The following is a 54,404-nucleotide window of genomic DNA, read 5'->3' on the forward strand; positions in this document are numbered from 1 at the left end:
CCTGCAGACGAGCTCCCTGCATCTCGACATGCTGCGCGACCTGAAGCGCATCAACGCCCACATCGTCTCCGTCGCACATCCCATCCTCGACGAGAGCGGGCTGTTGATCGAAAGCCGGTTGAAGGATGTAGCATGAACATGTCGACGCCTTTTCCCGCCGCCCCCGTTGATTTGGACCTGCTTGAAATCTGGCTCGCCAGGCACTGCGTGGATAGTGCGCCGATGGCGACCCTTCTGCTCCAGTTCGAGCGGATGGTGCGGGTTGCATTCGGCGGCGAGCTGGAGATCGGCTACGCTGCTGCACGGGTTGACAGCGCACTAGAGGTTTCCATAGAGGTCTGGACGAGGGGAGCGATGCGGTGCAGCGCCATCCTTGGCCTATGTTGCCGCGCCGGCCGCTTCTTCAAGCGCTACGGTCCCTCGCCGGAAGAGCGGATCTTCTTCAAAGGTCCAAAGGACGCCGCCCAATACGTCCTCTTCGTTCTGGGCCAGAGGTCCGCGGCCGAGCGATCGCTTTCGTCCGGCAGCAAGGCTCTGCGATCCGTGCGAACGGCACCAAGGACCTCCATCAGGAGAACTGGGGGCTAGAGCGAGTCCTGTCCTGCGAACGAGACCACCTACGAGTGCCTCACGCGCATTTTCTGATACCTCCGGAGGCGTCGAAAGCGGTGGCATAGATCGTCACAGTTGGTGCTAGTTCACGCGGGCATTATCGAGGCGGCCGTCGCCGGTTGCTACTACCGCGCCATTTGGCCTACCAAAACCGCCGAGGGTCTAATCGTAGCCGGATGAAAGTTCAACGCCCGTTCACGCCAGTTGCCGTGTGCGGGTCGTGGGTTCGTATCGCTCAGGGCGCTCATTCCTCATTCTGCCCGGTCGAACGCAGCCGAACTCCAATGCCTCCCGGCGCCACATCGCCCTCGTCTTGAAAAATTATCCCCGCAGCCTCGAATGTCAATTTCAGGAGCCGAAGATTGCTCTCCCGCATTTCGCCGCCCTTTTCGAAGGCACGGATTGACACTGCACTTATGGCCGTCCGGCCAGCAAGGTCATTCTGGGTCCAATCCAAAAGCGCTCGAGCAGCGCGACATTGAGGTGGCTTGAGCATCAAAACTTTCGTTTTTGGAAATTAGAGTATTGAAAAGATAATTTACGTGTGCTAGGACGCTCCAACTTATCTTTAGCGAGGCATCTGTGCAATATTTCGGGCACTTTGCGTCGGAGGGTAGTCGATGAAACGGCGCCAACTCTCCTACTTCAAAGCGGTGGCCGAGGAACTGCACTTCGGCAGGGCGGCAACGAAGATGCGGATCGCCCAGCCGGCGCTGAGCAACCATGTGATCTCACTGGAGAAGGAGCTCCGTTGCGCACTACAGCCTGCCGATTGAACCTCCGGCCCTGTTTCCGAGGAGATATCGAATATTCGAGCCCTGCGTGCTCGCACTATCGAGGCGGCCGTCGTCCACTTTTGAGCGGTTTGACTGGATCTGCGCTGTCGAGAACTGGGGTAAAAAGCTCCGCGATGTCGCAGGACATTGCTTCCGCTATTTTCTCCAAAGTTGCGACGGTCGGGTTTTTTCCACCCCGTTCAAGATGACCTGTATATGAGCGCTCGATATCAGCGGCAAGAGCAAGGTCGTCCTGCGAGATTCCCTTCGAAACCCGCAGGCGCCGGATATTTATTGCAACTCGCTGCCGTGCATCCATTTGGAAAACACAACATTTGACAACCTATGAAACCACGTATTATAGAACTATGAAAGCAATCTAGGCGTGAAATGCGGGAGGGACACGCGCCTCCGTATTGGCACAGAAGAGAACATACCTTCCTGGAACTGCGCCAACTCTCCTACTTCAAGGCGGTGGCCGAGGAACTGCACTTCGGCCGGGCGGCAACCAAGATGAGGATCGCCCAGCCGGCGCTGAGCAACCATGTGATCTCGCTGGAGAAAGAGCTCGGTTGTGCGTTGTTCATCCGCTCGACCCGGAAGGTGGAACTGACAAGGGCAGGGGAGACGTTCTACGAGCGCTGCGTCAGGATCCTGAGCGACGTCGATCTGACCACCGAGCTGACCCGGGCTGCCGGCGGCAGTCGCATCCGCCAGATTAGGATCGGCACCGTCTATCCCGCTACCATGGGTATGCTGCCGACATTCCTGGCAAAGATCGCCCGCAAGTTTCCCGATGTCCGCATCCATATCTCCTCCGGCAACACCGGTGACATCATCCGGAGCCTCGAGAGCGGCCAGATCAATCTTGGCTTCATCCGTCCGGTGGAAAACATCGGCTGCCTGAGGTTCTGCTCGATTGCCCATGAACGCTACCATCTGGCAGTGGCCCATTCCAATCCGCTGGCGAGCCGCGAGGAGATCACCATCGATGATCTGCGCGACCAGAAGATCATCGCCTTCAACAGGCAGAACCTGTCGTTTACCTGTCGTTTACAGAGCGCTACTTCAATGAGAAGTTCGAGGAATACGATCTGACGGCTAATATCGCCTACAGCTGCGACGACACCTATTCGCTGGTGTCACTGGTTTCTGCCGGGCTTGGCATTGGCTTTGCGCCGGAATGGACGCTCGATCTTCCCAACCGGGCGTTCGAGCTGAAGAAGGTGAGGGGGATCGACTTCCGGATCGGGCTTGGTGTTGCCTGGAACAAAGACGATCCAACGGCATCGCGCGACGACATCATCGATATCGCCAAATCACTCGCACGGCCGGGGCGGTGAGGTCGGCGGTAGGTATTTATTACATATGCTTATCGATGCCTCTGGGTAGGCATAGAGACAGCACTCCGCTACCCCGATATCGCCAACCGGCGGGGGAACTCGAATATGCGGCGACGATGAGTGAGATCTGAGCAGACATTGAGGCGGCGGGCTAGAATTCATCTCGCCGAATGGTGGTGAGTTGGTCTCGCTACGCCCCACTCCAGACGTGATCGTGCCTTGTCGTCAGGCGCGATAGCGGGCTGCCAGTTGGGGGCCGACTAACGGCAGTGGGTATCAGTTAACTCGTTTCTCCGATCCAGCGGCGGTGCGACCAGCTACCGAAGATCCGACCGCTGGTCCAGTGCCGTAAAGATGCGGCCTGTGGGAAATAGCAAGGGCCCGACCTCCTCTTAAGGCCGGCCCCTCCCGTCACCACCTCGTCACTAACCTCCTTCGCCATCAGACCGACCTCGCTACCGTCGTTATGTACGTTGCTATCGAGGTGATTGCTTTGCCACGTGGCGGGCATTTAGGGATACGCGGTCGAACCATCCGGCTTACGCGTGATCTTGCGTTCCCAGTGGATGTAATCCTCCGTGGCAAGCGCCTTCTCGTCGATCTCGACACCCCAGCCGGGCCGGTCTGGCCGGAGTTCCATGTGGCCGTCGACAGGCACGTAGGGGTCCAGGGCCCACGGGGCGTGGACGTGCGGCTTGTATTCAAGGATTTTGAAGTTCGGCTGCGCGGCGCAGAAGTGGATGTTCACCGCGGTCGCCAAAGGCCCCATAGGGTTATGAGGGGCAACCGTCACGTAGTGCGCTTCCGCAAGCGCAGCAATTCTTCGCATCTCGGTGACCCCGCCAACCACGCAGATGTCGGGTTGGATAATGTCGGCTCCGCGCGCCGAGAGCAGCGAAAGGAACTCGAAACGATTGTACAGGGACTCCCCCGTTGCGAGTGGAATTGTGACTTTGGACTTGAGTTCGGTCCATGCAGGAATGTGCTCAGGCCTAATGGGCTCTTCATAGAAAAGCGGATCGTAGGGAGCGATAGCGGCTGCGAGTTGAACGGCTTGGTACGGCTCATAAATCTTTGCATGGGCATCGAATGCGAATTCGAAATGCGAGGGCGTAATTTCCCGGATTGCGCCGAAGTAGTCTCCGGTTTCCTTGACCAGTTCGCCCCACCGGGTGTTATGGAGATCACGACGATACGGGCTAAGCTTGAACGCCGTATAGCCGTATTCCTCGTTCAGCCGCAGGGTCTGGTCGAGGGCCGCTTCCGGGTCCGGAGCGGTATAGACGCCGCAGTAGATTCGAACTCGGTCGCGTACGTTGCCGCCCAGAAGCATATAGACCGGCAAGCCGGCAGCCTTTCCGGCAATGTCCCACAGAGCATGGTCGATCGCTGAAATCGCGGCGAGCCCAAGTGCGCCCGGCGGAAAGCGGCATTGCTGATTGAGTTTCAAGACCAGGAACTCGACGCGACGTGGGTCTTCCCCCTCGATCTGGTGGAACAGGTAGTCCAACAAGGGCGGCAAAGCCCAATCAGGACCATGATTGTAGGCTTCGCCCCAACCCGAAATACCTTCGCTGGTTTCGATCTTAACGAGCAGGCGAGGACGGTCGTCGACCCGCTGCATGTAGGTCTTCAGTGCGGTGATGTGCATGATCTACTCCCTCAGGCCGCTGCGCTCTCGCGTCCGACACGTTCGACGATCGCCTTGAGGCTCGAACGCTCGCTTTCGTTCAAGGTTTCAACGCCAGGCACGCGAACCGGACCGACGTCCGTCCCGAGCATGCCAAGCGCTTCCTTTACGACCGTCACGTTCGCGCCGTTGAGGTACTTCGTGCGCATGGCCTCGAAACCGGCGATATCGTCGATGAGGTCGCGAGCTTTCTGATAGTCACCCGCTTCCAAGGCAGCGTGAATTGAATGAGAACGCTCCGGAAATACGTTCACGAGCCCAGAGGTAAACCCACGAGCGCCCATTGCGTAGAATGCCGGAGCCCAGCCCTCGGCCAAGCCGCAAACCCAAATCGCCGGCGTGTCTTTGGTCGAGCGGATCACATCTGCGAGCAGCATGAGGTTGCCGGATGCGAACTTGATGCCCGCGATATTTTCATGGAGCGCAAGCTTTCGGAAATCCGCAACCGAGAACGTGTCGCTTCGAACATAGGCGATCACGGGAACTGTCGACGCGTCAGCTAGCTCCAGGAAGTACTTTGCCTGATAGCTCGGGCCGGCGAACGGGTCCATCGGGTGATGACCCATAATGGCGTCTGCACCGTCAGCGATCGCCTCGCGCGCCAGTGCCTTCGCCTCGGTCAGGGAACGTCCCACAGCTGCACTGACAAGCGACTTTCCGTTCGCCGCCTTAATCGTGGTGCTATGAACGAGGCGGACCTCGTCTAAGGAAAGGGTGAAAAACTCACCGGTGTTTCCCGCCGCCATCAGATTGTGTATCCGCGCAGCTGCCAATCTGGCTATCAGAGCCGCAAGCTTCTCGGTGTCCACGCCGCCATCCTTCGCGTACGGCGTCACCGGCACACCGGAAATACCTTTCAGGGCCTCGCGGACTTTTTCCATTGCCTTGCTCAACTTAAAGCTCCTCCTTTTTCTTAAAAATAATATCGAGATACGTGTCCCCGGAGCGGACAACATGATCACGCATCACGCGCTCTGCTTTTTCGATGCTGCCCGAGATGATTGCGCTGGCGATCGCGGCGTGTTCTCCAAACGCCTTTTGTCTTTCCGCGGGATCGGAATGAATGACGCGCCTAATGCTTGCGTCGTAGAACTGTTGCCGCTCAATCATCCGGGCGAGATACTGGCACTGGGACGCGACGTGAATCTGTTCGTGGAAAACCTCGTTCAGCGAGATTAACTGGTCCGCTTCGCCCTTATCCGTAGCGATCCGCATCTTCTCCACGGTGGCTTCGATGGCAGTTGCAGCATCGCTGTCGATGCGCTTCGCGGCGAGGTGCGCGATCATCGACTCCAACGCTGCACGAGCCAAAATCATTTCTTCAGCCCAACTCGAGTCGAACCGAATGATCACGCCTCGACGGGGCAGCGTTTCCACCAAGCCCTCGGTCTCCAGTTGCCGCAACGCTTCCTTGATTGGAGTTGTGCTGACCCCGAGCTGCTCGGCGAGCTGTCTCTCGTTAACACGCTCGTCCGGTGCAAATCGTCCCGAAAGGATGGCGCTACGCAGGGTGCGGTGGACGTGATCGCGCAGAGTCGAGAGGAACCTGGGGTCGAGCTTTTCAATCCGATCGTCGTGTGCCGCCGACTCTCCATTTTTCGCCATTTCAAAAAATCCCCGTTGACCCCAAAAACGTTTTGTGAGATCTGATATACCAGATTTCAGATCGATGTCGATATGAAAATTGATCCACTGTTTGTTCGGGCGGGGAGCCCATGGGAGGAATAAATGACCATGTTTCGACGCCAATTTCTGGTGACGACTGCCTTGGTGGCTGCGACTTTCGCCGCGCCGTTGTCTGGAATGGCTGCCACGCCGAAAGACCAATTGGTGATCGCGACGAACATGTCGTCGATGCGCGGTCTCGATCCGAATGAACTAAATCAGCTGGAAGCGGCGGAAATTGTAGCCAATCTCTACGAGCGGCTGATCGTTTTGCCCGCTGACAACATCACGAAGCCGATGCCCGGGTTGGCGGAAAGCTGGACCGTCTCTGACGATGGCAAGACTTTTACCTTCAAGATTCGCTCCGGAGTGACGTTTCACTCGGGTAACCCGCTAACGGCAAAGGATGCGGAATGGTCGCTGCGCCGTCTCGTCAAGCTGGGTCTCGCGCCTTCCACGGATCTGCGCCAATGGGGTTTCAAGGAGGATAACGTCGACGGCTTGATAAAGGCGACCGACGATTCGACACTGGTCGTTCAGACCCCCGAAGTTTGGAACCCGAACCTTATTCTCTACTCGCTCGCGAGCTTTTCCACCTCGATCTTCGATAGCAAGTTGCTGGCCGAACACGACAAAGGTGGCGATCTGGGGCGAGAATTCCTTCAAACCAACGATGCCGGCTCCGGCCCGTTCTCACTGCGGTCCTGGCGCGTCAACGATCTGCTGATTGCCGATGGCTTCAAAAGCTACTGGCAGGGCGCGCCCAAAATGCGCCGGGTAATCCTTCGTCATCTGCCGGAATCGGCGGGTCAGCGTCTGCAATTGGAGGCTGGTGACGTTGATGTCGCCACTCGCCTGTCGTCTTCCGACCTTGGTGCCCTCGATAGCGGTGGCAAGGTGACCATTCAAAAGACCCCGGGTTTCGGATTCTACTACCTGGCTCTCAACCAGAAGGACGAAATCCTTTCCAATCCCAAGGTCCGCGAGGCGTTCCGCTACCTGATCGACTACGATGGCCTCTCCAACACCGTAATGAAGTATTACGGAATCAAGCAGCAGACCATCATTCCGGCGGGCCTGCCGGGTGCTGGCGACAGCAACCCGTACAAGCTTGATATCGAAAAGGCCAAGGCGCTGCTGGCTGAAGCCGGTTACCCCAATGGCTTCAGCAAGGTCTACTACGCAACCCCGGTGACCCCGGAGTACGAAGTCGCTCAATCGCTGCAGGCAAATGCCGCGAAAGCTGGGATAAAGCTCGATCTGCAAGGTGGCGATCATATTGGCAAATTCCGTTCGCGGGAGTTCGAGCTGTTTTCGGCGCGCTCGGGTGAACGTCTTCCTGACCCACATGCAGTCCTTCAGTCCTACGCGACGAATGCCAACAATTCCGACGGGGCGAAGCTGACCGGGCTGAATGCATGGCGCACGGCGTGGGATGTTCCCAAGGATATTCAGGAGATGGTGACGGCCGCCGCCCACGAAACTGACCAGGCGAAACGGACCGAACTCTACGCCAAAATCAACAAAGCCTATCTTGAGGCTTCCCCGGCACTCGTGACCTCGTTCCTGCGCACGGACGCCAAAGCCGTCAATAAGAATGTAACGGGCTACGTCGGACACCCGACCTGGCTGACCCGATGGGATACTGTCACCAAGGGCGAGTAGTAGCACCCTTGGGAGGAGAATAATGTGAGCATCGCACACACAACCGAGACAGGGTGGAGCGGCGGCAAAGCCGCCGTCTCCGCCCTGCGGAAAGTGGCAACTTCCTTTGCCGTCATTCTGACGACTTTGCTGGGTCTTCTTGTGATCACCTTCGTGGTTGGGCGCATGGTACCTGCCGACCCGGTGATTGCCGTGATCGGCGATCAGGCTGACCAGGCGACCTATGAGCGTGTCTACAAGCAGATGGGGCTTGATCAGCCGCTTTACGTCCAGTTCGCGACGTATATCGGAAACGTCGCTCATCTCGATTTCGGACAGTCGCATGTCACGAAGAACCCCGTGGCCAGCGATCTGGCCCGCGTATTCCCGGCAACCCTGGAACTGGCGACACTCGCTACCCTGATCGGTGCAAGCCTTGGTGTTCCCCTTGGGATCATTTCGGCAGTCCGAAAAGGAACTTGGGTCGATCACCTCGCACGTATCGTGGGTTTGCTGGGGCATTCGACGCCGATTTTCTGGTTGGGGACGATCGTCATTCTCGTTTTCTATGCGAAGTTCGGCCTCATTCCGGGAGGAGGCCGTCTCGATGTGTACAATGAGGGCTTGGTCGAAGGGCCTACCAACTCGATCATCGTAGACGCAATTCTCGCCGGCGAATGGGAAGTCCTGCGCGACGCGCTCCTACATTTAGCCGCACCGGCAATTATCCTCGGCTATGCGGCGATGGCCTATTTGAGCCGGATGAGCCGCAGTTTCATGCTGGAGCAACTTCGCCAGGAATACGTCTTGACGGCCAAGGCAAAGGGGCTCGGCCAGCGTGCCATCGTCTGGCGGCACGCATTCCGCAACATACGTGTCCAGTTGTTGACGATCGTAGCGCTCGCTTATTGCGGCCTCCTTGATGGCACTGTGCTGATCGAGACGGTTTTCGCCTGGCCCGGCCTCGGGCAGTACCTGACGTCGGCACTGTTTTTTGCGGACATGAACGCGGTTCTCGGCAGCGTCCTGCTGATCGGCATCATCTCGATCGCGATCAACCTGCTGTCGGACATCACCTATCGCTTCCTCGATCCAAGGACTCGGTGACATCATGGCTACACGTTCCATCGACGCCCTTCACAACTGGCTGATCAGCGAAGAGTTCACCTCTTCCCGACAGGCCCGGTTTCATAAAGCTTATGTCCTCTGGCTCAACCTCGCAGGCAACCCGTTGGCCCTGGGGGGCTTCCTCGTGGTCCTTGCGCTGATCGTCATCGCGACATTCGCACCCCTTCTTGCGACCCACGATCCAATTCTCCAGGACCTGACGATGGCCCTCAAGCCGCCGTCAGCCGTCAACTGGTTCGGGACCGACGAGTTCGGCCGCGATGTCTATTCTCGGTTGGTCTACGGTGCGCGTACAACGCTTTACATCAGCATCCTGGTAACGGTGATCGTCGCCCCGATCGGCTTTGTCATCGGAGCTACTGCCGGCTACCTCGGCGGTTGGATCGATGTGGTACTGATGCGCATTACCGACATCTTTCTTTCGTTCCCGAGCCTCGTACTTGCACTGGCATTCTCTGCTGCGCTCGGGCCGGGGATCGAGAACGCTGTAATCGCAATCGCCCTGACGGTGTGGCCACCCATAGCGCGTCTTGCTCGCGCAGAAACGTTGACCTTCCGCCAGGCGGACTTCGTCGTTGCTGCTGAGCTTCAGGGAGCCGGCATGGCACGCATCCTGTTTCGCCATATTGTCCCGTTGTGCGCACCGTCCATCGTCATTCGCCTGACCCTTAACATGTCGAGCGTTATCCTGACCGCCGCGGGTCTCGGATTCCTTGGCTTGGGTGCCCAGCCTCCGATGCCGGAATGGGGCGCGATGGCAGCTTCCGGGCGTCAATATCTCCTCGATGCCTGGTGGCTAACAACGGTTCCCGGCTTGGCCATTCTCGTGGTCAGCCTTGCTTTCAACCTGCTCGGCGACGGCCTGCGTGATATAATGGACCCTCGCAATGCGTAACATCCCACAGCCCATTCTCACCGTAGAGAACATGTCAGTAGAGTTCCCGACCTTGTCGGGCGTGGTATCCGCGGTCAAAAACGTATCATTCAAGATCGGCCGGGAGAAGGTAGGTATCATCGGTGAGTCCGGTTCGGGCAAGAGCACGACCGGCCGCGCCATCATGCGTCTCGAGCCCTCCAACGCGATCGTCAAAGCGCAGAAACTTCAGTTCGAGGATGTCGACCTACTGGCTGCCGACGAGGCCGCTATGCGAGGGATCCGCGGCCGCCGGATTTCGATGATACTCCAGGACCCGAAATATTCGCTGAACCCTGTCATGAGTGTTGGCGAGCAGATTGCGGAAACCGTGATTTTGCATGATCGCTTATCCAAGCGTCAAGCTCGGGAGCGAACCCTGGCAATGCTGGAGCGCGTCAACATACGTGAGCCCCAGAGAGTGTTTGACCTCTATCCGCACGAAGTGTCCGGCGGAATGGGGCAACGCATCATGATCTCAATGATGCTTATATCCTCGCCCTCGCTGATCATTGCGGACGAGCCGACCTCGGCGCTCGACGTTACCGTGCGCCAGCAGGTGCTTTCGATCCTCGATGACCTGATCACGGAGCGGAACATTGGCTTGGTCTTCATCTCGCACGACCTCAATCTGGTTAAGAGCTTTTGCGACCGCGTCATCATTATGTACTCGGGTCGGATTGTTGAAACCCTGGAAGCGTCAAAGCTTGATGAGGCAAAACATCCGTACACGCGCGGTCTGTTAAGCGCCTTGCCGAGCCTCGACCATCCCAGGGACAGGCTCGAGGTCCTGAAGCGCGACCCAAGCTGGGTGGAGGGTTGATATGGCAATGATCAGTGTAAGCGGGCTCGCCGTATCATACGGTGTCGGCCACCATGCAAAGCAAGTCGTCAAAGACGTTGCCTTCGAGGTGCCGAAGGGCGAAACCTTCGGTCTTGTGGGGGAGAGCGGCTGCGGAAAGTCAACAGTTCTGGGCGCACTGGCCGGGCGAAACCGAAACTGGACAGGCTCCATCGCGATCGATGGTGACCCGATCTCGACGAAGCGAACTAGGGCACAGCTCGCGACGCAGCAAATGGTGTTCCAAGACCCATTCGGCTCTCTTCATCCACGGCATACTATCGGTAGAACGCTGATGGAGCCCCTGGAAATTCACGGGCTCGATCAGCGGCAGGAGCGCATCGAAGTCGTGCTTCGCGATGTCGGGCTGCCTGCAGCGTTTCGGTACAGGTTTCCGCATCAGCTCTCCGGTGGACAACGGCAACGCGTCGCAATCGCTCGAGCATTGATCCTCAAGCCCAAGATTTTGCTTCTTGATGAGCCGACATCGGCACTCGATGTTTCCATTCAGGCGGAAATTTTGAACTTGCTGAAGGATTTGCGTCAACGCGAGAAGCTAACATACATCCTGGTCAGCCATGATATGGCGGTAGTAGCGCACCTCTGCGATAGAGTTGCCGTCATGCAGGGCGGTGTGTTCGTTGAGGTTGCGACGCGCGATCAGCTCTTGAGCGGCTCGGTGGAACACCCCTATACGCGTACTCTGCTCGATGGCAGTAGGGGCTACGTTTCGAAAAATCCAGCCAAGCCGGTCGGCGAAACTGTCCAACTGGGCGCGTAGTCAGCGGCTGGTCTTGAAGCCGGAGAGTTCTGCCGGCAGAGGCGGCAAAACTCTCTGTAGGGTCTGTTCGTTATCACCTGGAACATTTGGTGACAGCGGGACGGGTCCAAAGTCGTCGAAGCGGCTCTGGAACGACACCGACTACGATTGAGATCGTCACAGTTGGCGCACGTCTAGTTCACGCGGCGTCCGTTTCCAGTTCAGCAAATCCGAAAATCGACATTTGCACGCCGTGCGGGAACAGGATTCCATTGACGAGCGACAACGCCTTTTCACTCCTGTGATTGGAAAGCGAATAAAAGATTGTCTGTGCCTGACGCCGTGTCTTAACAAACTCGTGGCGTCTGAGCACGGTCAGGTGCTGCGACAACGCGGATTGACCCAAGCCAATCTTGGCGGCGAGTTCCTTGACGCACATCTCGCCATGGGCAAGTGTGCGAAGCACAGCGAGCCGGTTCACATTCGCCAGGGCGGAAAAGTAGTCGGCCAATTCGCCGTCATCTGCGTTCATTTCATCCCCCTGTCCAAGCGCGATGAATTTAACCATTCGTACGAATGGCTCATTGACGCAGCACAAAGAAATTTCAGTCGATTAGAATGTGCTGATTGTGAGCATCGCGGCAAAGGCCATCAGGGCGGCCGACCCGCACCGTCTTGCGAGAAGAGGCAACTGCTGCTGGCCTCCGAGAACCAGCCGGCCCAGCGCCAGCCATGCAGACGACGTAGCAGCGGCCGCGATCAGAAACGCAGCGATCGCGTCAGGCGCGAAAGCGCCTTGAGATGGGAGCATGGTAAGCCCGACAATGAGCCCTTTTGGATTGAGCAGGGTTGTAAGAAACAGTTGCCCGAAGCCCGGCTGGAACGGTTGTGTGTAGCCGTTCAAGCCCCAAAGCTTCAGCGCCAGATACAGGACCCATGTCGCCGAAATCAATTTGACACCTTGGAATACCGCCGGGTGATCGTGAAGGTAGGGTACTGCAAACGCAGAAACTGGCACGATCACACACAGGTAGGCCGCAAGAACGGCAGCCAGAAGAACGCCCATTCGAGCCGGTGGCAGACCTGGCGACGCCATCACCAACATTGCGTTCGTGGGGCCAGGCAGGATCAGAAGCGCAAAAGCGCTGATTGCGAACGCGACAAGGTCCATCCCTAAATTCCTTCAAACCTGGGCCCGCTGATTGCATGGCCTGACACGGTCGTATTTGATCTTGGTCATTTTGGATCGGGAACTTTTTCTTCGGTCGCCCGTTTCCCGGCGTTGGATGGAGGTGCCGCAATGCCTCGCCTGATCTGGTTTATCCTCACCCGTTTCCTCACAGGTTTCGCACTCGGTTGCATCACCGGCATGCTAATCTGGCAGCTTCAGATCAGCGGCTTGGGTTCCGGAATGGATTCTTCGAATTCGTTCATCGCGCGGGGTCTGTTCATGTACTTCTTCGCCAGCACTATGGGCATTGGTTACATGGCAACCGCTCTTTGGATCGAAACCTCCGAATGAACTGCGCTTGCGCGCCAAACTCCCACGAGTTTACACGGCGCGTTGAGAGACGATTGCCGGGCGCCAGTGGCGCTTCGGCGAACGTGTTCAAAATTTGATTGCTGAGTGACTAACGGCTCGATGCAAGGATGTCACCCGCCTTGTCGTTCGAAATGGCAAAGCCATGCAGTCGCCTCCAGCGCCTCACGTCCTCCGCGGTTACTTCCAGGGGGGCGACCGTATCCGTCTTCGAAAGCTTCTCGCGCGCAATCGCACGGAACACGTCGATGCTTTCAAGAAATCGGCTGGCCGTCGCGCGAGGCGGGGAGGCAACGTTCAGGATACCTCGCCGCGTCACCGTGACGGCGCACGGCGATTGATCACCCGCGTGCACGAGGAAGGATCCGGTTTTACCACGCGGGTCGAATTCGATCACGCCGGCGCCTTCTGTCGCAGATTCACTCATCGGCGAAGCGGTTGCCGAGCCGCGGCGTCGTGTGTCCGGAGGACGGGTTCTTGACAGGTGAGACGGTCCAGGGGCTTGCGTGGAGGAGAAATGCCTCCAAGGTCGCCTGCGGTTCCCCGCCCATTGACCCGCCGGTGCTTAGGAATTCGAGGACGTCGAGGCGCCTGCTCTGGTTTCTTTCCTTCATCACGCACTCGCACCCGTTGCAGGCAATTCGGCTCCTTGAGCAGCCTGGCGCAGGTTGGATCGATAAAACGAGTAAGCTCTCAAAAGCTGAGAACCAAGCCGCGCCTGCTCGGCCAAGTCATCGAAGATCATCGCAGCTTCCTCGATTTCACCCCGGTCCGTCGCTGGCCCCAACTCGTCGAGTTCCATTAGAAGTTCCATCAGCGTGATGAGCTTGGTGCGCTGTCGCACTGCGGACACGAATAGCTCGCCGACGACCGCCGCGCGTTCTTTCGCGGCGAGGTTCAACAGCACCTCACCGACGACCGAAGAGCAGGCGCAGTCGAAGTCCGGTCCCTTGACGAAGGCCTTGATCTGGCGAAGCGCTGAACGCGCACGCGCAACGGCCGGCGGGCCGATTGTTTCATGTCCTGTATTCACCGACCCAATCCTTCCGAGTTCCTGAGCCTTGCAATCCACTCCGCGCCGACCTGACCATGGTGAAAGCCGTTGGAGAGCGGCACGTCCGGGTAAACATTCCTGAGCAGCGACGCCGCTTCTGTGGGGCAGATCGATCCATCCAATAGCTGACGATACAATTTGGAAACGGCGGTCATGTCGCAGGTCTGGGGAGAAAGCCTCAGCGAGCCCACTCCCATCGACCGCGTTTCGTCAGGGTCGTCGAGGAGCGCCTGGCAGGTGTGCGAGACCGTCTGTACGCCGTTGAGTGCAAGAAATGGCTGCCCCGACAGCGTATTTACCGGAAGTCCGTCAGGGTCCTCCTGGCAGATGAACTGGCAGTTGTCCTTGGTGCGTCCCTTCGAGCGAGCGTGCGCGCAACGAGCAGAGATCGCGAGGGGAATTCGTCCGAAGGCAAACAACTCGAATTCCACCTCGGGACATGCCCTTGCGATGTCGGTGACCGACGTCGACGGCAGTTCCGGTGGCAGGCAGATCGCGGTCGCGCCGTTTCGTGCCAAGACCTTGGCCGTCGCACCGTTGTATACGTTCACGAACGGCCCTACGGCGTGAGGACGGCTCTTCAGCACCTGGAGCGCGGAAAGATCGTTGGCTTCAACAAGGCGCGCGTCATCGTCCGCAAGCGTTCGCTGGTAGTTCGCCTCTCTGTCCAGTGTCACAAGGGCCAAGGTAGAAAGCCTGACCTCCTTGCCAGCAGCTTCCAGCCGATCGATCACGGCAGCGATCTCTGGCTCCATGAAATGCAGCCGCTTCGAGCAGACGGTCTCCCCAATGACGACGACGTCGACCGGCGCCTCGTCTGCGATCCGAAAATAGAAATCGCGCCAGCGGTCGGTTGGCCAGAGGTAGAGCAAGGGCCCAAGCGTGAGTTTCAAGGAAGACCCTCTCATATTATCTCCAGCGTTTTTCATAGGCGCCGTGTGTCGTCTGCTGGCCTTCGCTCAGCGATTTTAAGCGTGCCATGAGGGCTGCGCGCCCGGAGGGCGCTGCGTTCAATGTTGCGCGTAAAGTGGACACGACCTCGGAGATGTATGCCTTGCCGCGCTGACGGCCCTCGACCTTGAGGGCCTTCACGCCGGCAGCACGAAGCTCGTCGAGCTGATCCATGACATCCAGCGAAACAGGATCTTCAAACGCGTAGGTCTTGCTGTCGGCGATTTCAAAGCGTCCCTTGCAGAGCGTCGGATAGCCTGCAGCCTCGTTCGCCGAGAACCTGTTGATGGTGAAGCTGCCAAGGTCCGACATCATCTCGTTGCCGATCTCGCGGTACCTGACGTGGCTGGCGGGCGAACACACGCCGTTCATGTTGGGCGATTTTCCCGTCGCGTAGGAGGATAGCGAGCATCGCCCTTCGGCCATGACGCAGAGACCACCAAAGACGAACACCTCGAGTTCGCAGCTTACGCGTCGGGAGATCCGCGCGATATCTGCGATCGTCAGCGTGCGAGGCAGCACGACACGTGCTGCGCCGAAATTCTCCACCAGGTACGAAAGGGCGTCCGGATTGGAAGCGGAGGCCTGGACGGAGATGTGGAGCCGCTGCTGCGGGTGATGCTCGGCGACATGCGCCATCAGCCCAAAGTCTGCAACGATCAACGCATCGGCGCCGGCTTCCGTCGCTTCTTGCGCTCTGCGATACCAGAGGTCCTCTTTCCCAGCCGTCATAAACGTGTTGAGCGCGACGAATGTCTTTACACTGCGAGCATGCGCATAGGACACGGCTTCCCGAAGTTCCGACGGATTGAAGTTCAGTCCCGGAAAGTTGCGTGCGTTCGTTTCGTCGCGGAACCCGCAATAGACGGCGTCGGCGCCTGCATCGACAGCCTCACGGAATGAGGAAGGGGTCCCCGCAGGGCAGATCAATTCCATGCGACACCATGCGATTCCAGCGCGCGACGTCGCATCGACGAGAGCACGCCAACCATTGAGCGGTTGAAGGGGCCGGACAGTTTGCCGATGGCCTTCACCATGTCGATCTCACTGTCGTCGAGAGCGTTGCGCAACGCGAGCACCGCCTCCATATCCCCGCTGACAGCGAGCTTGCGCGCGAAGAAGATCGCATCGCCATCGACCCGTCCCTCTGCCAGCGCAAGCATGAGAAGCAGCGGGCCGCCGATAGTCGCGTCGGCCGCGATTGCATCCCCTCTTCGGAAGGTACGAATGGTTCGTTCGCCTGGTCGAATGGAGAATGCAAATGGGAGATCGGACGGAATGAAACCGAAGCGGGCTTTTCCATATTCTCCGAGACGGTCAAATAGCTTCGGATGGCTCTTGAGAACCTGCTGGAAAAGCAGAGATGCGACACACGCAGCGACCGGCAACGGTACCATGCGCGCTGTGGCCATCAGACGATGTGGGGCAAGCATTGAGGCCTCTCAGATTGAACGAGGCATCCTAGGTCTTATTGCGCCGCCGCTGTTTGATCTGGAACAAAGACAGCGACCGTTTCCTCATCGATTGCATCGTCAATGCGAAACGATGATCTTCCGACCCAACGACATACTGATCTTCAGGCTTTCTTGCGGGAGCTCGAACAGCGCCGCCTGCTGGTGACTGTTGACGAGCCGGTCTCCCTCGTTCACGAAATGACGGCCTTGCATCAAAGGGTTCTTAGCGAGAACGGCCCGGCACTTCTCTTCAAGTTGCCAGTCGACGCGACTGGGCGGCGCTCGCCTGTCCCTGTTGTAGTCAATCTCTTTGGCACAAAGGAACGTATCGAACTCGGATTCGGTCTCGGGGAGGGTGGGCTGCAACGTCTTGCGGAGGAACTCGCCGAAATGCAGCACCCGGTTCCACCAAGGTCGCTGGCGGACGCTTGGAGCAAACTGCCGCTGCTGAAGGCTGCGCTCAGCATGCGGCCGCGACATCGTCGGACGGCGCTCTGCCAGGAGGTCGTCTATCGAGGAACTGAGATCGATCTCGGACGTCTGCCCGTTCAATGGTGCTGGCCGGGCGAGCCTGCTCCCCTGGTCACCTGGCCGCTGGTGATCACACGAAGTCCCGACGATCCGAATGACGTGAATGTCGGAATATACCGGATGCAGGTTCGAGATTCGACGTCGCTGATTGTCAGGTGGCTTGCTCACAGGGGCGGCGCCAAGCACTTCCGGGAGTGGCAGCGAAAGGGATTGGACATGCCTATCGCCATTGCGATCGGCGCAGATCCTGCGACCTTGCTTGCGGGTGTCATTCCGCTTCCGGAGGGCATGAGTGAGTTGAATTTTGCGGGCCTTCTCCGGGGATCACGAACGGACGTGAGCAAGGCGTTGACAGTTCCGCTTCATGTGCCATCGAACGCCGAGATCGTCCTGGAGGGCGTCGTGTCCGCTGACGAGACAGCGCGGGAGGGACCGTACGGCGATCATACCGGCTACTACAACTCGGTCGAGGCCTTTCCCGTCGTGCGGCTGACTGCGATTACCACCCGGCATTCACCCGTCTATCTCTCGACCTACACCGGCCGGCCGCCCGACGAACCCTCGCGCCTCGGTGAGGCAATGACGGAGTTGTTCGTTCCAATCGCCAGGCGGCAATTTCCGGAGATACGCGATCTTTGGCTTCCGCCGGAGGCCTGCTCTTACCGCGCCGCGGTGGTTTCGATCGACAAACGATATCCCGGGCAGGCCCGTCGGATCATGATGGGTCTCTGGGCGATGCTTCCCCAGTTCAACTACACGAAACTGATAATCGTCGTCGACGCGGACATTTCCGTGAGGAACTGGGAAGACGTCATCTGGGCCGTTTCCACGCGGTTCGATGCGGCGAGAGATCTTGTCGTCATGGAAAACACCCCGATCGACTATCTGGACTTCGCTTCTCCCAAGGCGGGTCTTGGAACGAAGATGGGCATCGACGCCACCAACAAGATCGGGACGGAGACGGACAGGGAATGGGGTCGCGAGCTTCAAATGCCGAGCGAGCTGACTGCACGCGCCAATCAACTTTGGGAAAGGGTTCGGGATGACGCCGCCAAGTGAACAACTGAACGTGGTACTGGCCGTAACCGGCGCGTCGGGTGCGGCGCTCGGCGTGGCCGTGTTGGAGCAACTTGCCGGGCTTGATGTGCAGGTGCACCTCGTCGTTTCAGACAGTGGAAAGCGAACTCTCGCACACGAGGTTGGAACGGAGGCTCACGGCAGAATGCTGATCAGGGCTCATCGTCATTACGACAACAGGAACATAGGCGCCGCAATTGCCAGCGGTTCCTTTCCGGTCGCTGGAATGATCGTTGCGCCATGCTCGATGAAGAGCCTCGCAGCCATATCGACGGGCGTGTCCGACAGCTTGGTGTCACGCGCTGCCGACGTTCAGCTCAAGGAGCGGCGTCGCCTCGTGCTGATGACCCGTGAGACGCCGTTGCATCTGGGACACCTACGAAACATGACGGCGGTGACGGAAATGGGAGCTATCGTAATGCCGCCAGTTCCGGCCTTCTATAATCGACCCCAGTCTGTCGGCGATATCGTTGATCATCTTTCACGTCGGGCGATCGATCTCCTGGGGCTTCCGCGCCCTCGTCTCTCGCATGCATGGCAGGGCGAGTCCGACTGGAATCACCCAAAAATCGCAATCGGGTCGGCCCCAAAGAGCAAGGCATGACCCCCGCCGAAGAGCAACCAGACAGTTAATCCGGCCGCAACTGCAGCGGAAATCGCCATCGGCATGTCTATTGCTAATCCCTCGCCCTTGAGGAGCGTTCTGAACGGCAGGATGGAGGTTTTCGCAGACAAGGTTTGCCAGCGATCGCCCAAACGCCGCTTCGCGCGCTTCTCGATCATAGGGATAGCCGAGAGTGAGAAGGTCGCAAGCCCGCCGAAAAGAAGGACCGAGCGAAGGTCTCCGTTTGCAGCGATATGCCCCAACGCCCAGAAGGCAAACCCCCAAAGGACCGGATGTCTGCAGATGCTTACGATGGCGCCGGGTTGGTTGGATGACCTGATCGCGACCGAGAGGGGGTTCGAGCTCGCGAGGCCCGTCAATACAAGAAATCCCCCGAATGGCGCGAGGACGAATGTAACAACGGCGTGCCAGGGCGCAAGATCCCACAACGGAACGTAGTCGAGGGAAAGCGCGGTCGAAAAGAGCCATGCGAGGGCGACAACTGAGGCTGCGGAATAAGTCAGGAAATATGTCGGCCTGCCGATGCGCGCGATGATCCCCGAGCGAACTGATGGGACCGCTGGAATAGAGTGAAGGATCAGGAACACTGAAAAAGCGGCGAAGAATGGGATCATCACGACCTCCTTTTGGGAGGTATTGGTAACAGATCGATGCACGTCCTTTTTGATCAAAATCAAACAGCTTCGACATGTTCCCATGTTGACGGAGCTGATCGGCCATGGCCGTCATAAGTAGCGGATACTGGCAGGCATCCGGCCTCGCGCCCGATTACCCGTCTTTGCGCCAGCGCAAAGATCCAACTCTTTCCCATGATTAAAGGTGACGGCATTAGTCATCTTTAAGGGATCGCCGTCATGTTTCGTGCCACCAGCCTTTGCTTGCTCCCAGTCCTCTTTTCGGCGATGCCGCTCGACCTGCAAGCGGCCGAATTCCCGATCGGAGCGCCGCAGGTCACCGGAGGGATGGAGGTTGCCGCGGTCTATCTTCAGCCGATCGAAATGGACCCGCCCGGCATGATGCTTCCAGCGGCTGAATCCGATGTCCACCTGGAAGCGGATATCCATGCGACCGAAGACAACGCCAACGGCTTCGCCGAAGGTGACTGGATGCCGAACCTGCATGTCGAATACAAGGTGAAGAACCTCGAGAGCGGCGTTGAGCAAAGCGGCGCCCTCGAGGCCATGGTGGCGAGCGACGGTCCCCATTATGGCGAAAACGTCAAGCTATCGGGCGCCGGCCGCTATGCGTTGGAACTGACCGTTCACCCGGGCGGACATGGAATGATGTCGTTCGGCCGACACGTCGATAAAGAGACCGGCGTTGCCGCATGGCCGGAAGCCTTCACACTGAAATACCAGTTCGTGTTTGCGGGCGTCGGGAAAAAAGGCGGCTACTGATGCATGACTGCCGGATGTCGACCTGCTTATCGATCCTCGCTGCAGCATTCATTGCGGCAGCGCCCGTATATGCGCAGGAGGATCCTGTTTTCCATGTGCACTTCAGCAACGGAGTGGTCTCTCCCTCCGTCATCGAGGTGCCAGCGAACAAGCGCTTCAAGCTCGAACTGCACAATGACGGGATGGCTCCAATAGAGTTCGAGAGCATTCCACTTCGCAAGGAGAAGGTTCTTGCCCCAGGTGCGTCAAGCTTCCTCGTGTTCCGCTCCCTCGACGCGGGCAACTACGCATTCTTCGACGACTTTCACCTCGACATGCCTCCGGCGAAGCTGGTGGCACAATGAACGCCAGTCTCTTTCTCCAGTCTTTCGAGATTGCCGCCGTGGTATGGCGCGAGTCCTTCGAGGCGCTCTTGATCGTCGGGACACTTCTCGCATGGTCGATGCGGGAGCGCGGGGCTTCTCGGGCTACAGCAATCCGGTGGATCGCAGGAGGTACGGCTGCAGGGCTCGGGCTTGCCGTCGCACTGGCGGTGCTGATGATGAGTGCCGGGGACTATCTGGACGGCGATGGCGCTGACATGCTCCAGTTCGTTCTCGCGGGCACGGCAGCGATCCTCATGCTCCGGATGGTCTTCTGGATGCGGGGCATTGACCGACGACCCTCTGGAGATCTTGGGGGCAGGGCGGCAACCCATGCAAGATCGGGCAACTGGATGGGACTTGCGACCCTCTCGGCGATCGCGGTTGCCAGAGAAGGCGCAGAGACAGTGGTCTTCCTTTTCGGACTGCTGTCCTCGTCGACAGGTTGGCACGCCGGCATGGTGGCAGTTTCGGGCGTGTTGGGGTTTGGACTTGCCGCCATGAGCTTCTGGGCGTTCAAGACTGGCGCGGCAATCGCGTCGAAGAAGGTTCTGTCGCGCGTGAGCCAAATCCTGTTGTTGATCCTCGGAAGCGGTCTGACGATGATGGTCGTCGACAAGACGATATCGCTCGGGATCCTTTCAACCATGACTGGGCCGCTGTGGGATACGAGCTGGTTGCTCGACGACGCCAGCGGCATTGGCGCATTTATCGCTGGACTGGTTGGCTACAGATCGCGCCCGGAGCTCCTTCCGCTGATCGGTCTCGGCTCATACTGGCTGATCGCATCAATGGCATATGTGCCCCTTAGGGACATAAAGGTGCACGCGTGACGACAATGCGGGTTGGGTCGAGAGGTTTCGTTGCAGCCTTTGGCGATATGCTGCTCCGACGGCAGACGCTTATCCGGCGCGCACAATGGGTGATAATCAGCGCGTATGTCTTGCTTCTGGCAGTCCCCCTGCTCTTGCCGTTGCCGCGCAGCGGCGACTTCATATGGAACAACCTGTCGCGGTTCGCCCAGTTCGCCTTTTGGGGCATATGGTGGCCTTTCGTCGTGTTGGCGACCGCGCTCGTTGGGCGCTTCTGGTGCGGTCTCCTCTGCCCCGAAGGCGCATTATCCGAGTTCGCCAGCGAGAGGGGCGCCGGAAGGGCCATTCCGAGCTGGATGAAGTGGTCTGGCTGGCCGGTTGTATCCTTCATCGCCACCACGGTTTATGGACAGCTTACCAGCATCTACCAGTACCCAAAGCCCGCCGCGCTGCTGCTGGGCGGCTCGACCTTCGCCGCAATGATCGTCGGCGCGCGCTACGGAAAGTCGAAGCGTGTTTGGTGCAGGTTTCTTTGCCCGGTAAGCGGAGTGTTCGGCCTCGTTTCAAAGATCGCGCCGTTTCATTTTCAGGTGGATCCGGAAACGTGGCGCCGCTCTGCAACGACCGACGCGCCCGCAGTGAACTGCGCGCCCCTGGTGCCCATCAAGACGATGCGGGGAGCATCGGCGTGCCACATGTGCGGCCGGTGCAGCGGCCATCGTGGCGCAATACGCCTGGCCTGGCGCAAGCCCGCGATGGACATCGTCTACGGCTCCGGGCGGATGGCGACCTCCTGGGAGACGATCTTGATCGTGCCGGTGCTGCTTGGCGTGGTGCCGGCCGCCCTTCACTGGTCGAACAGCGCGATCTTCCAGGCGCTCCGGCAGTGGCTCGTCGAACTCTGCGTCGGCGCCCACTGGATCTGGCCGCTTTCCCTGCGACTTCCCTGGTGGGTCCTCACCAACTACCCCTCGGTGAACGACGTCATGACCGTCGTCGACGGTCTTTGCCTCCTGGCGCTGATAGTGGTCGGATGCTTTTCTGCAACCATTCTTTTCATTGGCCCACTCGCAGCCAGCAGCCTCCTGCTGCGGGGGCGCCTCGCTATCGTCCACCACCTGGCTCAGGCTCTGATCCCGCTTTCGGCCGCGTCGCTGTTTGCCGGACTGCTTTCGCTCACGATAACGCAACTTCACGCAGACGGGATCGTACTGCCACATTCAGATCAGGCAAGAGCAGTGGTCGTCCTAATGTCAGCGCTGTGGTCGCTCAGGATGTTCTTCGGCATTACCGGGATCTACAACAAGGCGATCGGACGGAGGATAGCGGCGACGGCGCTGATATGCATTCCCATCACCCTGTTCTGCATAGCCTGGATCAGAGCTTTCTCGTCTTGATCTCATGGAGCGGCCCACTGCGCGACACGGAGCCTGTGGTCGAATGGCCTTCTCGCTCGAACGCGCCCAACTGCGTCGCGTGCGGGCCCAAGGCGCCGTGCCCCATCTAGCCGCGATACGAGCAGACGCAGTGCGCTTCCACCGATCCAGTCTGGATATTGCTTAGGGCCTTCCTCTCGTTAGGCTGTTGGCCGCGTGATTATGAAGGCTGCGCATAGGCTCACGAGCGCGGCGACAATCGTGAGCGTCACCGCGCCAGGAGCGAGCCAACACAGGAAGAGGAAGCTCGACGCCATCGTGGTGATTGCAACACACTTCGCCCTGAGCGGGATCGCTTGCCGTTCCCGCCATGCTCTGATCGGACCACCCAGGGTGGGATGTGAGACCAGCCACCTCTCGAAGCGTGGCGACGTGCGCGCAAAGATGGCAGCAGACAGAATAAAAAACGGGGTGGTCGGCAGGAGCGGGAGGACGACGCCAACTATCCCAAGGGCAATGGAAGCCCAGGCCAAAGCGATCATCAAGCTGCGCATCATCGTCCTCCAAGGTCCCTATCGTTTTTAGAGCCGAAGGCGGTTATCGAACAGCACCGGCACGGCCGCTACTCACGATCGCCGTCGGCTAGCTTCAGAAGACGTGCGGTGTCAGTCACCGTGAGCTTCTGCCGTCCGCCTTCCACGATGCCCTTTGACTCCCAGGCGCTCAGGATGCGCGACACCGTGTGAAGCGTCGTCCCCGTCATTTCGGCGATGTCCTGCCTTGAAATCGGAAAGTCGATGCGGATTCCCTCTTTAACGGCGCGCCCTGCCTGTTTCGACAGGCGCAGGACCGCATGCGCCACTCGCTTCTCGACCTCCTCGGTGGACATTTCGCGGATCCTGGTATGCGCCTCCTCGAGCCGCTGCCCGATCGTCTGCATCGCCGTCATCGCGAGACGCGGGTTCTGCTCGATGAAACGAGACCACATGTCCGTCGGCCAGCCGATGATAAGGCTCTCGGCCGCAGCTCGCGCCGTGCCCGGATAATCCGACCGCCGCAGAGCCATGGCGAAACCGAACAGATCTCCCGGATGCACCATCCGAACGATAATTTGCTGTCCATCCTGGGTAACCTGGGTGACCTTCAGCCTGCCATGAAGCAACAGGAAGAATGATTTCGCCTGAGCGCCTTGCTCGAAGACGGTATCGCCCTGGGCGACGCGGCGCGGCACGGCATGCTCCAGCATCGAATCCAGGTCGGCGTCCGTCATTCGCTCGAAGAGCGGCAACGACTTCAAAATTGTTCGATCAACCTTCATCGTTGCTCCGATCCTTTGGGCCACTTGCGAATGTGCCAAAGATGCCTGCTGCTGCTTTGCGCGCGAAAAATCCGGCGTTCTCAAGGATAGAGTGTCTTCGGACCAAGCGAAAGCCGAGATTGTCAGGGGGGCTGCCGACGGAACAGCCGCCGCCCTTCGGATTGCGGACAAAGCTGCTCATGGGGGCACGATGCTTGCCGGCCGCGATCATGATGCCGCAGTCCTTGGGATCTGGTTCCTCGGCCTTCGATGGGCTTCCAACGTCGATGCGCTTGTTGCAGGTCGTCGTCCACTCCCACACATTGCCGGCGAAATCGACGAGGCCCGTTTCACTGATTCCAAACGACCCTCGTGCCTGTGGCCGCGGGTCAGTCGCGGCGGCTCGGCGCGCCTCGCGCTCGTAGTCGGCCAACCAACGCGTCGCGGGATTCCTGTCGCCCAGGTCAATGCCAAGCGCGTCGTCGGGAAAGCGGTCGGCCGCAGCATAAGCGAGTTCGAGATCGGTCGGCAGGCGCCACTGCTCTCCGGTATGCTTGGACAACCACGCAGCATACTGCACGGCGTCGTCGTAGCTGACGCCTGTGACAGGAACGTCATCTTGCGACAGGCTGTCTCTTCCCTCAGCGGCAGAACAGAAACCATCCGCCACGCAGCGGTTGTATTCCGCAAGCGAAGTTTGGAACTTCATGATGTCCAGAGGCGTCCTCATCGCAAGGTCCCGTTTGGGAGCGTCGATTGCAAGGCCGTTTCGAAAGTATTCGGTCGCTTCGCGATAGGCGAAGGCACGAGGTGCCACGATCACGATTTCGGGCGAGGCGACAGTCGGTATCTGCTTGCCTGCAACGAACCCGGATTCCACCGCGACCGCTCCCGAAAGGACTGCAAGCAGAGCAAAAGGGATCGCGATGGATATGCCTGAAACTGCATCAGTCGCAGTATTGCGAGCCATGGTTCTTAACGCACGTGGCGCCTCTCTAAAAATGGTGCGCGGACCCACCCCAGCCCGCGCACCTCCCCGCCGCCAGCTCAACTTGCCGATGGGGCTCTGACCGAGGTCATGAGGTCGTCGTTCCACTCGCCGGTGACCTTGAAGTGGGCCGCGGCTCCCAGTTCGAACGCCTCGATGAGGTTGTGGTTCACGTAGGCGTATATGCCCGGCTGAGCGAAGGTGTAGACTGCCGCGCCTGCCGTACCGCCCGGTATGAACCAGGTTTCCTGATCGATGTCCGGCACGTTGTGAAACTTGCCGGTCGCCCATACGTACTCGCCATGACCGCCAATAAGGTGAGGACGTGTGTCGCGGTTAGCCTGCGAATGGATGATCAGGACAGTTTCGCCGACCTTGGCGGTCATTGCATTCTCGCCGGTCAGCGCCCCGACGGCGCCATTGAAAACGATGTGCGTCGGGGTCAGCGTCTTCATCACGGCGATGGTATCCTCGTAGGCTTCGCCGGGGCTGTCGTACTTCTTGAACTTACCGGTCTCGTCCCGCGGAATGTAGAAATCCTGCTCGCCGACGTAGTAGACCTTGTCGTAGACGATCGGCTTCCCGTGGCCATCGGCGAGCCCCTCGCGCGGCAGCACCATGATCGCGCCGTTCATGCCCGAGGTGACGTGCCAGGGAACCATTCCGGGAGGTGCGCAGTGGTAGACGAAAACGCCCGCCTTGTTCGCCTTGAAGCGAAGAACGGTGCTCTCACCCGGGTTGACGACGGTCAGTGCGCCCCCGCCAAGTCCGCCGGTCGCAGCATGGAAGTCGATGTTGTGCTGCATGGTGTTGGTCTCGGGGTTCACGAGCGTCAGCTCCACGTAGTCGTCCTGATGGACCACCATCAGCGGGCCTGGCACCGAACCGTCGAACGTCATCGCGTTGACTTCGGTCCCTTCCTTGTCGAGCACCATCTTCTTCTCTTGGATGGTGAGCGTGAATTCCTTGATCTTGGGGCCGCCTTTGGCGATCTGGTCGTGCGCGTGCACGAACGGTGGCTTCACAAGCTCAACCTTCTCACGCGGGAGCTTCGAAACGTCGACTTCGCTCTTGCGAGCCTTGAGCTTCTCCATCGAATGCGCGTCGTCAGCCTTCGCTGCATTGGTGGCGACGATGATTGGCGTTAATGCTCCGGCGACAGCAGCGCCGGTCAGCATCGTGCGCCGGGTCATTTGCATGTTATTGGTCATTTCCACTCTCCTGAAGTCGAGGACGGAGCGAACGCCGCCCGGTCGAAGTGAAAATTAGTGGAACGCCGGAAGAACTCTTTGATTTGGAGCAAACTGACAATTTGTGGTAGCGCAAAGTTCAACGAAGCTTCTTTGCGTAATCTCAACGACTGTTGTCTTTAAAGCCGGCATTGCTGCGTGATCAATTTGGAGACACTGATCATGCAGAAGACAATGGCAAAGGACGAACGCGTTCCGCGTGGAATGTCGCGCTCCGGACTTGTCCTCTTTTCCTACGGGTTTCGTCCTTTCTTTCTGGCGTCGGCATTGTGGGCGATCGTCAGCATCGATTTATGGGCCGCCTTCCTTCGATTTGGAATTCCGCTTGCAACAGAGTACGGGACGCTCCACTGGCACGCCCACGAGATGATATTCGGTTTCGCGCCTGCGATCCTGGCCGGCTTCCTCCTTACGGCAATCCCAAACTGGACTGGCAGGCTGCCGATTTCGGGGCGCCCTCTTGCGGTTCTCTTTTCAGTATGGTGCGCAGGCAGGGTCGCTATGCTGGCAAGCACGTCGATCGGGGTAGTTCCCGCCGTCGCAATCGACTGCCTCTTTCTGCCGGCCATGCTCGTCCTGTGTGCACGGGAGGTCGTCGCTGGCAAGAAATGGAAAGACTTGAAAGTGATCGCGGGGCTCGTGGTTCTATCGACCGCGAACGTGATCTTTCATGTCGACGTGATCATGGGGCATAATCCCGAGCTGCCCATCCGCCTCGGTCTCGGAGCTTATGTGCTGTTGGTGACGATCGTGGGCGGACGAATCCTCCCAAGTTTCACGCGGAATTGGCTGAACCAGTTCGGCCGAACAGAGTTTCCAGTTCCCTACAACCACTACGATGCCGCTACAATTATCGTTGGCGCCGCTTCGTTGGCCGCATGGGCCATCGCTCCAGAAGCCGTTCTGACCGGCTTTTGCGCCGCTGTTGCAGCGGTGATGAATGGGATCAGGCTCTATCGTTGGCGCGGGTGGAACGTCTGGCAGGAACCGATCCTTTTCGTGCTCCATGCCGCGTACGCTTTCGTGCCTCTCGGGTTCGCCGCCGTGAGCCTGGGTACAAAAGGAATGCCCCAGGTGGCCGTTCTTCACGTATTTGCCATCGGAGCAATCTCCCTCATGATGCTGGCCGTCATGACGAGGGCCACGCGCGGACATACCGGACGGAAGGTAAAATCGAGCCGATTTACCAACTCTTCCTATATCGTGTTGGGCGCAGTCGCACTTCTCCGGCCGACCGCCGAGCTGTTGCCGTCGCTCAGCACCGAGATACTGATGGCATCGGCGATCGGTTGGACAGTGGCCTTCTGCATGTTCGCGCATGAGCACGCTCCGTTTCTGTGCCGGGAACGGAAACCTTTGGGCGCTAAGGGAAATTGAAACCCGCGCGCGGCTGCAGTAAATTCGGCCGCGCGTTCTTTGAAGATAACGTTTGCGAAAGACGGACGCTTATAAAGCTGCCGTACGACACAGATCAGGTTGCGGCACAGGAGAGTGATCGCTGCTGTCTCGCTGCCTCCAAGATTGCCTCATGAAGCCGTCCACGTCGGATTTCCATCTTGGCGATTGGGCACTCAAGATCGAGCAAGGCACCCTTCGCCCATCAGCATAGATTGGATCCGCTCGCTCCGGAGCAGGCGATCTACCGTGCTCGTTCATACCAGTGGATAGCCGAAAGTGGAGCCGCCGTCGCGGTAGAACGGTGCCGCGCGTGTCACTCCGCTCCAGTCGAGCACACAGCCTGGCGGGAGGTCGATGAGGCGACAAATTTCGTCTCTTCACTCAGAACGCTGCCATCGGCGCCTACAATTGCTATCCACACCCTGTTGCCGAACCGAACGGTCAGGCGCGATCTTCCGAGGTCTTCGTTCTCACCAACCTCGACCCGGCTGCGGACAAGACCCTGGGTGATGTATTTTCGGAGCGTTTCGGCTTCGAGACCGAAGCGCGCGGCCAAGTGCGACGCGTCGACGGTCGGGGCGGCGAGGTCAATTTTCAAGGTTCCACCTCAACAGACCTGGATCGATCCGCGTCATAACGGCTCCAGCGAGAACAAGGCCGCCATCTCCGGCGACCACGGGGGATCATATACGAGGTCAACAACGACCTCGGTCACACCGTTGATTTGTTCGACCCGATTTCTGACGGCACCCACAATGAAGCCTGAGGCCGGACAGAAGCGCGTGGTGGTCGTCATCTTGATCTTCACGACGCCGTTCTCGTGAATGTCGAGCCCGTACACCAGTCCAAGATCGACAATTCCGGTACCGACTTCCGGATCCTCGATTTCGCGAAGCGCATCAAGAACCGTTTCCTGGGTGAGGCTAGAGCTGGTCATTGGTAGCATCCACCGGCGTCGCCCTGATCATGATCCGGTAAACCTTTCCCGTTTCATCGAAATTTCCAACCCATTCGTGCCCGCGTTCCTTCAATTCGCCAAACAGGAACACCGGCTCCCTGTTGAGGAGCGCAAAGAGGACCTCTCCGCTCTTCATGCTCTCCAGTCTGGAAAGAATTCGTTCCATCGGTTCAGGTGGGGCGAGATCGGTAAGGTCAAGGTTCCAGGTCGGATCCGGCCATATCGCCTCCGTCTGCGTCACAGCATCCGCAGCCTTCAGCGCCGGCTCGTGTGGAACGAAGTCGATTTCCCAGTCGTCGTCGGCAAGGCGTCTGGAAGCGTGCGCAAAGCCACGCTGTTCGAGCTGCTTGATCAAGGGAACCGGCTCGAATATCACGTGCAGCCGCACGCCTTCGCCCGGATCAAGACCTGCGAACGTATCCATGATCAGTTGGAAGGGCATCCCGCCGTCACGCAGGATCTGTCGAACATCGAGTTCACGAAGCTGAACCATTGGCGTTACCTCTGTGGTTGGCGGCGACAAACAGCGCCGGCTGTTGAAATGGTGCCCTCTTGGTGGCTGCCTCCACATTTACAAGAGATCGTGCTAGCACGAGTTCGACGGCGAGGGCAGCCGTGGCAAATGTCTGAACAATGGCCGCGACTTGAAATCCGAAGTCGGATCTGACGGCAATCGCAACCGAGGCGGCAATGACCGCGAAGTAGAAGGTGCCGAGCCAGGCAGCCGCGCGGCGCCCTTTTATCAAGTCGCCTAGCCGAGGCGTCGGCCTGCGGCCCAGGAGAGGGCCGTAGGCTTCGATCCAGGTCAAAAACGGAACGATCTTGAGGAGCTGAGCCAGGCCCAGGCCGGTCAGCCAGCCGAAGACGAACAGATAGGTTACTGCCGTCAAGACTTCCGTTCCGGCATGTACGAGGAGAGCAACCGCAAACATCGGAACGGAAACCGCCAGGAAGGCGAAAGCCGGTAGGGATCCGGTCGTGTTCAACTCCAGCCCTTTACGCCGCCGCGAACGATAGGTCTTGGCCAGCTCTACCAGATAGGCGGCAACCGTACACTGGAACGCCAGTGCGGCCAACAAAAGAACCGTCCGACCTATGGTTGGCTCGAACGTGGTGCAGACAGCCGCGACCGCCAGCATCGAGACCCCGATCCATCCTGTTTGACGAATGAACGCCGAATTGTTCATGTCGTCCGACAGCAGGAACATTGGCAGCAGCTTGTAGCTCACGCCGATGGCCGCGAACGTCATCCATCCAAAGAGGCCAAAGCTGGCGTGATAGGGGACGGCATTGGCTACGAATTCGACGACGCTGGACGCTTCAATCAGACCGGAGATGGTAATTGCAAAGAGCGTTCCGAAGGCAGCAGCAATGAAGAGGCACGCAATTCCGATCAGGACGAGTGGCGAGGCCGCGTGCATCTCTCTCCCGCGCCAAAGGACTGAAAATAGCACAAGACCGATCGATAGGATTGAAACTGCCAAGGTCACCGAAGCCGCGATCATCGTCGGACCTGCTGCGGCGGATCCGGCGTCGATCAATCGAAAGCCGAAGAGGAGCAGCCCTAACCCGGCGACGAGCCCTGCGAGGCTGGGCATATCGAGCCGACTGGTCGGCAAGCTCAGGCCCGTCAACACCGGCGCGAACTGGAGGAGCGCACCGATCATCAGAAGAGCGAGCCAGCCGAGGGTTATCGAATGCACGATGATGAGAGCATGGGGCTCGGCCACATTAGACGATGGCACCCATGCTCCTGCCGAAAGCAGGCTTTCGGCGAACAGCAGAAAGACGAGCGCCGCGCCGAAATACGACATTGTCCAACGCGACAGAGTTGTGCCCACGGGCATCATCGCGCATCTCCGAGGTTAGTGGCTGCCGCAGCAGCAGTCGCAGCCGGAGTCCAGCCGGGTAATTTCAACGCGCCAGACCTCAGGACCCTGTTCGAGATATTCCCAGGCAAACTTCCCAGGGAACGCCGTCTCAAGCTGGTAGTGCAGCGGGCGGGGTTCGTGGTCGCTTGTGATAAAGAGAGCGCCGCCCGGCGTCAGGGTGCCGAGGGTTCCAAAGATGCGGGCGTGACGTTCGGCGTGAGGGAGAATCCGGACATCGATATGTGGGGCTTCGGCGGGGGTGGTCGTTTGCGCGTCAGTCATCTTGATTGGTTCCTCTTGCCGCAAGCTTGACAACTGACAGGACCGCGGCTCGTCCACATGTCATGAGCCCACGATAGGCGGCATCGATCGGCCCGACTTTGACGGCGAACAAATATCAACGAATTCGCGGCGGCCCCGTAGTTGATTTAGGACAAGGAACCTCGATCGGATCGCGCCCATAAGACATCATGACCTTTATGAAGGATGCCAAGATGTCAGATTTGGTTGCCAAGTACGGCGACGCGCGCCTTCCGCGCTACACTAGCTACCCGACCGCACCAGCCTTCGCAGCGACGGTCGGACCTGACGACTACGCCAACGGCCTTGCGACCGCGGCAAAATCCGGGCCGGTCTCCCTCTATCTTCACGTTCCCTTCTGTCGCTCCATGTGCTGGTACTGCGGCTGTCACACCACCATCACCCGGCAGGATGCGCCAGTCCTGGACTACCTGGAGGTCATGAACCAGGAAATAGAACTCGTCTCGTTCGCCGCGGGAAATACCCTGCCGGTGAAGAACGTCCATTTCGGGGGCGGCACGCCCACCATCATGAAGCCGGAAGAATTCTCTGCACTGATGCGAAAGCTCCGGAGCGCGTTTCAGTTCGAGGACGACGCTAGTGTCGCCGTTGAAATCGATCCACGAACACTACAGCCTGCAATGATCGAGGCGCTGGGAGAAAATGGGGTCGATCGCGCAAGCCTTGGTGTGCAGAGCTTCGATCCAGTTGTCCAGCGCGCGATCAACCGGATACAAACCTTCGAACAGACCCAGGCGGCTGTCGCAGGGCTGCGCACCTACGGCGCGTCGAGCATAAACTTCGATCTGATCTACGGGCTTCCGCATCAGACCGTCGAATCCTGCATATCGACCGTCAGGCTCGCCACTGAACTGAGACCCGAACGATTTGCGGTATTCGGCTATGCGCACATCCCCGCCTTCAAGAAACACCAACGCCTGATCGACGAGTCCGCGCTTCCCGATGCTCGCCAGCGCAACGAACAAGCGGAAGCTATCGCCGAAGAGCTCGTGGCAGCGGGCTACGTCCGGATTGGCCTCGACCACTTCGCACTTCCCGGCGATCAGCTTGCGGTCGCTTCCCGCTCCGGCGTGCTTCGTAGAAACTTCCAAGGCTATACGACCGACGAGTGCGATACATTGATTGGCCTCGGCGCTTCGGCGATCGGTCGTTTGCCGTCCGGATACTACCAGAACCATGTGCCCATCGGTCGGTACGCAGAGATGGTTGCGTCGGGTGTCCTTCCCACGGCGAAGGGATACGCGCTCACCGATGAAGACAGGCTGCGGGCCAAGGTCATCGAACGTCTCATGTGCGATTTCGAGGTTGACCTGTCAAAACTAAGCGAAGAGGCAGGCCATGACGTCCGCTACCTGCTGGAGAGGAACGAACGGCTTCAGGACTTGGTCGCCGACGGCGTTGCAGACGTCGTCGAGGGTCGGGTAACTGTGTCCCAGGACTCGCGGTTCATGGTGCGCGCCGTCGCCGCTGCGTTCGACGCCTACCTCGGGTCCTCCGGGAGAACTCACAGCAAGGCCGCGTAAGCGGGCAATGCCGGGGAGCACCATCCCCGGCTTGCCACCTTTGGCAATCGAGCACAGGACCGCCGCCGATGGAGTGATCACTCGCCGTGCCTGCCTCGTCCCAGCGATCTACTTCAGGCGTGCGTTGCTCGGCGCCTGAACGCTCACTTCGTCAAATTGCGATAAATTGCGGGAAGTGCGCTTGGCAGCTTGGAGATATCCGACACGAGGGCGAATCCCGCCCGGCCGAAGATGGCAGGAAGGTAGTCGCCCGCATCGTGATCGACGGTGACGGCGAAGACCGCCTGTCCCTTGCCGCGCGCTTCCATGACCGCCTTGCGGCAATCCTCAAGGGCAAATCTGCCCTCGTAGTGATCGACGTCGTTCGGCTTTCCGTCCGTCAGGATGAGAAGGAGCCGTTTTCGTGCACCCTGCGCGTCGAGCTGCTTCGATGTATGGCGAATGGCTGCCCCCATGCGGGTGTAATAGCCTGGCTTCAGGTTGGTGATGCGCCTTGCCACTGCATGTGAAAACCTCTCTCCGAAGCCCTTGACCGTGTCGATCCGGACCCAGTCCCGACGACGCGACGTGAATGTGTTGATTGAAAACCGATCGCCGCAGGCGTCGAGACCGCGCGCGAATACGTCGAGCGCCTGCATCTCCACGTCGAGAACTCTTCTGTTATCGATCCATGAGTCGGTCGATAGCGACACGTCGACCAATATGGACGTTGCCAGCTCGTGTGCTGCGGGGTGGGCAGATTCGTAAATGCGGTCGTCGGGTTGCCCCGTGGCGACCAGATCGACGCGCGAGCGGACGACAGCTTCGACGTCGAGTTCGTCGCCATCCAATTGTGCCCTGCGGATTTCTCGCTTCGGGCGCAACGTTTCGAACTGACGCCTGACTTTGCGGACAACGGCCTGATCGGTTGCGATCGGCTTCTCGTCCTCTTCCGAGGCCATTCCAACGACGACCCTGCAATGGTCCTGCAGGTATTCACGCTTTCGAAAATTCCACTCTGGATACGTCAATTCCGCCTGTATCCGCGATGGATCGAATGCTTCGGGTGAAAGGTCCAAATCGAAGTGGAATTTCGACTTTGGGCGCTCCTTCGTCTCGCTGAGGGTGATTTCATCTAGCTCCTCGGCGGCGCTGCTGTCTTCGTCCTCGCGGTCATCCGTTGGACGATCGACGTTGACCATCTCCGCCATCGCGAGAATTTTCTCGAAACGGTTGAGAATAAACGGATCGCGCTTCCGGTCGCTGGCGTCTTTCTTTCGCTTGGCCTCATGCGGCGATCGGTCGGCTTTGCCATTGTTGCCTTCCGACGGGAGATCGTCACGATCAGACGGCTCACATTCCGCCTTGCCGGCGAAGTCCGGCCAGATTGGAAGAGATAGCATCGGAAGGTAACCCGGAGGTGCCGCATCGATCGCGGGTCGCGAATTTCCGGGGAGCGAATGCTCCAGAGGAAAGGAAAGCGCGGTGCGGACAAACTCCTCGATCCGGCGTTCGACTCTTGGAAGCTTGCCGCGGGTTCGACACGCGAGTATCGCATGGGCGAGACGGGCGTATCGCTCTCTCATGCCAGGAAAAATCGCCACGACGAGAGCGGAGTTTCGTCGACCAGCCTCAATTCCAGCGATGTCGGCAAGCGCCGGATCGCTCGTGGTCCGTCCCGGTTCCGGGGCGACCGCGACGTATGCGGCGAGCCAGAAATAGAGCTCCCTGTTGAGTGAGCGATCCTCGAACAGGTCGATAACTGCCGGAAGGTGAATGGCGGAACCGTCCCACGTCGGGTGGTCGGTCCGCTCTTCGCCGAGGCCGACCACCTGCCGGAGCCGTAACCGATGCAGAGAGGTCTTTTGTCGTGATTTCTGGATCTGCAAGGTCGACCCGCCGCCGAATGCACGAAAGCAGACGGCGAGTTGAGACTTGAGATCGGCCAGGCACACGGCATGCGCCGGATGCCTCGGCCAGGAGCTGGTGTCGCCGACAATACGGTGCCACGCGCGCCCGACAGTCTCTTCGAGTTCCAGAAATTCGAGCATGGTTCACCTATCCAAACGTCGCCTTGGCGATTTCCACCAGGGCGGCTTTCACATCGGGCTCGTCCGTGAGTGGTTCGATGATCGCCGCCCGTACGGCCTCGGCAGTCGGCAATCCTGCCTCGATCAGGGTTGCGCAGTAGATCAGGAGGCGTGTGGAAACGCCTTCTTCGAGATCTTGCCCCTTCAGGACCCGTAGACGACGCGCAAGATCCACGAGCGGGGCCACTTTGCTTTCCTGCAGTCCGCTTTCGAGCGCGACCGTCACGATCTCCTGATCTCGAGGAAGGAAATCGAACTCGATGGATACGAAACGCTGCCTGGTGCTGGGCTTCAGCGCCTTCATCAGGTTCTGGTAGCCCGGATTGTACGAAACGACGACCATGAAGCCCGGCTGAGCTTCCAGAAGCTCGCCGGTTCTTTCCAGCGGAAGGATGCGGCGATCGTCTGTGAGCGGATGGAGAACCACCGCCACGTCCTTGCGTGCCTCGACGATTTCATCGAGATAGCAGACGCCGCCGTTGCGTACAGCACGAGTCAACGGCCCGTCGACCCACACGGTTTCCCCGCCCTTCAGCAGATATCGACCTGTCAGGTCGGCCGCAGTGAGGTCGTCGTGGCAGGATACGGTGGAAACGGGAAGCCCGAGACGTGCAGCCATGTGATGGACGAACCTGGTCTTTCCGCATCCAGTCGGCCCTTTGAGGAGGACAGGGAGTTGCCGGGTCCATGCGCTTTCGAAAAGGCCACATTCGTTGCCCTGGGCCGTGTAGTGCGGAATTTCGGTGTTTGGATTGAGAGGGGATTTGAGAGCTATCGTCATATCAGATCTCCATGGGGGAGCCCGCCTATTCGGCGGGCTGGGCTACAACGTTGGCTGCACGGCGACCTCCGGGGACGAGTACCGACCAGATGAACATGATTGCGCTTGCGAACACGAAGATCCCGGAGCCGAGCCTGACCCAGTAGAACATGCTGAGCTGGTCCTGGACGTCCATGTAGGATTCACCGAGTACTCTCTGCAGGTGGACCTGGATGATGCCGGCGAAGGTAAGCGCGAAGGTCATGACCGACATGGCGCCGCACATGATCCAGAAACTGCTGATCGAGAGCCACTGATTGTAAGGTGCGCGGCCTTTGATCTGCGGGATCGCATAGGCCATCGCGGCAAGGTTCAGCATCACATAGGCGCCGAAGAAGGCGAGGTGGCCGTGCGCGGCGGTGACCTGCGTGCCGTGGGTATAGTAGTTCACCGAAGACAGCGTGTGCAGGAACCCCCAGACGCCCGCCCCGAAGAAGGCCATGACGGAGCAACCGATCGACCACAGGAGCGCGGCCTTGTTCTCATGCTTTCTTCCCGCGCGCCACGTCATGACGAAGGTGAAGGCGACCATGGTGAAGAAGGGCGCGACTTCCAGCGTCGAGAAGAGCGAGCCGATCCACTGCCAGTATCCGGGAGCGCCGATCCAGTAATAATGGTGACCCGTGCCGAGGATGCCGGAGAAGAGAGCAAGGCCGACGATGACATAGAGCCACTTTTCGACGACTTCCCGATCGATGCCGTTGAGCTTGATCATCAGGTAGGCAAGAACTGACGCCATGATCAATTCCCAGACGCCTTCCACCCACAGATGCACCACGTACCACCAGTACATCTTGTCCAGTGCCAGGTTGATCGGGTTGTAGAAGGCAAACAGGAAGAAGATCGCCACGCCCCAGAGACCGAACAGCAGAATGTTGGTGATCGTCGTCTTTCTTCCCTTCAGCGCGGTCATGGTGACGTTGAAGAGGAACATCAGCGCAACGATGACGATGCCGACCTTGATCGCAAACGGCTGCTCAAGGAATTCGCGGCCCTCGTGGATATGGAAGAGGTAGCCGACGACAGCGACCGCTGCGGCGACCAGGAAGATCCAGAACTGGGCGACAGCCAGCTTTCGACTATAGAGCTCGGTCTCGCACTCTTCCGGAAGGAGAAAGTAGGTCGTACCCATGAAGCCCATCAGGAGCCACACGATGAGCGCGTTCGTATGGATCATACGGACGATGTTGAAGGGCAGCTCGACGGACAGGGTGTTCGGTAGCACGTAGATCGTGCCGGCCAACACGCCGAACAGGAGCTGCGCCATGAAAAGGCCGAGTGCTCCGTAAAAGTAGAGCATGGCGACGCTTTGTGTCTTGTATTTCATTGGTTAATCCTCTCGCCCCTCAGCCGGCTTGGTTTGGCGGCCAATTCTGCGTCTTCATCTTGCTGACCCACTGGAGGAAATCCGCGAGATCATTCACTTCTTGGTCGGTCAGGTTGAACTGGGGCATCTGCCTCCGGCCCTCGATCCCTGAGGGCTGCGCGGCCATCCAGGCATGCAGCGCGTCGCGTGCACTTGAGGGATCCTTGTCTCCGCCCCAGCGAATCCAGACATTGGAGAGTTCGGGGGCGAAGTAGGCGCCTTCGCCGTCAAGCGTATGGCAGTTGATACAGGCGTTTTTCTCCCAGATATGCTTGCCTCTCGCCACGCTTTCCGTAAGCGTGGTCTCGTCGGTGGAGACGGTTCGAATATAGTAGTGGCTGTGCGCCGTGAGGCCCACGAAGATCGCGAAGAAGAAGGCCGACCCGCCGTAGAACACGTTGCGGGCCGCGGTTTTTGTTAGGCGTTCAGCCATTGATTGTCCTTTCGTGCCAGTGGCGGATACGCCGTGACGTCGGAAACCGAGCCAGTGGCTCGCGATGATCTAGATGGCCGAAATCGCCAAACGGATCTTTGTTAATTCGCAAACACAGCCGAAGATGCGAAAACCTTCGCCAAGGCGATCAGAAGCACGGCCGCGGCCCAGGCGATCAATGCCGGTCTCATTCGTGAGCGGTTGTGTCGCAAGCCGAGGAAATCGAGGGCGACGAGGCGCACTTTCAGCAAGGCAAGTGTGGCGACCGTGACCGCTACGGCCGGTTTTGCCGACGCGTTGGGAAGGAGCACCGACACCGCAAAGACACTGAGCGTGAGAATCATGAGATAGAACAGTGCGCGCTGCGGATTGACCGCATTCTGCCTTGTCTTGTTCATACCAAATAGACCACCGGAAACATGACAAGCCAGACAATGTCGATCACGTGCCAGAGTGTCGTGATCAGGTGCACGTTCTGGCGTGAAGGGAATTTCGCCACGAGAAGGAGCACGAGCGATCCAAAGGCGACATGAGCCAAATGAAAGCCAGTGAGAAGGATATAGAGCTGCGCGAAGACGTCCGTTGAAACCAGCGAGGCGCCTTCCAGCCAATACTCGCAGATCTTCAGGCTCAGGAACACGAGGCCACCGACCGACGACGCCAGCAACCCCAGTCGCTGTTGCCGTCCGCTCTGGTTTGCTGCCGCGGCGGCGAACCAGCCGCTTGCCAGCAGCACGGTCGTGTTGATAACCGGAAGGATCGGATGGAGCCTGGCCTTGCCGGCTGCGAACTCTCCGGGTTGCAGCCACGACGCGACGACGAATGACGTCAGCAGGGCTGCGAATACAACGAGCTCGCTCCAGGCGAGAATCCATGTGAGCAGGTCGTCGCCGGATGGTTCTGCCGCGCAAGCGTCTCTGTCTGTCGAAATGATCGCCGTCATGCCCGCGAGACTATTTACGCGGTGACACTCCGTCTTTGATCGATCGCAAAGAACACCTCGTTCGACGTTCCTATAGTCACGGCAATAGGAGACCCAGATGACGGACGCACAGATAGGACTTTCGATAGCGACCCCGGTGATCGTGATATTCGCGATAACGCTCTACCGCATGGGGGTCCTCCAAAGAACCGGCGTCGTCTCTGCCGTCATCGCAGCAATCGCGATCGCAGCCAGCCTGTTCTTGCAAAGGTAGGACATGAAAAATCTAAGACCTGATATCTTTTCGGAGCTTGAGGCCTGCTACGGTCAGCTCATAGCATGGTGCGACCTTCTCGAAGCGATCGCAGACTTTCTGCCCTGCCATGTCGACGAGAGACTTTGCGATACAATCACCATCGGACTCGTCCCTCTGCTCGTCACCAGCCATCAACTAGAGGAACGATTGGTTTCCAGGGGACTTGGGCTGATCATGCACGGCGACGAGCTCGCGGAAGCGGACGAACGTCGGAGAACAAGCAGGCTCCTTGACCATGACGCCGCACAAGAGGTCGTCGAGACGCTCCTGTCTCTGCAGGTCGGGACATGCAGGTTTTCGTGGGACGCCGTGGGATATCAGCTTCGCTCGTTCTTCGGCTCCATGCGTCGGCATATTCGATCCGAGCGTGAAATCATGAGCCTGATCAAGAGGGCGATCGCGGAAAACGGTGATCGCCAGGAAACCGGTGTCGCGGCGACCGAGGCGGCGTGATTGAGACATGCAGCGCCGGCGAGCCGGAGGCCACTCCGGTTCGGCTGGCGGGCGGGTTACTCGGTCGCTTCAGCCGAAAACATGTGCGCCTTGGCGATTGCGTCCTGCAGGTCGTCTATGGGGGTCGCATTCACCATTTTCTTGCCCTCCAGTTCCTTGGGGATCTTCCAGCCCGGATCGATACCTTCCATGTTCGGGAGCTCATGGGCGATACCTTTATGGCAGTCGATGCAGGTAGCTTGACCCGACAGGAGGTACCGCGTGTGTATCTCGGCGGCGCGTTGCGTCTGCTTCTGAAGGTCCATTGCCACTGAGGAATGGCAGTTGCGACATTCAAGGCTGTCGTTCGCCTTCATGCGCGCCCATTCATGCTGAGCCAATTCCAGCCGCTTTTCGAGAAACTTGGAGCGGGTATTGATGGTGCCGAATATTTTGCCCCAAACTTCCTTCGAGGCCTGCATCTTGCGTGCGATCTTGTCCGTCCACTGATGTGGCACGTGGCAGTCGGGACAGGAGGCCCGAACGCCTGATCGATTTGAAAAATGGATGGTGCGGGAGAGCTCCTGGTACACGTTATCGTGCATCTCGTGACAGGAGGTACAGAACTTCTCGGTGTTGGTGATTTCCAACGCGGTGTTGAACGCGCCCCAGAACATGACGCCGCCGATGAAGCCACCGAGCGTCAGGACGCCCAGGCCGATTGTCGCCGCAGGCGTCGTCAGGATCGACCACGCCCATAAAATAGCTTTCTTGATCCACGCGATCATGCTGTCACTCGCTTCCGGCAGGCCTGAAGCCCAGCTCGCTCATATCCTTGAACTCGCTGGGGACCAGCGGCTGAGTGTCCGCCTGCGGAACATGGCAGGCGGTACAGAAATAACGACGGGGGGAGACGTCCGCCAGCATCTGCCCATCACGCGTCATGTAGTGCGTGACGCTTATCATCGGGGCTCCGCTGTCTTGTGTGAACTCACGCTTGTGACAGGAAAGGCAACGGTTGGCGTTGACCGACAGCTCGTAGCCTTCGATGGAATGCGGGATGATTGGTGGCTGGTCCGGATAGGCGCGCATTTTGCGCTTGTCGTCAATGATCCACTTCGGCAGGGGCTTGGCCGCCCCTGTCTCCATCGAAGGTGTCGGCCCCTGGAGCTGTGGGACACCCTGCTGCATGACCTGCCCAAGGGCAGCCGTCGAAAGAAATACGATAAGACCTGCAGCAAGCACCTGCCATTCCGGTCGCCTTAGACGGCGGGAAGAATCTTGACCGCGCATTTTTTGAAATCCGTCTGTTTGGAGATGGGATCGGTGGCGTCGAGCGTGACCTTGTTGATCAGCTGGCTCGCGTCGAACCAAGGGACGAAAATCACCCCGGCCGGCATTCGGTTCCTGCCCCGAATATCGATACGCGAGCGGATTTCGCCACGTCGGGAAACGATACGCACCTCGGCGCCTTGGTTGATGCCGCGCTTGCGTGCGTCCTCGGCGTTCATGAAACATCGGGCGCCGGGAAATGCTCGATAGAGCTCAGGCACCCGCATGGTCATCGATCCGGAATGCCAGTGTTCGAGAACACGACCTGTAACCAGCCAGAAATCGAACTCGTCGTCCGGAGATTCGGCGGGCGGCTCGTAGGGAGCGGCCAAGATAACCGCCTTGCCGTCGGGCTGGCCGTAGAACTTCACACCTTCGCCCGGCTTCACGTAGGGATCGTAGCCTTCGCGGTATCTCCATCGGGTTTCCTGGCCGTTGACGACCGGCCACCGCAGGCCACGCACTTCATGATACATGTCGTATGGCGCAAGGTCGTGGCCATGGCCGCGCCCGAACGAGGCGTACTCTTCGAACAGGCCTTTTTGAATGTAGAAGCCAAAATCCTTGGCTTCGGCATTGTCGTACTCCGCGTTGATCTCGCTCAGCGGGAACCGATCGACCTCTCCGTTCTTAAACAGCACGTCGAACAGGGTCTTTCCGCGGAATTCTGGGTTGGCATCGAGGAGGTCCTTCGGCCAGACCTCGTCCGTGGTGAACCGCTTCGAGAACTCGACGAGCTGCCACAGATCCGACCGTGCCTCGCCCTTTGCCTGGACGAGCTGGTGCCAGACATGGGTTCGTCGCTCGGCGTTGCCGTAGGCGCCTTCCTTCTCGACCCACATTGCAGCCGGAAGAATGAGATCTGCGCTCATCGCGGTGATGGTCGGGTAGACATCCGAAACGACGACGAAGTTGTCCGGATTCCGATAGCCCTGCCAGGTCTCGTTGCTGGTGTTCGGCCCTGCCTGGACGTTGTTGTTGACCTGCACCCAGTAGAAATTAAGCTTGCCGTCCTTCAGCATTCGATCCTGCTGCACGGCATGGTAGCCAGGCTTGTCCGGAATGATACCATGCGGGACCCGCCAGATTTCCTCGGCATGCTTGCGATGCTCCGGGTTCGTCACGACCATGTCGGCCGGGAGACGGTGCGCGAAGGTTCCTACCTCGCGGGCCGTACCGCATGCGGATGGCTGGCCGGTGAGCGAGAAGGGACTGTTGCCCGGTTCGGAGATCTTCCCTGTCAGAAGATGCAGGTTGTAGACCATTTGGTTCGCCCAGACGCCGCGGACGTGCTGGTTGAACCCCATCGTCCACAGCGACATCACCTTGCGACCCGGATCTGCGTAGAGCTCCGCCAACTGTTCAAGGAATTCCGGGTCCACGCCTGTCAGTTTGGATGTCTTTTCCAACGTGTACTCGGCGACGAACTCTTTGAAGGCATCGAAGTCCATTGGTTCGGTCTTGCCGGGATCCTTGGAGTTTGCGGCGTTGACTTCGACGGGATCGTCTGGACGCAGACCGTAGCCGATATCGGTGGCGGCCCTGGCGAACTTGGTATGGTCCCTGACGAAAGCCTCGTTGACGCGGCCAGTCTTGATGATGTGATTGGCGATGTAGTTTAGAATTGCCAGGTCAGTTCCTGGCTTGAAGACGATAGGGACGTCGGCGAGGTCCATGCTCCGATGGGTGAAGGTCGAGAGCACGGCTACGCGAACATGGGGCTGTCCAAGCCTTCGATCGGCGACGCGCGTCCAAAGAATTGGATGCATTTCCGCCATGTTCGATCCCCAGAGCACGAAGGCGTCCGCGTTCTCGAAATCGTCGTAACAGCCCATCGGCTCGTCCATACCAAAAGTGCGCATGAAGCCGTAGGCGGCCGAGGCCATGCAGTGCCTTGCATTTGGATCGAGGTTGTTCGAGCGGAAACCCGCCCGCATCAGCTTCGTGGCGGCATATCCTTCGAATATCGTCCACTGCCCTGAGCCGAACATGCCGACCGCGGTCGGCCCCTTTTCCTTCAGTACCCGCTTGCATTGCTCCGCCATGATATCGAAGGCTTCGTCCCAACTAATGGGTTCAAATTCCCCGTCCTTCGCATAAGCGCCATTCCGCTTTCTGAGCAGCGGCGTCTGGAGCCGATCCTCGCCGTACATGATCTTGGACAGGAAGTAGCCCTTGATGCAGTTCAGGCCGCGGTTGACTTCCGCCTGCATGTCGCCGTGCGTGGCGACGACCTGCCCCGCTTTCACACCGACCATGACACCACATCCCGTGCCGCAGAACCGGCAGGGCGCCTTGGACCATTTTATCTGCAGCGCACCGACGCCGCCCGGCACGGGCTGCGCCCCGGCGGGGAGGGCGATGCCCGCTGCCGTCGCCGCGATGGCGGCGGCCTGCGCCTTGAGAATGTCACGTCTGTTCAACTCCACTGCCATGCTCGTCTGCCTCCTCCTCGACATGCTCGAAGACCATGTTCGCAGCGATCACTCCGTTCATGAGTGAGATCTGCGAGAGACGATCTCCCAGCATTCCGGTGCTAGTTCCTTCGATGACGATCACGATCTTGCCGCCGGCATGACCGTGAACTTCTACGTTCTCCATGCCAGCCAGCGCATCGAGCACGGCCTGCGTGCTGGATGGCATCGTGGCGACAACGGCGCTCGAAATATGATATCGCGATGACGGCTCATGCATCGGCCATCTCCACGTTGCGGGGTGCAATCGCGATTGCCCCGATGGGGCAGACAGCCAGGCACGCGCCGCATCCGTTGCAGAGATCAGCACTGAGGTCGGGAACGAATGGGCCGCCAATGCGCGGGCGGAACCGAATTGCCTGTTGCGGGCACACTTCGCCACAAGACTGGCAAGCAACGTTCTGCTTTGCGAGGCAGCCGTCGCCGACCGAGGCGATGTGACGAAACCGATCTACTGAACCAGATGCAAAGACCGGCTCCGGACAGGCCTCCTTGCATTCGCCGCAGAACGTGCATTCGCCCTGCATGAAATCCAGCGACGGCAATCCGCCGATCAGACGGATTATGTCGGTGGGACATCGCTCTGCGCATTGTCCACACCCGGTACATGCCTCAAGAAGTGTTTCGATGGTTGCACCGGGTGGACAAATTCCGGCGTACGGCTCAGTTCGATGGCCCAAGAGAAGCTGGCGTCGGGAGATCGAGGGCTGGGACATGGCGACCCTCAGTGCAGGGACGCCGGCGGCCCTGGAGGGCCGAAGACGATCTGGAACATCCACACGAGGAACCCATAGCCCCCCACGACGCCCACTGCGACGAGAGGCCATATTCCAAATGCCAATATCAGAAAAACGAGGAGCTCGACCCGACGCCGCGAACGCGGGTCCTTGTGTACAAGTTCAGACATTGCGACCTCCCTCACAACCAAGGATATCATAGGATTCCAGTCACGAATAGCAACGATTGCACGAAAAATGCGCCCCTCGCGGCCGAGAGAACACATGATTTCGCTCGCTGTCTTTGAGCTAGCGCAAATAGGACAGCCGGATTGCGCCATGCACAGAAACTCCGATCAACGAGACTGCCAGCCGGTCTGGCGCGTGCCTAGCGTCCGACATCGACCGCGTGTTCGCGGCGACCAAGGATCGTGCCCCAGTTTGATCTTCGGAAGCGTCGTCGTGATTGCGCTACCTCAACGAACTGTGTGCCAACCTCTCTAAGATGAGGCCACTTTCAACCCGCCGAGGGTGGGGTGCAGGCAAAAGGTAGTGGAGTTTTAGACATGGGTTCATTCAGCGCATGGCATTGGCTAATCGTCCTAGTAGTGGTCTTATTGTTCTTCGGGAAGGGCAAGATCCCTGAGCTGATGGGCGATCTCGCCCATGGCATTCGTGCGTTCAAAAAGGGCGTGGAAGACGAGAAGGACGACACCTCTCTCAGTTGACGCCAGAGGCGGCGGGAGTTCTATCGGCGACGTCGAACCGCTGCACGCTGCCGGCTGATGGGAAACCCTGCATTATGCGTTCCCGCTTTCGCAGTGGCAGATGGGAACCTTCCGCTCGATTGTTGAGGCCTTTGTGGGACCTGTGCTCGACAGCCGACATAAGGTCACGCTTGGCCGCGCTATACGAACGGTTGGTCGGTGATGATCCCCTTGGGCGGCATGCCTTCTTTCTTCAGCAGCCTGATCAGCAATCGTCTCGCGGCTTTCGTATCGCGCCGGCTTTGAACGATCTCATCGCGAACGTAGCCGTCCTGGTCAACGGCACGCCAAAGCCAGTGTTTGCGGCCGGCGACGGGAACACGTCGTCCAGATGCCAGACGTCACGGTCCGCCGGCCGTCGGCGGCGGATTTGCTTCGCGTAGCCTGGTCCGAATTTCCGACCCCATCGCCGGATCGTTTCATACGAAACGACGATGCCGCGCTCCAGCAACAGTTCCTCGACAAGCGTGGCTCAGCGGGAACCGAAAGTACAGCCAGACCGCATTCGAGATGATCTGTCGCGGGAAACGGTGACGCTTGTAGCTGATGGCTTCATCCCACCAGCTCTACGCAACACTCACTGACAGCAGGTTTAAGTGACAACACCGGGCCCGCAGTTCCGCGTCTACGCCGGTAGCGTTGAACTCGGCGCAGCCTGGCAGAAGACCTCCGAGGCCGCGACTACCTCTCGGTCAAGCTCGACGATCCGAGCTTTCCGGCTCCGGCGCCGTTCCGTCCCGCAATGCCAGCAGGGTCGCAACTAACTGGCCCGCAAATAGCTGGGCACGAATTCGGTCCTGCTCATCGCTTGACCGCTCGGCCGCGACCAAGTGAAAGTCCAGCAGGACTTCTGTCAATGCCGTGGCCGACATGCTCGCCAAGTTCGCGGGACGATCGAAGTCCAGCGTGCGATCCCCCAATTTCACGGCGCGCTCCCGAGCCTGTTGCGCAAGGACCGCCAACTTCTCCGCGCTTGAATGGTCGTGCCCGACCAACCGTTGAAGACTGATTTCAAGCAATTGTTCAATGCGCGCAATCGAGATGGCCCTCGAGGCACCGATCTTCCTGTCTGCATGGAAGGCGAGCCGGCGCTCGCGGCGGAGGGTCGACATGTGCCCTAGTTCCTCTCTCGCCATGCGCTCTGCAGCTTGGGCGATTTCCCCGGTAGGAGCGTGTGCGGAGATGTATATCCAGAACAGGAATGCGCGTTCTTCGTTGCGCACTGCGACGGAGAAGGCTCGATAGGCAGAGACGAGTTCGGGGTCCGCCAGATCCATCCCTTCCTCGTCAAACACTTCCTCCGACATGAGGGGGATACCCTCGCTGGCAACCTCGGCCTGACCGCGCCAGGCCTCAACGGATGCGAGGTGTTCACGTTCCTCGGTGGCAAGCCTTTGAAATACCGACACAAGTTCCGGCTTTCTATTCCTCATGTGTCGCGCCAATGCTTCGTAGCTCTCGATTGCCTCCAGTTCCATAGCCTTCGCCGTGGCAAGCAGCTCGGCAATCGAATTGATCGACGCTGGCTCGTTTTTCAGGTTCGCCATCTTGTCCTCCGCTCGGGCGCCATTTCGATGCGTAGGGATATCAGAACGATCAGGTTCGAGTTTGATAAGCATCAAAGAGTGTCTGCTGCCCGGCGACTATTGTCCCGACCGTAATCGCCAACGACGGAACGCGCCGGGACATGCCATTGCCTTCAACTCTCCTCATTCGATCATGGGTCCGGGCACTGTTCGTATCACTGGTGGTGTTGTCGTCGCCATTTACCGCCAACGCAGGCGACCAGCTTTCGAGCTATCTCCAGAAAGTTCAGCCGTCCGAGCTTTTCGCCGGCGCGGACTCCTTTGGGCCGCCGCAAGGAGAGCCCCCGATCGCGCCAGTTCTTCGAAACGGGGCGGCGCTCGGCTACGCATACCTGAATTCAGATTTTACGGCATCGACCGGCTACTCCGGCAAGCCCATCCATATCGTGGTCGGGATCACGTCCGCGGGTGTCGTCAGCGGAATCAAGCTTGTAGACCACAAGGAGCCGATCGTGCTGATCGGGATTCCGCAAGGTCGCGTCGTAGCGGCGCTCAATTCTATCATTGGCAAGGATTTGGGAAGAGTCGCTGCGGGCCTTGACCGTCCGCCCCAGGTCGACATCGTCAGCGGTGCCACTGTGACGGTTCTGGTCATGGGCGACAGCGTCATTCGCTCTGCGGTCAAACTTATCCGTTCGCATCGGCTGGACACACAGCAAGCCGCCAAAACGCCGGCCACAGCTGACATACGGAGCGTTGATAGTGCGAAGTCCGGCGTCGAGGACTGGCAGACGCTTGTCGGAGATGGCTCCATCCGAAGCCTCCGCCTGACCGTCGGGGAGGTTTCGGAGGCGTTCCGGACGGCCAGGCAGGATGCGGCGGCAAACAATCCCGAGACGACACCGGATACCGAACGGTTCATCGATCTCTACGTCGCCCCAGTCAGCGTCCCGGTCATCGGCAGAAGCCTTCTGGGCGATGCTCTTTACGACCGCCTGCGCAGCCGGTTGAAACCCGACCAGTCGGCGATTTTGGTCGCCGGAGACGGAGCCTACTCGTTCAAGGGCTCAGGCTACGTCAGAGGCGGAATTTTCGACAGGATCGAGCTTGTTCAAGACGGGCAAGGCGTTCGTTTCCACGATCATGACCATACCCGCATTCCGACGCTCGCGGCAGCCGGCGCGCCGAAGCTGCGCGAAATTGCTCTTTTCCAGGTGCCAAAGGACTTCACCTTCGATGTGACGGCGCCTTTCGAACTTCAGCTGCTGGTCCAGCGTACGATGGGCGCGCAGAAGGCGGTGCTGCCCTTCAACATCGGATACTCGCTGCCGGACATCTATGTGAAGGTCGACCGGGTGAACCAGACGCAGCCGCCAGCAACTGCGGCGTCGCCTCAGGATGTACCCGCCGAGGCCACCGGAAGCGATATCGACAATCAGCTTTGGATCACGATCTGGCAGTCAAGCAGGACGAAGATCGCTATCACGCTAGCGGCCGTCCTCGCTTTGACCGCCATCTTCTTCTTCCAGGACTGGCTGGTGCGCCGTCCCAAACTGTTCGGATACGTTCGCACGGGATTCCTCCTGTTCACACTTTTCTGGCTTGGCTGGTATGCGAACGCGCAGCTTTCCGTCGTAAACGTCCTGACCTTCGCGAATGCGGTCGTGTCGGGTTTCAACTGGCAGTTCTTCCTCGCCGCACCTCTTATATTTCTGCTTTGGGCCGCGGGCGCGGCCGCGCTCCTGTTCTGGGGGAGGGGCCCGTTCTGCGGGTGGCTGTGCCCCTTCGGTGCGTTGCAAGAGCTCACAAACAACTTGGCCAAAAAGCTTGGCGTTCCCCAAGTGAAGCTGCCGTGGGGCCTGCACGAGCGCCTCTGGCCTGTGAAGTACATCGTTTTCCTCGGGCTGTTCGGTGTCTCGTTCTACTCGATGGCTCTCGCGGAGCAACTCTCCGAGATCGAGCCATTCAAGACGGCGATCATCCTCAAGTTCGCACGCCAATGGCCGTTCGTACTGTTTGCGCTCTCCCTCCTTGTCGCAGGCCTTTTCGTCGAACGTTTCTACTGCAGGTACCTATGTCCGCTGGGTGCGGCACTGGCCATACCCGGTCGGATCAGGATGTTCGAATGGCTCAAGCGGTGGCCCGAATGCGGCTCCCCTTGCCAGCGCTGCGCCAAGGAATGTCCCGTTCAGGCTATCCATCCCGAAGGACAGATCAACGTCAATGAATGCATCTACTGCATGCATTGCCAGGAGCTTTACCAGGACGATCAGCGCTGCCCGCACATGATTCAGGTGCGGCTCAAGCGCGAGAAATTCATGGCGCTATCGACGCCTGAATCGAGGGGCGAAACACCTGCGAAGAAGCAGAGGGTTGAAGTGACCTACAAGGGTGCCCCGATCAAGAAAACCGAGACCTCGTCGGACCAACCGGCCTGACATGTTCACCAAGGAGAAGGCAATGACAAAAGAAGAAAAACACCCGCTTTTCAATCGGCGGCAACTATTGGGAACCACTGCGTTCGCAGCGGCAGCCGGAGTGACCGGCGTCGGCGGGGCATTGACGCTTTCGGGAGCCATGGCCACACCTGCTGGCGCTGAAAGTCTCGATTACGAGGTCAAGCCGGGCGAACTGGACGAATACTATGTCTTCGTATCTGGGGGGCAGTCCGGTGAAATCCGCGTCGTCGGCCTTCCCTCGATGAGAGAACTGATGCGGATCCCGGTCTATAACCGCTGCAGTGCAACCGGCTGGGGCCTGACAAACGAAAGCCGCAAGGTTCTGACCGAGGGCCTCCTGCCGCAAACCCGCGAATTTCTCGCCAAGCGGGGTGGCGTATACCACAACGGCGACCTGCATCATCCCCATCCTTCCTTCACCGACGGGTCCTACGACGGCCGCTATCTGTTTGCCAACGACAAGGCGAACACCCGTGTCTGCAGAATCCGTCTCGACGTGATGAAGTGCGACAAGATTATCGAACTCCCCAACCAGCACACCGTTCATGGTCTGCGCGTGCAGAAGTACCCCAAGACCGGCTACGTCTTCTGCAACGGTGAAGACCGCGTTCCGATCCCGAACGACGGGAAGGTCCTCGATGATCCGAAGCAGTATCACGCCGTCTTCACGGCGGTTGACGGCGAAACGATGAAGGTCGCCTGGCAGATCATCGTGGATGGTAACCTCGACAACGTCGATGCAGACTATCAGGGCAAGTATTGCTTTGCGACCTGCTACAACTCGGAAGAGGGCGTCAACCTTCCGGAGACGATGGCGAAGGACCAGGACTGGGTCGTGGTCTTCAACCTCAAGCGGATCGAGGACGCGGTCGCCAAGGGCGAGTTCAAGGAAATCGGCGGCGTTCCAGTTCTCGACGGCCGCCATGGCTCGGCGTTCACCCGCTACATTCCGGTCTCCAACAGCCCGCACGGGATCAACACCGCGCCGGACGGTATCCACGTCGTGGCCAACGGGAAGCTGTCCCCGACAGTCACCGTCTTCGACGTCCGCAAGTTCGACGACTTGTTTGAGGACAAGATCAAACCGCGCGACACGGTCGTGGCCGAACCCCAGCTCGGTTTGGGACCGCTTCACACCGCATACGACGGCCGGGGCAACGCGTATACGACCCTGTTTATCGATAGCCAGATCTGCAAGTGGAACATCGAAGACGCCATTCGGGCCTTCAAGGGGGAGAAGGTCGATCCGATCCGCCAGAAGCTAGATGTGCAGTACCAGCCTGGTCACAATCACACGTCGATGGGCCAAACGAAGGATGCGGACGGGAAATGGCTCATATCGCTAAACAAGTTCTCGAAGGACCGCTATCTCAACGTTGGCCCTCTGAAACCGGAGAACGATCAGCTCATCGACATCTCCGGCGACAAGATGGTTCTCGTCCATGACAACCCGACTTTCGCCGAGCCCCACGACGCAACCATCGTTCACTCTTCGAAAATCAATCCGGTCAGCACCTGGAGCCGGGATGATGTTTTCTTCGCGGATGCGGTCGCGCAGGCCAAGAAGGACAACATCGATCTGTTGTCTGATTCCGATGTAATCCGTGATGGAGACAAGGTCCGCGTCTACATGACTTCGGCAGCGCCGGCGTTTGGCCTCGAATCCTTCTCGGTCAAGGAGGGCGACGAGGTCACGGTCTATGTCACGAACATCGACGATGTCGAAGACCTGACCCACGGCTTTTCCATCGTCAACTACGGTATCCAGATGGAGGTCGCGCCTCAAGCGACGGCTTCGGTCACCTTCACCGCCGACAAGGCAGGCGTCTACTGGTTCTATTGCTCGTGGTTCTGCCATGCGATGCACATGGAAATGCAGGGTCGCATGTTCGTCGAGCCCAAGGCGGCGTGATGCCTTCTCTTGGCAAAATATTGATCTTCGGCATGGCGGTCGCTTCGACCGCCATGCCGGCGCGCGCGAACGCTGCCGAGATTGAGGTCGGACCGCCCAACGCAGCAACGCTTCAACAGGTTCTCGATGCGTCTGCCGACGGCGATACCGTCAGGCTTGCTGCGGGCTCCTATCCCGGCCCGCTCGTCCTGACAAAGGCAGTCGTCCTGGAGGGCGTACCGGGCGCGGTCATTGTCGGACACGAGGTGGGCAGCGTGATCACTTTGACAGCCCCCAGGGCGGTCGTTCGAGGTCTCACGATAAAGGGATCGGGCTTTGATCTGGCAGCGCTTGATTCCGGCGTCTTCGTCGCCCAGTCGGCCACGGGCGCGGTGGTCGAGGACAACTTGATCACAGGAAATTTGAACGGAGTCTATCTCCACGGAGCAGCCGACGCTATCGCGCGGCGCAATGAGATCCAGGGGCTCACTGCCGGCCGTATGAGCGAGGCAGGAAATGGCGTCTCTCTATGGAACGCGCCAGGTGCGCAGATCGTCGACAACACGATAAGCTTCGGCAAGGACGGCATCTCGACGAACGCTAGCAGGCACAACGTCTTCACCGGAAATCGATTCCGCAATCTCCGGTTTGCCGTGCACTACATGTACACGAACGACAGCGTGATTGCCGGGAATGTCTCCGAGGGAAATCTTGTCGGCTACGCAATCATGTTTTCCAGCCGGTTGACGATTACGGACAACGTCTCCGACGGCGACCGCGATCACGGCCTCCTTCTCAATTTCGCCAACGGTTCGACCGTTCGACGCAACAAGGTCGTCGGCCGCCTCCAGCCGTCCGAAAGGTGGACGATGGGGGGCACCAGAGCCGACACCACCGATCTGCCTGTAGGAGAAGCCCGCCCGGCAGAGGGCGAGCAAATGCTGGGACCGGAAAAGTGCGTTTTCATCTACAACGCCAACCGCAACGTCCTGGAGAGCAACCTCTTTCAAAACTGCGCCATCGGCATCCACTTCACCGCCGGCTCCGAGGGGAACGAAATCACCGGGAACGCCTTCGTCAGCAATCGGAACCAGGTCAAATACGTCGGTTCCCGCTACCTCGACTGGTCAAAGAAAGGCCGAGGGAACTACTGGAGCGACAACCCGTCGTTCGACCTCGATGGCGACGGTCTGGGGGACGGTCCCTACCGTCCCAATGACATAATCGACACCGTGCTTTGGACGGCGCCCCAAGCCAAAGTTCTCACAACGAGCCCCGCGGTACAGATCATTCGCTGGGCGCAGGCCCAGTTTCCCTCCCTACTCCCTGGCGGCGTTATCGACAGCAAGCCGCTGATGGCTCCTCCCGCCCCGAAGGACGGTTCGCGATGACGTCGACAATTGCTCTGAACAACGTGTCTAAACGCTACGCTGACGTGGCCGCAATCGACGGCGTTTCGTTTGCTCTAAAAGAAGGCGAGTTGGTAGCGCTTGTCGGCCACAACGGCGCGGGCAAGACGACCCTGATCAAGGCGATCCTCGGCCTGCTTCGTCCCACGGACGGAACCGTGAGGGTACTGGGAGAGGATCCGGTATCGGGAAACCTCAGCGTCCGCAGGCAAGTCGGATACCTGCCTGAAAGCGTCTCGTTTCACCTGGCTCTGACCGGCCGGGAAATCCTGTCATTCTATGCCAGACTGAAACGCGTACCCCTCGATCAATGCCAGAAACTGTTCGATCAGGTCGGGCTGGCCAAAAGCGCTGCCGACCGGCCGGTAAGAACTTATTCGAAAGGGATGCGACAACGGTTGGGATTGGCCCAGGCGCTTTTGGGCGATCCTCGCCTTCTCCTCCTGGACGAGCCGACAAGCGGTTTGGATCCCGCGCTCCGGCGAAGCTTCTACGACCTCATCCTTGAGTTCAAGCAAAGAGGAACGACAGTCTTGCTTTCCTCCCATGCGCTCAGCGAACTGGAAGAGCGGGCCGAGCGCGTCGTCATCGTAAACGGTGGCCACAAGATTGCCGACGGCTCGCTCGACGAGCTGCGTCAGATCGCCTGCCTTCCAACTCACATAAGATTCAAGCCGAGCAGCTCGGCCACGACGAACCCGTGGTCGAACGGCCCGGTCAAATGGTTCGAGAGAAAGGACAGGTTTCTGGAGGCGGAGGTCCATCACAGGGACAAGATAGCAGTCCTCTCGGCCGTAACTTCGGATCCGGCCGCGCTCACCAGCATGACAATCATCGAGCCCACGCTCGACGACGTCTATGCACACTTTCTTCGAACTCAAGGGCAACGGCCATGAACAACATCCTGATCATTGCGCGCAAGGAGATTCAGGAGGGCCTGAGAAACCGATGGGTTCTTGCGGTGACGTTGCTTCTCGCCTCACTGGCACTGACGCTGTCGTTCCTTGGAAGCACACCTACTGGAAACGTCGTTGCCGGCCGCCTGGATATCGTCATCGTCAGTCTTGCAAGCCTGACGATCTTCCTAATTCCGCTAATAGCACTTCTCCTTGCGCATGACGCCATCGTCGGCGAGATGGAGCGCGGCACTCTGCTTCTCCTCTTGAGCTATCCCATCGGGCGCAGGCAGATCGTTCTGGGGAAATTCGTCGGTCACACACTTATTCTCTCTGTCGCGACCTTGGTGGGCTATGGCGCGGCCGGCGCCGCACTGATTGCTGCAGGAACTCCGGTCAGTGCAAGTAGCTGGATCTCGTTCGCCTGCATGATCGGCTCCTCCATTCTGCTGGGCGCGGTTTTCATGGCACTCGGGTACCTTGTTAGCGCCTCTGTCAGCCAGCGGAGTACGGCGGGCGGGATTGCCCTGGGGATCTGGCTGTTTTTCGTAATCATCTACGACATGGGACTGCTCGGCGCCCTGGTATCAACGAAGGGGCAGGGTTTTTCGCCGGGATTGCTGAGCGCCCTGCTCATGGCGAATCCGACTGATGCCTACAGGCTGCTCAACCTGGGATCAGAAGCGGCGGGATCGGTATCGGCAATGTCGGGCGTCGCCGCCGGCTCATTGCTGACGCCTCAGTTGCTGGTGGCTTCCCTGTTGCTGTGGGCCGCCGTTCCTCTTTCGCTCGCAATAGCTCGTTTCTCCAGGAGAGAACTATGACCCGCCCTATCGCCATGTCATTCATACTTTCGGCGTTGCTTCTCACCGGCTGCGAGAAGGCCGAAACGACAGTGCCAAAACCGCTGGAACTTACATCCGAAGCCGTGGACCACTTTTGTGGAATGAACGTCCTCGAACACCCCGGCCCGAAGGGTCAGATCATCCTCAGGGGCGGGGGCAAGGCCGTCTGGTTCAGCTCGTCACGCGACGCAGTCGCCTTCACGAGACTTCGCGAAGAACCGCAGGATGTCGCGGCGATCTACGTCTCGGACATGAGCAAAGCCTCGAGCTGGGAAAATCCGGGCAGTCGGAATTGGATAGACGCCGAGCGCGCGTTCTACGTCGTGGGAAGCAAGGTTCATGGTGGCATGGGTGCTCCCGAGACAGTTCCTTTCTCAGTGCGCGCGGATGCCAATGCCTTTGCGCACAAGAATGGCGGCAAAGTGCTGATTTTAAACGAAATCGAGGACAGCGACGTTTTGGCGACAGCGTCAGATGCCCCGGTCAACGCAGGGAGCGGCACTGATGGCTAAGTTGATGACCAGACGGCGCGCAATAGGGATCTTTGCTGCCGCGGCCGGGCTGCCCCTGCTTTACTCCAGTAGCGTGGCCAATTCCTCTCCATCGGCATTCGTGTGGAGCGGTCAGGCGCTGGGCGCGCCAGCAAAGTTGATATTGAATGACCACGACGCGGCCAGGGCTCATCGACTGATTGAGCTGGTCGTGACGGAAGTCGCGCGGCTGGAGAGGATGTTCAGCCTCTATCGTGACGATTCGGACATCGTGGAATTGAACCGCGCGGGCGGCCTTGTCGCACCGGAGCCGGAAATGCTGGCATTGCTTCATGTGTGCTACGGATTCTGGGAATCGACCGGCAGCCTTTTCGATCCGACCGTGCAGCCTGTCTGGGAACTTTACCGGGATCATTTCGCGAAACCAGGTGCAGATGAGCAAGGCCCCGACGCAACGGTTCTAAGAGATCGCCTCAAGCGCGTCGGGTTCGACGGCGTGAAGTTTGGATCGGGCCGCGTGGCGTTCACGCGCCCAGGAATGGCCATCACCCTCAATGGCGTGGCCCAAGGATTCGTTACCGATCGGGTTGTCGAGATACTGCGCGAGGCTGGCGTCGAAAGCAGCTTGGTGGACATGGGCGAAGAGCGTGCCATTGGCGCCCAGCAAGGGGGAGAACCTTGGCGGATAGGATTGGCGGCCACGCAAGACAGCGGCGAGCCCGACGCGGTGCTTTCCATCGTCAACCGCGCCGTCGCTACGTCGAGTTCTGCCGGATTTGTGTTCGATCAGTCTGGAAGCTTCGGGCACATCCTTCATCCAAGGGCTGGTGCCACACCAGAGCGCTATCGACGCGTTAGCGTGATAGCCGACAACGCCGTCACTGCCGACGCGCTGTCGACGGCTTTCAACCTGATGGATGTCGCCTCGATCAGGCAGGTGCTTAGAGGGTATCCCGACGCTTGCGTAGATCTGATCGATTTGACCGGGAGCCGTCAAGAACTTGGCCGCCAGGCCTAAAGAACGTGTGAGGTGACCCTCCAATCCTTCAGCTGTTTCGGAACCGGCCAACGGCCTGGCAAGGA

The 54,404-nt window shown here is 59.1% G+C and carries 60 protein-coding genes and 4 pseudogenes; 28 read left to right on the top strand and 36 right to left on the bottom strand.

Annotated elements, in window-relative coordinates; translation table 11 throughout:
* Positions 1-132: 132 nt before the first annotated feature.
* Both ASC97_RS18270 and ASC97_RS33120 read left to right on the top strand, forming a co-directional pair.
* Positions 133-588 (top strand): hypothetical protein, encoded by a 456-nt coding sequence (locus ASC97_RS18270; protein WP_057469777.1) that lies wholly within the window; start codon positions 133-135, stop codon positions 586-588.
* A gap of 644 nt (positions 589-1,232) precedes the next feature.
* Positions 1,233-1,373, top strand: a pseudogene (locus tag ASC97_RS33120) (LysR family transcriptional regulator); the annotation flags it as partial.
* A 70-nt stretch (positions 1,374-1,443) separates the two neighbouring features.
* On the opposite strand, the gene ASC97_RS33125 reads toward ASC97_RS33120, so the two are convergent.
* Positions 1,444-1,707 carry a helix-turn-helix domain-containing protein gene (locus tag ASC97_RS33125; RefSeq protein WP_082530052.1) on the bottom strand — a complete coding sequence of 88 codons (264 nt, stop codon included), beginning with the start codon at positions 1,705-1,707 and terminating at the stop codon, positions 1,444-1,446.
* Positions 1,708-1,829: 122 nt separating this feature from the next.
* Between ASC97_RS33125 and ASC97_RS33130 the strand changes: the two are divergent.
* Positions 1,830-2,731: pseudogene (locus ASC97_RS33130) on the top strand (LysR family transcriptional regulator).
* A gap of 511 nt (positions 2,732-3,242) precedes the next feature.
* On the opposite strand, the gene ASC97_RS18290 reads toward ASC97_RS33130, so the two are convergent.
* Genes ASC97_RS18290 through ASC97_RS18300 form a run of 3 tightly spaced genes read right to left on the bottom strand, consistent with a single transcriptional unit; the run spans position 3,243 to position 6,026 of the window.
* Positions 3,243-4,382 (bottom strand): mandelate racemase/muconate lactonizing enzyme family protein, encoded by a 1,140-nt coding sequence (locus ASC97_RS18290; protein WP_057469780.1) that lies wholly within the window; start codon positions 4,380-4,382, stop codon positions 3,243-3,245.
* Between the two features lie 11 nt (positions 4,383-4,393).
* Positions 4,394-5,302, bottom strand: a complete 909-nt coding sequence (locus ASC97_RS18295) for a dihydrodipicolinate synthase family protein (protein ID WP_057469879.1) — start codon at positions 5,300-5,302, stop codon at positions 4,394-4,396.
* Positions 5,303-5,315: 13 nt separating this feature from the next.
* Positions 5,316-6,026 carry a GntR family transcriptional regulator gene (locus tag ASC97_RS18300; protein WP_057469781.1) on the bottom strand — a complete coding sequence of 237 codons (711 nt, stop codon included), beginning with the start codon at positions 6,024-6,026 and terminating at the stop codon, positions 5,316-5,318.
* 123 nt (positions 6,027-6,149) lie between these two features.
* Here ASC97_RS18300 and ASC97_RS18305 point away from each other — a divergent pair, with 123 nt between their 5' ends.
* Genes ASC97_RS18305 through ASC97_RS18325 form a run of 5 tightly spaced genes read left to right on the top strand, consistent with a single transcriptional unit; the run spans position 6,150 to position 11,393 of the window.
* The gene (locus ASC97_RS18305; protein ID WP_244481522.1) at positions 6,150-7,751 is read left to right on the top strand and encodes an ABC transporter substrate-binding protein; all 1,602 of its coding nucleotides are present in this window, start codon (positions 6,150-6,152) and stop codon (positions 7,749-7,751) included.
* A gap of 30 nt (positions 7,752-7,781) precedes the next feature.
* Positions 7,782-8,837 (top strand): ABC transporter permease, encoded by a 1,056-nt coding sequence (locus ASC97_RS18310; protein WP_443216755.1) that lies wholly within the window; start codon positions 7,782-7,784, stop codon positions 8,835-8,837.
* Between the two features lie 4 nt (positions 8,838-8,841).
* Positions 8,842-9,753, top strand: coding sequence for an ABC transporter permease (locus ASC97_RS18315; protein WP_057469783.1), 912 nt, complete (start codon positions 8,842-8,844; stop codon positions 9,751-9,753).
* Positions 9,746-10,594 (top strand): ABC transporter ATP-binding protein, encoded by an 849-nt coding sequence (locus ASC97_RS18320; RefSeq protein WP_057469784.1) that lies wholly within the window; start codon positions 9,746-9,748, stop codon positions 10,592-10,594. The genes ASC97_RS18315 and ASC97_RS18320 overlap by 8 nt, the downstream gene beginning before the upstream one ends.
* 7 nt (positions 10,595-10,601) lie before the next feature.
* A complete protein-coding gene (locus ASC97_RS18325) occupies positions 10,602-11,393 on the top strand; it encodes an ABC transporter ATP-binding protein (RefSeq protein WP_200959501.1) in 792 nt (263 codons plus the stop codon).
* Between the two features lie 178 nt (positions 11,394-11,571).
* On the opposite strand, the gene ASC97_RS18330 is transcribed toward ASC97_RS18325, so the two are convergent.
* Positions 11,572-11,904, bottom strand: a complete 333-nt coding sequence (locus ASC97_RS18330; protein ID WP_057469881.1) for an ArsR/SmtB family transcription factor — start codon at positions 11,902-11,904, stop codon at positions 11,572-11,574.
* A gap of 81 nt (positions 11,905-11,985) precedes the next feature.
* On the bottom strand, positions 11,986-12,543 hold the full coding sequence (locus ASC97_RS18335) for a hypothetical protein (RefSeq protein ID WP_057469786.1): 558 nt from the start codon (positions 12,541-12,543) through the stop codon (positions 11,986-11,988).
* 129 nt (positions 12,544-12,672) lie between these two features.
* On the opposite strand from ASC97_RS18335, the gene ASC97_RS18340 reads away from it, so the two are divergent.
* Complete coding sequence (locus ASC97_RS18340) at positions 12,673-12,894, top strand: hypothetical protein (RefSeq protein ID WP_057469787.1); 222 nt, start codon at positions 12,673-12,675, stop codon at positions 12,892-12,894.
* Positions 12,895-13,003: 109 nt separating this feature from the next.
* Here the strand turns inward: ASC97_RS18340 and ASC97_RS18345 are convergent, their stop codons facing one another.
* The 6 genes from ASC97_RS18345 to ubiT are packed head-to-tail and all read right to left on the bottom strand — an operon-like array spanning position 13,004 to position 16,350.
* Positions 13,004-13,339, bottom strand: coding sequence for a hypothetical protein (locus ASC97_RS18345; RefSeq protein ID WP_057469788.1), 336 nt, complete (start codon positions 13,337-13,339; stop codon positions 13,004-13,006).
* Positions 13,332-13,526 (bottom strand): hypothetical protein, encoded by a 195-nt coding sequence (locus tag ASC97_RS18350; protein WP_057469789.1) that lies wholly within the window; start codon positions 13,524-13,526, stop codon positions 13,332-13,334. Before ASC97_RS18350 ends, ASC97_RS18345 begins: the two co-directional genes overlap by 8 nt.
* On the bottom strand, positions 13,526-13,945 hold the full coding sequence (locus ASC97_RS18355) for a hypothetical protein (protein ID WP_057469790.1): 420 nt from the start codon (positions 13,943-13,945) through the stop codon (positions 13,526-13,528). The genes ASC97_RS18350 and ASC97_RS18355 overlap by 1 nt, the downstream gene beginning before the upstream one ends.
* Positions 13,942-14,874: a ubiquinone anaerobic biosynthesis protein UbiV gene (ubiV, locus tag ASC97_RS18360; RefSeq protein WP_057469791.1), complete on the bottom strand. Its 933-nt coding sequence runs from the start codon at positions 14,872-14,874 to the stop codon at positions 13,942-13,944. Before ubiV ends, ASC97_RS18355 begins: the two co-directional genes overlap by 4 nt.
* Before the next feature lies 1 nt (position 14,875).
* Positions 14,876-15,853 (bottom strand): ubiquinone anaerobic biosynthesis protein UbiU, encoded by a 978-nt coding sequence (gene ubiU / locus ASC97_RS18365; protein ID WP_057469792.1) that lies wholly within the window; start codon positions 15,851-15,853, stop codon positions 14,876-14,878.
* Complete coding sequence (gene ubiT, locus ASC97_RS18370) at positions 15,844-16,350, bottom strand: ubiquinone anaerobic biosynthesis accessory factor UbiT (RefSeq protein WP_057469793.1); 507 nt, start codon at positions 16,348-16,350, stop codon at positions 15,844-15,846. Before ubiT ends, ubiU begins: the two co-directional genes overlap by 10 nt.
* Before the next feature lie 102 nt (positions 16,351-16,452).
* Between ubiT and ASC97_RS18375 the strand changes: the two genes are divergently transcribed.
* Positions 16,453-17,961 (top strand): UbiD family decarboxylase, encoded by a 1,509-nt coding sequence (locus ASC97_RS18375; protein WP_057469794.1) that lies wholly within the window; start codon positions 16,453-16,455, stop codon positions 17,959-17,961.
* Positions 17,945-18,583 carry a UbiX family flavin prenyltransferase gene (locus ASC97_RS18380; RefSeq protein ID WP_057469795.1) on the top strand — a complete coding sequence of 213 codons (639 nt, stop codon included), beginning with the start codon at positions 17,945-17,947 and terminating at the stop codon, positions 18,581-18,583. Before ASC97_RS18375 ends, ASC97_RS18380 begins: the two co-directional genes overlap by 17 nt.
* On the opposite strand, the gene ASC97_RS18385 is transcribed toward ASC97_RS18380, so the two are convergent.
* A complete protein-coding gene (locus ASC97_RS18385; RefSeq protein WP_057469882.1) occupies positions 18,538-19,218 on the bottom strand; it encodes an NnrU family protein in 681 nt (226 codons plus the stop codon). The two genes, ASC97_RS18380 and ASC97_RS18385, sit on opposite strands and share 46 nt — an antisense overlap.
* A 231-nt stretch (positions 19,219-19,449) precedes the next feature.
* On the opposite strand from ASC97_RS18385, the gene ASC97_RS18390 reads away from it, so the two are divergent.
* From ASC97_RS18390 to ASC97_RS18405, 4 genes are read left to right on the top strand one after another with little or no spacing between them, the layout of a single operon-like run.
* Entirely contained in the window at positions 19,450-20,001 is a 552-nt protein-coding gene (locus ASC97_RS18390) for an iron transporter (RefSeq protein ID WP_200959502.1), read from the top strand.
* 14 nt (positions 20,002-20,015) lie between these two features.
* Positions 20,016-20,345 (top strand): cupredoxin domain-containing protein, encoded by a 330-nt coding sequence (locus tag ASC97_RS18395; protein ID WP_057469883.1) that lies wholly within the window; start codon positions 20,016-20,018, stop codon positions 20,343-20,345.
* On the top strand, positions 20,342-21,196 hold the full coding sequence (locus ASC97_RS18400; RefSeq protein WP_057469797.1) for an FTR1 family iron permease: 855 nt from the start codon (positions 20,342-20,344) through the stop codon (positions 21,194-21,196). The genes ASC97_RS18395 and ASC97_RS18400 overlap by 4 nt, the downstream gene beginning before the upstream one ends.
* Positions 21,197-21,201: 5 nt before the next feature.
* Positions 21,202-22,572: a 4Fe-4S binding protein gene (locus ASC97_RS18405; protein WP_244481525.1), complete on the top strand. Its 1,371-nt coding sequence runs from the start codon at positions 21,202-21,204 to the stop codon at positions 22,570-22,572.
* Positions 22,573-22,751: 179 nt separating this feature from the next.
* On the opposite strand, the gene ASC97_RS18410 is transcribed toward ASC97_RS18405, so the two are convergent.
* The 4 genes from ASC97_RS18410 to nirK all read right to left on the bottom strand — a co-directional run bounded on the left by ASC97_RS18410 (position 22,752) and on the right by nirK (position 26,047).
* Positions 22,752-23,108, bottom strand: coding sequence for a YbaN family protein (locus ASC97_RS18410; protein WP_338012530.1), 357 nt, complete (start codon positions 23,106-23,108; stop codon positions 22,752-22,754).
* Between the two features lie 65 nt (positions 23,109-23,173).
* Positions 23,174-23,869: a Crp/Fnr family transcriptional regulator gene (locus ASC97_RS18415; RefSeq protein WP_057469800.1), complete on the bottom strand. Its 696-nt coding sequence runs from the start codon at positions 23,867-23,869 to the stop codon at positions 23,174-23,176.
* The gene (locus ASC97_RS18420) at positions 23,859-24,818 is read right to left on the bottom strand and encodes an SUMF1/EgtB/PvdO family nonheme iron enzyme (RefSeq protein WP_057469801.1); all 960 of its coding nucleotides are present in this window, start codon (positions 24,816-24,818) and stop codon (positions 23,859-23,861) included. Before ASC97_RS18420 ends, ASC97_RS18415 begins: the two co-directional genes overlap by 11 nt.
* Before the next feature lie 77 nt (positions 24,819-24,895).
* Positions 24,896-26,047, bottom strand: coding sequence for a copper-containing nitrite reductase (gene nirK / locus ASC97_RS18425; RefSeq protein WP_057469802.1), 1,152 nt, complete (start codon positions 26,045-26,047; stop codon positions 24,896-24,898).
* 201 nt (positions 26,048-26,248) lie between these two features.
* Here nirK and ASC97_RS18430 point away from each other — a divergent pair, with 201 nt between their 5' ends.
* Positions 26,249-27,463, top strand: a complete 1,215-nt coding sequence (locus tag ASC97_RS18430; RefSeq protein WP_057469803.1) for an NnrS family protein — start codon at positions 26,249-26,251, stop codon at positions 27,461-27,463.
* A 334-nt stretch (positions 27,464-27,797) separates the two neighbouring features.
* On the opposite strand, the gene ASC97_RS18435 is transcribed toward ASC97_RS18430, so the two are convergent.
* Genes ASC97_RS18435 through ASC97_RS18455 form a run of 5 tightly spaced genes read right to left on the bottom strand, consistent with a single transcriptional unit; the run spans position 27,798 to position 30,595 of the window.
* The gene (locus ASC97_RS18435; protein ID WP_057469804.1) at positions 27,798-28,082 is read right to left on the bottom strand and encodes a DUF6522 family protein; all 285 of its coding nucleotides are present in this window, start codon (positions 28,080-28,082) and stop codon (positions 27,798-27,800) included.
* Positions 28,083-28,115: 33 nt separating this feature from the next.
* Positions 28,116-28,421 carry a metal-sulfur cluster assembly factor gene (locus ASC97_RS18440; RefSeq protein WP_057469805.1) on the bottom strand — a complete coding sequence of 102 codons (306 nt, stop codon included), beginning with the start codon at positions 28,419-28,421 and terminating at the stop codon, positions 28,116-28,118.
* Positions 28,408-28,935, bottom strand: coding sequence for a DUF2249 domain-containing protein (locus ASC97_RS18445; RefSeq protein WP_057469806.1), 528 nt, complete (start codon positions 28,933-28,935; stop codon positions 28,408-28,410). Before ASC97_RS18445 ends, ASC97_RS18440 begins: the two co-directional genes overlap by 14 nt.
* Positions 28,919-30,292, bottom strand: a complete 1,374-nt coding sequence (locus tag ASC97_RS18450; protein WP_057469807.1) for a hypothetical protein — start codon at positions 30,290-30,292, stop codon at positions 28,919-28,921. The genes ASC97_RS18445 and ASC97_RS18450 overlap by 17 nt, the downstream gene beginning before the upstream one ends.
* Positions 30,293-30,307: 15 nt before the next feature.
* Positions 30,308-30,595 (bottom strand): DUF2249 domain-containing protein, encoded by a 288-nt coding sequence (locus ASC97_RS18455; RefSeq protein ID WP_057469808.1) that lies wholly within the window; start codon positions 30,593-30,595, stop codon positions 30,308-30,310.
* Positions 30,596-30,807: 212 nt separating this feature from the next.
* Between ASC97_RS18455 and hemN the strand changes: the two genes are divergently transcribed.
* On the top strand, positions 30,808-32,157 hold the full coding sequence (gene hemN / locus ASC97_RS18460; RefSeq protein WP_057469884.1) for an oxygen-independent coproporphyrinogen III oxidase: 1,350 nt from the start codon (positions 30,808-30,810) through the stop codon (positions 32,155-32,157).
* A 143-nt stretch (positions 32,158-32,300) separates the two neighbouring features.
* Here the strand turns inward: hemN and ASC97_RS18465 are convergent, their stop codons facing one another.
* The 6 genes from ASC97_RS18465 to ASC97_RS18490 form a co-directional block, all read right to left on the bottom strand.
* Positions 32,301-34,187, bottom strand: a complete 1,887-nt coding sequence (locus ASC97_RS18465; protein WP_057469809.1) for a nitric oxide reductase activation protein NorD — start codon at positions 34,185-34,187, stop codon at positions 32,301-32,303.
* Between the two features lie 7 nt (positions 34,188-34,194).
* Entirely contained in the window at positions 34,195-35,007 is an 813-nt protein-coding gene (locus tag ASC97_RS18470; protein ID WP_057469810.1) for a CbbQ/NirQ/NorQ/GpvN family protein, read from the bottom strand.
* A gap of 25 nt (positions 35,008-35,032) precedes the next feature.
* A complete protein-coding gene (locus ASC97_RS18475) occupies positions 35,033-36,373 on the bottom strand; it encodes a cbb3-type cytochrome c oxidase subunit I (RefSeq protein WP_057469811.1) in 1,341 nt (446 codons plus the stop codon).
* 19 nt (positions 36,374-36,392) lie between these two features.
* Complete coding sequence (locus ASC97_RS18480; RefSeq protein WP_057469812.1) at positions 36,393-36,845, bottom strand: c-type cytochrome; 453 nt, start codon at positions 36,843-36,845, stop codon at positions 36,393-36,395.
* A 101-nt stretch (positions 36,846-36,946) separates the two neighbouring features.
* Entirely contained in the window at positions 36,947-37,243 is a 297-nt protein-coding gene (locus tag ASC97_RS18485) for a cytochrome C oxidase subunit IV family protein (protein WP_057469813.1), read from the bottom strand.
* Positions 37,240-37,788 carry a cytochrome c oxidase subunit 3 gene (locus ASC97_RS18490; RefSeq protein ID WP_057469814.1) on the bottom strand — a complete coding sequence of 183 codons (549 nt, stop codon included), beginning with the start codon at positions 37,786-37,788 and terminating at the stop codon, positions 37,240-37,242. The genes ASC97_RS18485 and ASC97_RS18490 overlap by 4 nt, the downstream gene beginning before the upstream one ends.
* Before the next feature lie 97 nt (positions 37,789-37,885).
* On the opposite strand from ASC97_RS18490, the gene ASC97_RS34710 reads away from it, so the two are divergent.
* Together ASC97_RS34710 and ASC97_RS18495 are read left to right on the top strand one after the other, a co-directional pair.
* On the top strand, positions 37,886-38,041 hold the full coding sequence (locus ASC97_RS34710) for a hypothetical protein (RefSeq protein ID WP_200959499.1): 156 nt from the start codon (positions 37,886-37,888) through the stop codon (positions 38,039-38,041).
* A gap of 3 nt (positions 38,042-38,044) precedes the next feature.
* Entirely contained in the window at positions 38,045-38,536 is a 492-nt protein-coding gene (locus tag ASC97_RS18495) for a hypothetical protein (RefSeq protein ID WP_057469815.1), read from the top strand.
* 56 nt (positions 38,537-38,592) lie between these two features.
* Here the strand turns inward: ASC97_RS18495 and ASC97_RS18500 are convergent, their stop codons facing one another.
* From ASC97_RS18500 to napE, 6 genes are read right to left on the bottom strand one after another with little or no spacing between them, the layout of a single operon-like run.
* Complete coding sequence (locus tag ASC97_RS18500) at positions 38,593-39,300, bottom strand: NapC/NirT family cytochrome c (protein ID WP_057469885.1); 708 nt, start codon at positions 39,298-39,300, stop codon at positions 38,593-38,595.
* 7 nt (positions 39,301-39,307) lie between these two features.
* Positions 39,308-39,808 (bottom strand): nitrate reductase cytochrome c-type subunit, encoded by a 501-nt coding sequence (locus ASC97_RS18505; RefSeq protein WP_057469816.1) that lies wholly within the window; start codon positions 39,806-39,808, stop codon positions 39,308-39,310.
* Positions 39,778-42,282 (bottom strand): periplasmic nitrate reductase subunit alpha, encoded by a 2,505-nt coding sequence (gene napA, locus ASC97_RS18510; protein ID WP_057469817.1) that lies wholly within the window; start codon positions 42,280-42,282, stop codon positions 39,778-39,780. The genes ASC97_RS18505 and napA overlap by 31 nt, the downstream gene beginning before the upstream one ends.
* Positions 42,257-42,541: a chaperone NapD gene (locus ASC97_RS18515; RefSeq protein ID WP_057469818.1), complete on the bottom strand. Its 285-nt coding sequence runs from the start codon at positions 42,539-42,541 to the stop codon at positions 42,257-42,259. Before ASC97_RS18515 ends, napA begins: the two co-directional genes overlap by 26 nt.
* On the bottom strand, positions 42,534-43,037 hold the full coding sequence (gene napF / locus ASC97_RS18520) for a ferredoxin-type protein NapF (RefSeq protein ID WP_057469819.1): 504 nt from the start codon (positions 43,035-43,037) through the stop codon (positions 42,534-42,536). Before napF ends, ASC97_RS18515 begins: the two co-directional genes overlap by 8 nt.
* A gap of 8 nt (positions 43,038-43,045) precedes the next feature.
* Positions 43,046-43,228, bottom strand: coding sequence for a periplasmic nitrate reductase, NapE protein (napE, locus tag ASC97_RS18525; protein ID WP_057469886.1), 183 nt, complete (start codon positions 43,226-43,228; stop codon positions 43,046-43,048).
* A gap of 375 nt (positions 43,229-43,603) precedes the next feature.
* Here napE and ASC97_RS18530 point away from each other — a divergent pair, with 375 nt between their 5' ends.
* Positions 43,604-43,765 carry a twin-arginine translocase TatA/TatE family subunit gene (locus ASC97_RS18530; RefSeq protein ID WP_057469820.1) on the top strand — a complete coding sequence of 54 codons (162 nt, stop codon included), beginning with the start codon at positions 43,604-43,606 and terminating at the stop codon, positions 43,763-43,765.
* Positions 43,766-43,799: 34 nt separating this feature from the next.
* On the opposite strand, the pseudogene ASC97_RS18535 reads toward ASC97_RS18530, so the two are convergent.
* Positions 43,800-44,352, bottom strand: a pseudogene (locus ASC97_RS18535) (IS6 family transposase); the annotation flags it as partial.
* 60 nt (positions 44,353-44,412) lie between these two features.
* On the opposite strand from ASC97_RS18535, the pseudogene ASC97_RS34060 reads away from it, so the two are divergent.
* A pseudogene (locus ASC97_RS34060) lies at positions 44,413-44,528 on the top strand (DUF736 family protein); the annotation flags it as partial.
* Here ASC97_RS34060 and ASC97_RS18540 read toward each other — a convergent pair.
* Positions 44,497-45,423 (bottom strand): ferritin-like domain-containing protein, encoded by a 927-nt coding sequence (locus ASC97_RS18540; protein ID WP_082530053.1) that lies wholly within the window; start codon positions 45,421-45,423, stop codon positions 44,497-44,499. The pseudogene ASC97_RS34060 and the gene ASC97_RS18540 sit on opposite strands and share 32 nt — an antisense overlap.
* Before the next feature lie 68 nt (positions 45,424-45,491).
* Between ASC97_RS18540 and ASC97_RS18545 the strand changes: the two genes are divergently transcribed.
* The 7 genes from ASC97_RS18545 to ASC97_RS18575 are packed head-to-tail and all read left to right on the top strand — an operon-like array spanning position 45,492 to position 54,339.
* Positions 45,492-47,768 carry a NosR/NirI family protein gene (locus ASC97_RS18545; RefSeq protein ID WP_057469822.1) on the top strand — a complete coding sequence of 759 codons (2,277 nt, stop codon included), beginning with the start codon at positions 45,492-45,494 and terminating at the stop codon, positions 47,766-47,768.
* A gap of 22 nt (positions 47,769-47,790) precedes the next feature.
* Positions 47,791-49,701: a TAT-dependent nitrous-oxide reductase gene (nosZ, locus tag ASC97_RS18550; protein ID WP_057469887.1), complete on the top strand. Its 1,911-nt coding sequence runs from the start codon at positions 47,791-47,793 to the stop codon at positions 49,699-49,701.
* Positions 49,701-51,071 (top strand): right-handed parallel beta-helix repeat-containing protein, encoded by a 1,371-nt coding sequence (locus tag ASC97_RS18555; protein WP_082530059.1) that lies wholly within the window; start codon positions 49,701-49,703, stop codon positions 51,069-51,071. The genes nosZ and ASC97_RS18555 overlap by 1 nt, the downstream gene beginning before the upstream one ends.
* Complete coding sequence (locus ASC97_RS18560) at positions 51,068-51,985, top strand: ABC transporter ATP-binding protein (RefSeq protein WP_057469823.1); 918 nt, start codon at positions 51,068-51,070, stop codon at positions 51,983-51,985. Before ASC97_RS18555 ends, ASC97_RS18560 begins: the two co-directional genes overlap by 4 nt.
* The gene (locus ASC97_RS18565) at positions 51,982-52,809 is read left to right on the top strand and encodes an ABC transporter permease subunit (RefSeq protein WP_057469824.1); all 828 of its coding nucleotides are present in this window, start codon (positions 51,982-51,984) and stop codon (positions 52,807-52,809) included. The genes ASC97_RS18560 and ASC97_RS18565 overlap by 4 nt, the downstream gene beginning before the upstream one ends.
* Positions 52,806-53,342, top strand: coding sequence for a nitrous oxide reductase accessory protein NosL (locus ASC97_RS18570; protein ID WP_057469825.1), 537 nt, complete (start codon positions 52,806-52,808; stop codon positions 53,340-53,342). Before ASC97_RS18565 ends, ASC97_RS18570 begins: the two co-directional genes overlap by 4 nt.
* Positions 53,335-54,339 carry an FAD:protein FMN transferase gene (locus tag ASC97_RS18575; protein ID WP_057469826.1) on the top strand — a complete coding sequence of 335 codons (1,005 nt, stop codon included), beginning with the start codon at positions 53,335-53,337 and terminating at the stop codon, positions 54,337-54,339. The genes ASC97_RS18570 and ASC97_RS18575 overlap by 8 nt, the downstream gene beginning before the upstream one ends.
* Positions 54,340-54,404: the final 65 nt, after the last annotated feature.

It is taken from the genome of Rhizobium sp. Root1203, from assembly GCF_001424945.1.
Taxonomy (GTDB): Bacteria; Pseudomonadota; Alphaproteobacteria; order Rhizobiales; family Rhizobiaceae; genus Rhizobium.

Coding starts and splice junctions, on each gene's coding strand:
- ASC97_RS18270 (WP_057469777.1), top strand. CDS start 133: ATGAACATGTCGACGCCTTTTCCCGCCGCCCCCGTTGATTTGGACCTG.
- ASC97_RS33125 (WP_082530052.1), bottom strand. CDS start 1,707: ATGGATGCACGGCAGCGAGTTGCAATAAATATCCGGCGCCTGCGGGTT.
- ASC97_RS18290 (WP_057469780.1), bottom strand. CDS start 4,382: ATGCACATCACCGCACTGAAGACCTACATGCAGCGGGTCGACGACCGT.
- ASC97_RS18295 (WP_057469879.1), bottom strand. CDS start 5,302: ATGGAAAAAGTCCGCGAGGCCCTGAAAGGTATTTCCGGTGTGCCGGTG.
- ASC97_RS18300 (WP_057469781.1), bottom strand. CDS start 6,026: ATGGCGAAAAATGGAGAGTCGGCGGCACACGACGATCGGATTGAAAAG.
- ASC97_RS18305 (WP_244481522.1), top strand. CDS start 6,150: ATGACCATGTTTCGACGCCAATTTCTGGTGACGACTGCCTTGGTGGCT.
- ASC97_RS18315 (WP_057469783.1), top strand. CDS start 8,842: ATGGCTACACGTTCCATCGACGCCCTTCACAACTGGCTGATCAGCGAA.
- ASC97_RS18320 (WP_057469784.1), top strand. CDS start 9,746: ATGCGTAACATCCCACAGCCCATTCTCACCGTAGAGAACATGTCAGTA.
- ASC97_RS18325 (WP_200959501.1), top strand. CDS start 10,602: ATGATCAGTGTAAGCGGGCTCGCCGTATCATACGGTGTCGGCCACCAT.
- ASC97_RS18330 (WP_057469881.1), bottom strand. CDS start 11,904: ATGAACGCAGATGACGGCGAATTGGCCGACTACTTTTCCGCCCTGGCG.
- ASC97_RS18335 (WP_057469786.1), bottom strand. CDS start 12,543: ATGGACCTTGTCGCGTTCGCAATCAGCGCTTTTGCGCTTCTGATCCTG.
- ASC97_RS18340 (WP_057469787.1), top strand. CDS start 12,673: ATGCCTCGCCTGATCTGGTTTATCCTCACCCGTTTCCTCACAGGTTTC.
- ASC97_RS18345 (WP_057469788.1), bottom strand. CDS start 13,339: ATGAGTGAATCTGCGACAGAAGGCGCCGGCGTGATCGAATTCGACCCG.
- ASC97_RS18350 (WP_057469789.1), bottom strand. CDS start 13,526: ATGAAGGAAAGAAACCAGAGCAGGCGCCTCGACGTCCTCGAATTCCTA.
- ubiV (WP_057469791.1), bottom strand. CDS start 14,874: ATGAGAGGGTCTTCCTTGAAACTCACGCTTGGGCCCTTGCTCTACCTC.
- ubiU (WP_057469792.1), bottom strand. CDS start 15,853: ATGGAATTGATCTGCCCTGCGGGGACCCCTTCCTCATTCCGTGAGGCT.
- ubiT (WP_057469793.1), bottom strand. CDS start 16,350: ATGCTTGCCCCACATCGTCTGATGGCCACAGCGCGCATGGTACCGTTG.
- ASC97_RS18375 (WP_057469794.1), top strand. CDS start 16,453: ATGCGAAACGATGATCTTCCGACCCAACGACATACTGATCTTCAGGCT.
- ASC97_RS18380 (WP_057469795.1), top strand. CDS start 17,945: ATGACGCCGCCAAGTGAACAACTGAACGTGGTACTGGCCGTAACCGGC.
- ASC97_RS18385 (WP_057469882.1), bottom strand. CDS start 19,218: ATGATCCCATTCTTCGCCGCTTTTTCAGTGTTCCTGATCCTTCACTCT.
- ASC97_RS18395 (WP_057469883.1), top strand. CDS start 20,016: ATGTCGACCTGCTTATCGATCCTCGCTGCAGCATTCATTGCGGCAGCG.
- ASC97_RS18400 (WP_057469797.1), top strand. CDS start 20,342: ATGAACGCCAGTCTCTTTCTCCAGTCTTTCGAGATTGCCGCCGTGGTA.
- ASC97_RS18405 (WP_244481525.1), top strand. CDS start 21,202: ATGCGGGTTGGGTCGAGAGGTTTCGTTGCAGCCTTTGGCGATATGCTG.
- ASC97_RS18410 (WP_338012530.1), bottom strand. CDS start 23,108: ATGATGCGCAGCTTGATGATCGCTTTGGCCTGGGCTTCCATTGCCCTT.
- ASC97_RS18415 (WP_057469800.1), bottom strand. CDS start 23,869: ATGAAGGTTGATCGAACAATTTTGAAGTCGTTGCCGCTCTTCGAGCGA.
- ASC97_RS18420 (WP_057469801.1), bottom strand. CDS start 24,818: ATGGCTCGCAATACTGCGACTGATGCAGTTTCAGGCATATCCATCGCG.
- nirK (WP_057469802.1), bottom strand. CDS start 26,047: ATGACCAATAACATGCAAATGACCCGGCGCACGATGCTGACCGGCGCT.
- ASC97_RS18430 (WP_057469803.1), top strand. CDS start 26,249: ATGCAGAAGACAATGGCAAAGGACGAACGCGTTCCGCGTGGAATGTCG.
- ASC97_RS18440 (WP_057469805.1), bottom strand. CDS start 28,421: ATGACCAGCTCTAGCCTCACCCAGGAAACGGTTCTTGATGCGCTTCGC.
- ASC97_RS18445 (WP_057469806.1), bottom strand. CDS start 28,935: ATGGTTCAGCTTCGTGAACTCGATGTTCGACAGATCCTGCGTGACGGC.
- ASC97_RS18450 (WP_057469807.1), bottom strand. CDS start 30,292: ATGATGCCCGTGGGCACAACTCTGTCGCGTTGGACAATGTCGTATTTC.
- ASC97_RS18455 (WP_057469808.1), bottom strand. CDS start 30,595: ATGACTGACGCGCAAACGACCACCCCCGCCGAAGCCCCACATATCGAT.
- hemN (WP_057469884.1), top strand. CDS start 30,808: ATGTCAGATTTGGTTGCCAAGTACGGCGACGCGCGCCTTCCGCGCTAC.
- ASC97_RS18465 (WP_057469809.1), bottom strand. CDS start 34,187: ATGCTCGAATTTCTGGAACTCGAAGAGACTGTCGGGCGCGCGTGGCAC.
- ASC97_RS18470 (WP_057469810.1), bottom strand. CDS start 35,007: ATGACGATAGCTCTCAAATCCCCTCTCAATCCAAACACCGAAATTCCG.
- ASC97_RS18475 (WP_057469811.1), bottom strand. CDS start 36,373: ATGAAATACAAGACACAAAGCGTCGCCATGCTCTACTTTTACGGAGCA.
- ASC97_RS18480 (WP_057469812.1), bottom strand. CDS start 36,845: ATGGCTGAACGCCTAACAAAAACCGCGGCCCGCAACGTGTTCTACGGC.
- ASC97_RS18485 (WP_057469813.1), bottom strand. CDS start 37,243: ATGAACAAGACAAGGCAGAATGCGGTCAATCCGCAGCGCGCACTGTTC.
- ASC97_RS18490 (WP_057469814.1), bottom strand. CDS start 37,788: ATGACGGCGATCATTTCGACAGACAGAGACGCTTGCGCGGCAGAACCA.
- ASC97_RS34710 (WP_200959499.1), top strand. CDS start 37,886: ATGACGGACGCACAGATAGGACTTTCGATAGCGACCCCGGTGATCGTG.
- ASC97_RS18495 (WP_057469815.1), top strand. CDS start 38,045: ATGAAAAATCTAAGACCTGATATCTTTTCGGAGCTTGAGGCCTGCTAC.
- ASC97_RS18505 (WP_057469816.1), bottom strand. CDS start 39,808: ATGCGCGGTCAAGATTCTTCCCGCCGTCTAAGGCGACCGGAATGGCAG.
- napA (WP_057469817.1), bottom strand. CDS start 42,282: ATGGCAGTGGAGTTGAACAGACGTGACATTCTCAAGGCGCAGGCCGCC.
- ASC97_RS18515 (WP_057469818.1), bottom strand. CDS start 42,541: ATGCATGAGCCGTCATCGCGATATCATATTTCGAGCGCCGTTGTCGCC.
- napF (WP_057469819.1), bottom strand. CDS start 43,037: ATGTCCCAGCCCTCGATCTCCCGACGCCAGCTTCTCTTGGGCCATCGA.
- napE (WP_057469886.1), bottom strand. CDS start 43,228: ATGTCTGAACTTGTACACAAGGACCCGCGTTCGCGGCGTCGGGTCGAG.
- ASC97_RS18530 (WP_057469820.1), top strand. CDS start 43,604: ATGGGTTCATTCAGCGCATGGCATTGGCTAATCGTCCTAGTAGTGGTC.
- ASC97_RS18540 (WP_082530053.1), bottom strand. CDS start 45,423: ATGCTTATCAAACTCGAACCTGATCGTTCTGATATCCCTACGCATCGA.
- ASC97_RS18545 (WP_057469822.1), top strand. CDS start 45,492: ATGCCATTGCCTTCAACTCTCCTCATTCGATCATGGGTCCGGGCACTG.
- nosZ (WP_057469887.1), top strand. CDS start 47,791: ATGACAAAAGAAGAAAAACACCCGCTTTTCAATCGGCGGCAACTATTG.
- ASC97_RS18555 (WP_082530059.1), top strand. CDS start 49,701: ATGCCTTCTCTTGGCAAAATATTGATCTTCGGCATGGCGGTCGCTTCG.
- ASC97_RS18560 (WP_057469823.1), top strand. CDS start 51,068: ATGACGTCGACAATTGCTCTGAACAACGTGTCTAAACGCTACGCTGAC.
- ASC97_RS18565 (WP_057469824.1), top strand. CDS start 51,982: ATGAACAACATCCTGATCATTGCGCGCAAGGAGATTCAGGAGGGCCTG.
- ASC97_RS18570 (WP_057469825.1), top strand. CDS start 52,806: ATGACCCGCCCTATCGCCATGTCATTCATACTTTCGGCGTTGCTTCTC.
- ASC97_RS18575 (WP_057469826.1), top strand. CDS start 53,335: ATGGCTAAGTTGATGACCAGACGGCGCGCAATAGGGATCTTTGCTGCC.